At 55.6% G+C, this 55,553-nt stretch carries 56 protein-coding genes, 3 tRNA genes and 1 other RNA gene (1 of these 60 running past the window's edge); 35 read left to right on the top strand and 25 right to left on the bottom strand.

All coding sequences use genetic code 11. The features are described 5' to 3' along the window. Positions 1 to 189 precede the first annotated feature (189 nt). From ACTQ3V_RS05520 to ACTQ3V_RS05550, 7 genes are all read left to right on the top strand, one after another. Positions 190 to 915: a 16S rRNA (uracil(1498)-N(3))-methyltransferase gene (locus tag ACTQ3V_RS05520; protein ID WP_441466649.1), complete on the top strand. Its 726-nt coding sequence runs from the start codon at positions 190 to 192 to the stop codon at positions 913 to 915. 25 nt (positions 916 to 940) lie between these two features. Then, positions 941 to 1,723 (top strand): hypothetical protein, encoded by a 783-nt coding sequence (locus tag ACTQ3V_RS05525; RefSeq protein ID WP_441466650.1) that lies wholly within the window; start codon positions 941 to 943, stop codon positions 1,721 to 1,723. 64 nt (positions 1,724 to 1,787) lie between these two features. Further along, on the top strand, positions 1,788 to 2,567 hold the full coding sequence (locus ACTQ3V_RS05530; protein WP_441466651.1) for a transglutaminase domain-containing protein: 780 nt from the start codon (positions 1,788 to 1,790) through the stop codon (positions 2,565 to 2,567). Positions 2,568 to 2,655: 88 nt separating this feature from the next. Next, positions 2,656 to 2,732: transfer RNA gene (locus ACTQ3V_RS05535), tRNA-Met, on the top strand. A gap of 8 nt (positions 2,733 to 2,740) precedes the next feature. Then, positions 2,741 to 2,815, top strand: a tRNA-Glu gene (locus tag ACTQ3V_RS05540). A gap of 3 nt (positions 2,816 to 2,818) precedes the next feature. Further along, a tRNA-Val gene (locus ACTQ3V_RS05545) sits at positions 2,819 to 2,894 on the top strand. Between the two features lie 376 nt (positions 2,895 to 3,270). Further along, positions 3,271 to 4,830 (top strand): CAP and S-layer homology domain-containing protein, encoded by a 1,560-nt coding sequence (locus tag ACTQ3V_RS05550; protein ID WP_441466652.1) that lies wholly within the window; start codon positions 3,271 to 3,273, stop codon positions 4,828 to 4,830. A 327-nt stretch (positions 4,831 to 5,157) separates the two neighbouring features. Here ACTQ3V_RS05550 and ACTQ3V_RS05555 read toward each other — a convergent pair whose 3' ends face one another. Together ACTQ3V_RS05555 and ACTQ3V_RS05560 are read right to left on the bottom strand one after the other, a co-directional pair. Further along, entirely contained in the window at positions 5,158 to 5,346 is a 189-nt protein-coding gene (locus ACTQ3V_RS05555; protein ID WP_441466653.1) for a ferredoxin, read from the bottom strand. 17 nt (positions 5,347 to 5,363) lie between these two features. Further along, positions 5,364 to 5,696, bottom strand: coding sequence for a cupin domain-containing protein (locus tag ACTQ3V_RS05560; protein ID WP_441466654.1), 333 nt, complete (start codon positions 5,694 to 5,696; stop codon positions 5,364 to 5,366). Between the two features lie 561 nt (positions 5,697 to 6,257). Here ACTQ3V_RS05560 and ACTQ3V_RS05565 point away from each other — a divergent pair. Continuing rightward, on the top strand, positions 6,258 to 6,812 hold the full coding sequence (locus tag ACTQ3V_RS05565; protein WP_441466655.1) for a sugar O-acetyltransferase: 555 nt from the start codon (positions 6,258 to 6,260) through the stop codon (positions 6,810 to 6,812). Positions 6,813 to 6,996: 184 nt separating this feature from the next. After that, positions 6,997 to 7,491, top strand: coding sequence for a cyclic pyranopterin monophosphate synthase MoaC (moaC, locus tag ACTQ3V_RS05570; protein WP_441466656.1), 495 nt, complete (start codon positions 6,997 to 6,999; stop codon positions 7,489 to 7,491). A 377-nt stretch (positions 7,492 to 7,868) separates the two neighbouring features. On the opposite strand, the gene nspC is transcribed toward moaC, so the two are convergent. From nspC to speD, 5 genes are all read right to left on the bottom strand, one after another. After that, on the bottom strand, positions 7,869 to 8,999 hold the full coding sequence (nspC, locus tag ACTQ3V_RS05575; protein ID WP_441466657.1) for a carboxynorspermidine decarboxylase: 1,131 nt from the start codon (positions 8,997 to 8,999) through the stop codon (positions 7,869 to 7,871). A 1-nt stretch (position 9,000) separates the two neighbouring features. Further along, entirely contained in the window at positions 9,001 to 10,260 is a 1,260-nt protein-coding gene (locus tag ACTQ3V_RS05580) for a saccharopine dehydrogenase family protein (protein ID WP_441466658.1), read from the bottom strand. A 203-nt stretch (positions 10,261 to 10,463) separates the two neighbouring features. Continuing rightward, positions 10,464 to 11,324, bottom strand: coding sequence for a polyamine aminopropyltransferase (speE, locus tag ACTQ3V_RS05585; RefSeq protein ID WP_441466659.1), 861 nt, complete (start codon positions 11,322 to 11,324; stop codon positions 10,464 to 10,466). A gap of 16 nt (positions 11,325 to 11,340) precedes the next feature. After that, a complete protein-coding gene (locus ACTQ3V_RS05590) occupies positions 11,341 to 12,801 on the bottom strand; it encodes an aminotransferase class I/II-fold pyridoxal phosphate-dependent enzyme (protein WP_441466660.1) in 1,461 nt (486 codons plus the stop codon). A 210-nt stretch (positions 12,802 to 13,011) separates the two neighbouring features. After that, entirely contained in the window at positions 13,012 to 13,776 is a 765-nt protein-coding gene (gene speD, locus ACTQ3V_RS05595) for an adenosylmethionine decarboxylase (protein WP_441466661.1), read from the bottom strand. Positions 13,777 to 14,314: 538 nt separating this feature from the next. Here speD and ACTQ3V_RS05600 point away from each other — a divergent pair. After that, the gene (locus ACTQ3V_RS05600) at positions 14,315 to 15,010 is read left to right on the top strand and encodes a peptidoglycan recognition protein family protein (protein ID WP_441466662.1); all 696 of its coding nucleotides are present in this window, start codon (positions 14,315 to 14,317) and stop codon (positions 15,008 to 15,010) included. Between the two features lie 131 nt (positions 15,011 to 15,141). Beyond that, positions 15,142 to 16,152: a 3-deoxy-7-phosphoheptulonate synthase gene (aroF, locus tag ACTQ3V_RS05605; RefSeq protein WP_441466663.1), complete on the top strand. Its 1,011-nt coding sequence runs from the start codon at positions 15,142 to 15,144 to the stop codon at positions 16,150 to 16,152. A gap of 54 nt (positions 16,153 to 16,206) precedes the next feature. On the opposite strand, the gene ACTQ3V_RS05610 is transcribed toward aroF, so the two are convergent. Then, a complete protein-coding gene (locus tag ACTQ3V_RS05610; protein ID WP_441466664.1) occupies positions 16,207 to 17,328 on the bottom strand; it encodes a DUF362 domain-containing protein in 1,122 nt (373 codons plus the stop codon). Between the two features lie 118 nt (positions 17,329 to 17,446). Then, complete coding sequence (locus tag ACTQ3V_RS05615) at positions 17,447 to 17,662, bottom strand: helix-turn-helix domain-containing protein (RefSeq protein ID WP_441466665.1); 216 nt, start codon at positions 17,660 to 17,662, stop codon at positions 17,447 to 17,449. A 92-nt stretch (positions 17,663 to 17,754) separates the two neighbouring features. Between ACTQ3V_RS05615 and ACTQ3V_RS05620 the strand changes: the two genes are divergently transcribed. After that, positions 17,755 to 17,952, top strand: coding sequence for a hypothetical protein (locus ACTQ3V_RS05620; RefSeq protein WP_441466666.1), 198 nt, complete (start codon positions 17,755 to 17,757; stop codon positions 17,950 to 17,952). Here the strand turns inward: ACTQ3V_RS05620 and ACTQ3V_RS05625 are convergent. Continuing rightward, positions 17,949 to 18,794: a polysaccharide deacetylase family protein gene (locus ACTQ3V_RS05625; RefSeq protein WP_441466667.1), complete on the bottom strand. Its 846-nt coding sequence runs from the start codon at positions 18,792 to 18,794 to the stop codon at positions 17,949 to 17,951. The two genes, ACTQ3V_RS05620 and ACTQ3V_RS05625, sit on opposite strands and share 4 nt — an antisense overlap. 124 nt (positions 18,795 to 18,918) lie before the next feature. Then, entirely contained in the window at positions 18,919 to 19,248 is a 330-nt protein-coding gene (locus tag ACTQ3V_RS05630) for a hypothetical protein (protein WP_441466668.1), read from the bottom strand. A gap of 312 nt (positions 19,249 to 19,560) precedes the next feature. On the opposite strand from ACTQ3V_RS05630, the gene ACTQ3V_RS05635 reads away from it, so the two are divergent. The 6 genes from ACTQ3V_RS05635 (at position 19,561) to ACTQ3V_RS05660 (ending at position 27,223) form a co-directional block, all read left to right on the top strand. Next, a complete protein-coding gene (locus tag ACTQ3V_RS05635) occupies positions 19,561 to 22,146 on the top strand; it encodes a transglycosylase domain-containing protein (RefSeq protein WP_441466669.1) in 2,586 nt (861 codons plus the stop codon). A gap of 55 nt (positions 22,147 to 22,201) precedes the next feature. Next, positions 22,202 to 22,468, top strand: an RNA gene (gene ffs, locus ACTQ3V_RS05640) — signal recognition particle sRNA large type. 64 nt (positions 22,469 to 22,532) lie between these two features. After that, positions 22,533 to 24,392: a DNA polymerase III subunit gamma/tau gene (dnaX, locus tag ACTQ3V_RS05645; protein ID WP_502918985.1), complete on the top strand. Its 1,860-nt coding sequence runs from the start codon at positions 22,533 to 22,535 to the stop codon at positions 24,390 to 24,392. Between the two features lie 14 nt (positions 24,393 to 24,406). Continuing rightward, the gene (locus ACTQ3V_RS05650; protein ID WP_441466670.1) at positions 24,407 to 24,763 is read left to right on the top strand and encodes a YbaB/EbfC family nucleoid-associated protein; all 357 of its coding nucleotides are present in this window, start codon (positions 24,407 to 24,409) and stop codon (positions 24,761 to 24,763) included. Further along, complete coding sequence (gene recR, locus ACTQ3V_RS05655; RefSeq protein WP_441466671.1) at positions 24,763 to 25,362, top strand: recombination mediator RecR; 600 nt, start codon at positions 24,763 to 24,765, stop codon at positions 25,360 to 25,362. The genes ACTQ3V_RS05650 and recR overlap by 1 nt, the downstream gene beginning before the upstream one ends. Before the next feature lie 265 nt (positions 25,363 to 25,627). Then, on the top strand, positions 25,628 to 27,223 hold the full coding sequence (locus tag ACTQ3V_RS05660) for a peptide chain release factor 3 (protein ID WP_441466672.1): 1,596 nt from the start codon (positions 25,628 to 25,630) through the stop codon (positions 27,221 to 27,223). A gap of 113 nt (positions 27,224 to 27,336) precedes the next feature. On the opposite strand, the gene ACTQ3V_RS05665 is transcribed toward ACTQ3V_RS05660, so the two are convergent. The 6 genes from ACTQ3V_RS05665 to ACTQ3V_RS05690 form a co-directional block, all read right to left on the bottom strand. Beyond that, a complete protein-coding gene (locus tag ACTQ3V_RS05665; RefSeq protein WP_441466673.1) occupies positions 27,337 to 28,257 on the bottom strand; it encodes a zinc ribbon domain-containing protein in 921 nt (306 codons plus the stop codon). Positions 28,258 to 28,314: 57 nt separating this feature from the next. After that, a complete protein-coding gene (locus ACTQ3V_RS05670) occupies positions 28,315 to 28,695 on the bottom strand; it encodes a putative ABC transporter permease (protein WP_441466674.1) in 381 nt (126 codons plus the stop codon). Next, positions 28,587 to 28,967, bottom strand: a complete 381-nt coding sequence (locus ACTQ3V_RS05675) for a putative ABC transporter permease (RefSeq protein WP_441466675.1) — start codon at positions 28,965 to 28,967, stop codon at positions 28,587 to 28,589. Before ACTQ3V_RS05675 ends, ACTQ3V_RS05670 begins: the two co-directional genes overlap by 109 nt. A 145-nt stretch (positions 28,968 to 29,112) precedes the next feature. After that, a complete protein-coding gene (locus tag ACTQ3V_RS05680) occupies positions 29,113 to 29,919 on the bottom strand; it encodes a hypothetical protein (protein WP_441466676.1) in 807 nt (268 codons plus the stop codon). Continuing rightward, positions 29,913 to 30,620: an ABC transporter ATP-binding protein gene (locus ACTQ3V_RS05685; RefSeq protein WP_441466677.1), complete on the bottom strand. Its 708-nt coding sequence runs from the start codon at positions 30,618 to 30,620 to the stop codon at positions 29,913 to 29,915. Before ACTQ3V_RS05685 ends, ACTQ3V_RS05680 begins: the two co-directional genes overlap by 7 nt. Further along, a complete protein-coding gene (locus ACTQ3V_RS05690) occupies positions 30,604 to 30,990 on the bottom strand; it encodes a GntR family transcriptional regulator (RefSeq protein ID WP_441466678.1) in 387 nt (128 codons plus the stop codon). Before ACTQ3V_RS05690 ends, ACTQ3V_RS05685 begins: the two co-directional genes overlap by 17 nt. A 133-nt stretch (positions 30,991 to 31,123) precedes the next feature. Here ACTQ3V_RS05690 and ACTQ3V_RS05695 point away from each other — a divergent pair, with 133 nt between their 5' ends. Continuing rightward, positions 31,124 to 31,696 carry a hypothetical protein gene (locus ACTQ3V_RS05695; RefSeq protein ID WP_441466679.1) on the top strand — a complete coding sequence of 191 codons (573 nt, stop codon included), beginning with the start codon at positions 31,124 to 31,126 and terminating at the stop codon, positions 31,694 to 31,696. A gap of 304 nt (positions 31,697 to 32,000) precedes the next feature. On the opposite strand, the gene ACTQ3V_RS05700 is transcribed toward ACTQ3V_RS05695, so the two are convergent. Next, a complete protein-coding gene (locus ACTQ3V_RS05700; RefSeq protein WP_441466680.1) occupies positions 32,001 to 33,038 on the bottom strand; it encodes a threonine aldolase family protein in 1,038 nt (345 codons plus the stop codon). A gap of 135 nt (positions 33,039 to 33,173) precedes the next feature. Beyond that, positions 33,174 to 33,869: a helix-turn-helix transcriptional regulator gene (locus ACTQ3V_RS05705; protein WP_441466681.1), complete on the bottom strand. Its 696-nt coding sequence runs from the start codon at positions 33,867 to 33,869 to the stop codon at positions 33,174 to 33,176. A 525-nt stretch (positions 33,870 to 34,394) separates the two neighbouring features. On the opposite strand from ACTQ3V_RS05705, the gene ACTQ3V_RS05710 reads away from it, so the two are divergent. Both ACTQ3V_RS05710 and ACTQ3V_RS05715 read left to right on the top strand, forming a co-directional pair. Continuing rightward, on the top strand, positions 34,395 to 35,792 hold the full coding sequence (locus ACTQ3V_RS05710) for a sodium-dependent transporter (RefSeq protein ID WP_441466682.1): 1,398 nt from the start codon (positions 34,395 to 34,397) through the stop codon (positions 35,790 to 35,792). 131 nt (positions 35,793 to 35,923) lie between these two features. Beyond that, complete coding sequence (locus ACTQ3V_RS05715; RefSeq protein ID WP_441466683.1) at positions 35,924 to 36,397, top strand: phosphate-starvation-inducible PsiE family protein; 474 nt, start codon at positions 35,924 to 35,926, stop codon at positions 36,395 to 36,397. A gap of 317 nt (positions 36,398 to 36,714) precedes the next feature. Here the strand turns inward: ACTQ3V_RS05715 and ACTQ3V_RS05720 are convergent, their stop codons facing one another. Beyond that, positions 36,715 to 36,855 (bottom strand): hypothetical protein, encoded by a 141-nt coding sequence (locus ACTQ3V_RS05720; RefSeq protein WP_441466684.1) that lies wholly within the window; start codon positions 36,853 to 36,855, stop codon positions 36,715 to 36,717. Between the two features lie 112 nt (positions 36,856 to 36,967). Then, positions 36,968 to 37,759 carry an HAD-IIA family hydrolase gene (locus tag ACTQ3V_RS05725; RefSeq protein WP_441466685.1) on the bottom strand — a complete coding sequence of 264 codons (792 nt, stop codon included), beginning with the start codon at positions 37,757 to 37,759 and terminating at the stop codon, positions 36,968 to 36,970. A gap of 173 nt (positions 37,760 to 37,932) precedes the next feature. On the opposite strand from ACTQ3V_RS05725, the gene ACTQ3V_RS05730 reads away from it, so the two are divergent. The 4 genes from ACTQ3V_RS05730 (at position 37,933) to ACTQ3V_RS05745 (ending at position 42,762) form a co-directional block, all read left to right on the top strand. Beyond that, positions 37,933 to 38,895, top strand: a complete 963-nt coding sequence (locus tag ACTQ3V_RS05730; RefSeq protein ID WP_441466686.1) for an alpha/beta hydrolase — start codon at positions 37,933 to 37,935, stop codon at positions 38,893 to 38,895. Further along, positions 38,862 to 40,175, top strand: coding sequence for a hypothetical protein (locus ACTQ3V_RS05735; protein ID WP_441466687.1), 1,314 nt, complete (start codon positions 38,862 to 38,864; stop codon positions 40,173 to 40,175). The genes ACTQ3V_RS05730 and ACTQ3V_RS05735 overlap by 34 nt, the downstream gene beginning before the upstream one ends. Beyond that, on the top strand, positions 40,142 to 40,807 hold the full coding sequence (locus tag ACTQ3V_RS05740) for a DUF6320 domain-containing protein (protein ID WP_441466688.1): 666 nt from the start codon (positions 40,142 to 40,144) through the stop codon (positions 40,805 to 40,807). Before ACTQ3V_RS05735 ends, ACTQ3V_RS05740 begins: the two co-directional genes overlap by 34 nt. A gap of 116 nt (positions 40,808 to 40,923) precedes the next feature. Continuing rightward, the gene (locus ACTQ3V_RS05745) at positions 40,924 to 42,762 is read left to right on the top strand and encodes an LTA synthase family protein (protein WP_441466689.1); all 1,839 of its coding nucleotides are present in this window, start codon (positions 40,924 to 40,926) and stop codon (positions 42,760 to 42,762) included. Between the two features lie 48 nt (positions 42,763 to 42,810). On the opposite strand, the gene ndk is transcribed toward ACTQ3V_RS05745, so the two are convergent. The 3 genes from ndk to ACTQ3V_RS05760 form a co-directional block, all read right to left on the bottom strand. Continuing rightward, positions 42,811 to 43,215, bottom strand: a complete 405-nt coding sequence (gene ndk, locus ACTQ3V_RS05750) for a nucleoside-diphosphate kinase (RefSeq protein ID WP_441466690.1) — start codon at positions 43,213 to 43,215, stop codon at positions 42,811 to 42,813. A 75-nt stretch (positions 43,216 to 43,290) separates the two neighbouring features. Then, positions 43,291 to 44,670, bottom strand: coding sequence for an MATE family efflux transporter (locus ACTQ3V_RS05755; protein ID WP_441466691.1), 1,380 nt, complete (start codon positions 44,668 to 44,670; stop codon positions 43,291 to 43,293). Next, positions 44,648 to 45,244 carry a TetR/AcrR family transcriptional regulator gene (locus ACTQ3V_RS05760; RefSeq protein WP_441466692.1) on the bottom strand — a complete coding sequence of 199 codons (597 nt, stop codon included), beginning with the start codon at positions 45,242 to 45,244 and terminating at the stop codon, positions 44,648 to 44,650. The genes ACTQ3V_RS05755 and ACTQ3V_RS05760 overlap by 23 nt, the downstream gene beginning before the upstream one ends. A gap of 180 nt (positions 45,245 to 45,424) precedes the next feature. Here ACTQ3V_RS05760 and ACTQ3V_RS05765 point away from each other — a divergent pair, with 180 nt between their 5' ends. From ACTQ3V_RS05765 to ACTQ3V_RS05790, 6 genes are all read left to right on the top strand, one after another. Then, positions 45,425 to 45,772 (top strand): PadR family transcriptional regulator, encoded by a 348-nt coding sequence (locus ACTQ3V_RS05765; RefSeq protein WP_441466693.1) that lies wholly within the window; start codon positions 45,425 to 45,427, stop codon positions 45,770 to 45,772. Then, on the top strand, positions 45,759 to 47,183 hold the full coding sequence (locus tag ACTQ3V_RS05770) for a permease prefix domain 1-containing protein (protein ID WP_441466694.1): 1,425 nt from the start codon (positions 45,759 to 45,761) through the stop codon (positions 47,181 to 47,183). The genes ACTQ3V_RS05765 and ACTQ3V_RS05770 overlap by 14 nt, the downstream gene beginning before the upstream one ends. A 163-nt stretch (positions 47,184 to 47,346) precedes the next feature. After that, positions 47,347 to 47,841 carry an RNA polymerase sigma factor gene (locus tag ACTQ3V_RS05775; RefSeq protein ID WP_441466695.1) on the top strand — a complete coding sequence of 165 codons (495 nt, stop codon included), beginning with the start codon at positions 47,347 to 47,349 and terminating at the stop codon, positions 47,839 to 47,841. After that, positions 47,825 to 48,919 (top strand): DUF4179 domain-containing protein, encoded by a 1,095-nt coding sequence (locus tag ACTQ3V_RS05780; protein WP_441466696.1) that lies wholly within the window; start codon positions 47,825 to 47,827, stop codon positions 48,917 to 48,919. The genes ACTQ3V_RS05775 and ACTQ3V_RS05780 overlap by 17 nt, the downstream gene beginning before the upstream one ends. A 285-nt stretch (positions 48,920 to 49,204) precedes the next feature. After that, entirely contained in the window at positions 49,205 to 50,311 is a 1,107-nt protein-coding gene (locus ACTQ3V_RS05785; RefSeq protein WP_441466697.1) for a CobW family GTP-binding protein, read from the top strand. 13 nt (positions 50,312 to 50,324) lie between these two features. Then, positions 50,325 to 51,278 carry a TIGR03943 family putative permease subunit gene (locus ACTQ3V_RS05790; protein WP_441466698.1) on the top strand — a complete coding sequence of 318 codons (954 nt, stop codon included), beginning with the start codon at positions 50,325 to 50,327 and terminating at the stop codon, positions 51,276 to 51,278. 285 nt (positions 51,279 to 51,563) lie between these two features. On the opposite strand, the gene ACTQ3V_RS05795 is transcribed toward ACTQ3V_RS05790, so the two are convergent. Further along, positions 51,564 to 51,767, bottom strand: a complete 204-nt coding sequence (locus ACTQ3V_RS05795) for a hypothetical protein (RefSeq protein WP_441466699.1) — start codon at positions 51,765 to 51,767, stop codon at positions 51,564 to 51,566. A 132-nt stretch (positions 51,768 to 51,899) separates the two neighbouring features. Here ACTQ3V_RS05795 and ACTQ3V_RS05800 point away from each other — a divergent pair, with 132 nt between their 5' ends. The 4 genes in view from ACTQ3V_RS05800 to ACTQ3V_RS05815 are tightly spaced (at most 52 nt apart) and all read left to right on the top strand, a layout consistent with a single transcriptional unit that may run on beyond the window. After that, entirely contained in the window at positions 51,900 to 52,097 is a 198-nt protein-coding gene (locus ACTQ3V_RS05800) for a hypothetical protein (protein WP_441466700.1), read from the top strand. Between the two features lie 52 nt (positions 52,098 to 52,149). Beyond that, positions 52,150 to 53,172: a LacI family DNA-binding transcriptional regulator gene (locus ACTQ3V_RS05805; RefSeq protein ID WP_441466701.1), complete on the top strand. Its 1,023-nt coding sequence runs from the start codon at positions 52,150 to 52,152 to the stop codon at positions 53,170 to 53,172. Positions 53,173 to 53,199: 27 nt separating this feature from the next. After that, the gene (locus tag ACTQ3V_RS05810) at positions 53,200 to 54,525 is read left to right on the top strand and encodes a TolC family protein (protein WP_441466702.1); all 1,326 of its coding nucleotides are present in this window, start codon (positions 53,200 to 53,202) and stop codon (positions 54,523 to 54,525) included. Between the two features lie 35 nt (positions 54,526 to 54,560). Beyond that, a protein-coding gene (locus tag ACTQ3V_RS05815) for an efflux RND transporter periplasmic adaptor subunit (RefSeq protein ID WP_441466703.1) crosses the window boundary here: on the top strand, positions 54,561 to 55,553 show its 5' portion. Its footprint extends 282 nt past the window's final position; the window shows 993 of its 1,275 coding nt (coding positions 1-993); its start codon is at positions 54,561 to 54,563; its stop codon lies off the right edge, out of view.

A 55,553-nucleotide genomic window follows, 5' to 3' on the forward strand; every position in this document is an offset into this window, starting at 1 on the left:
ATATGGCCCCCTCTCGTCAAGTTAAGTGTAGCAACTCAACTTTAACCGATGAGGCCTTATCCTTCATCCCTTTTTTATTCAACTGTCCAAGATGTATTGTACTCCTACACCGCAAAAAAGTAATTCACGGAATGTTCACTTGCAAAAGTACGTTTTTTTTGATAGAATAGGAAAGGTTACTTGATTGTTATGCCGAGATTCTTTATATCTGAGCAGCCGGAAAACGGTGTGTTGACGCTGCGCGGAGAGGATGCGCATCACGCGGGACGCGTGCTGCGGCTGCGTCCGGGTGAGTCGGTGACCCTGTGTAACGGCAAGGGAACGGATTTTCATTGTTCGATAGAATCCGTGGAAAAAGACGTGGTCGTCTGCCGTGTACGGGACAGTCATCCGGCTGAAACCGAACCACGGCAGCAATTGACGCTGTTTATGGCACTGCCGAAGAGCGATAAAATGGATTTTATCGTGCAGAAGGCGGTGGAGCTTGGAGCGCGGGAAATCGTGCCGTATTTGTCCAAAAACTGTGTTTCGCGGCCGGATAAAACCGATAAAAAAGTGGAGCGCTGGCAGAAAATTGCGCTGGAAGCCGCCAAGCAGTGCGGCAGAGGGTATCTGCCTGCGGTCGGTGCGGTAGTATCGTTTGAGCAGGCGGCAGAGCAGGCGGCACAGAGTCAAACCGCGCTGTTCTTTTATGAAAATGAACGGCAGACCGGTCTGCATGACGCTCTATCGGATGGCGTCGGCGAGACGGTTTCGTTGATGATTGGGCCGGAAGGCGGTTTTGCGCCGGAGGAGGCTGCTTTTGCGGCTGAAAAGGGTCTGACAAGCGTATCGCTCGGCACGCGCATTTTGCGGTGTGAGACAGCGCCGATTGCGGCGCTTGCCGCTGTGCTGTATGCAGGCGGCAACATGTAAGAACAAAAAAGAGGGAGTGTAGGCATTGGCTAAAAGCAATGTGGGTAAAAAGCCAATCAGTGAAGAAGAATATACCACCAATAAGGTGTTGACGGTGTTCAGTATCTGTCTGTTGGGCGTATTGGTGCTGATGATCGTGCAGCGCTTGATGGATTATGGCAATACGTGGGCAACCGGTATGCTGGTTACCAGAATCCTGCTGGGAATTGGTGTTTTGGGTGTGCTCTGCGGTGTTGTTTTGCGAATGCGTGAGGCTTCCGGCAAGCGGCCGTCGGCTCGCCGCATCCTGTGCGGACGCAACGTGTTGATTGCCAGCATTGTGCTGGTGCTTGCCATGGCTGCCATTATGTATCTGGGTACCGGCCCGATTAAGCTGCTGTATGTGGTATTGCCGGTTTTGGCGGTATATTATTTGGTATATCATTCCTATGCGCGGGAGTTTTTCCTGATTGCAGTGGATATCGGCGTGGGCGTTGGCCTGATGTGGTTGATACGCCGTGCGCTGGATAGCGCAAGCTATGGCTGGATGGCTTATGCGGCGTTGGGAGCAGCGGTAGTGCTGACGCTTGTGCAGCTGATTTGTGTTGCAACGCTGCGTGGGAAAAACGGTAAGACCGCTCCCCGCGGCAAGAAGGTCAGCGTGCAGTTTAGCCGCAATGCCTATACAATGCTGACCATTACGCCGGTGCTGATGGCGGTGCTGGTGGCGGCGGTGTTATTTGCGCCTGCGCATATTTTGATTGCAATGGGTGTGGCAGCGGCATATCTGTTTATCACCGCGGTATACTATACTGTGAAGCTGATGTAATGGTGTATAGTGATGTGGGCGGACGGCTTGACCGTCCGCTTGCTTTTTCGTGAGGAGGGAAGGCATGAAGCGGCTGGCCGGAATTTTGTTGGTCTTGCTGCTGGTAGGCGGAGCAGCGCTATGGTGGTATCCGCGGGCGACATCGCCGCATGTGCAGAATCCATATCAGGCGGCTGCGCTGCTGGAGCAGGATGCGAGAGCAGATGGAGACGGTGTGGTGTTTCGCACCGAGGAAGTGGATCCGGATGAGGTATACCGCGCGTTGGAAGCGCGTTTTCCGTTCGCTTTTTCTCTGCATGCGACCGTTCGGCCAAACCAGACAACGGAATTGCGCGTGGAAGTATCCCGCCGGGCACGGCAGGAGCAGGCGGAGCTTTACGCGCAGGCACTCGCGGCGGAAAGCGTCACGGATGATATGACAGACGAACAGAAGCTGCGCGTGTTACATAATACGCTGGTGCGCCTGTGCAGCTATGATATCGATACAGCAGAGCAGACGGTGCCGGACGGTGCGTCCGCTCCCTTTGCGGCAGACGGAGCGCTCCTGGATCATAGTGCTGTGTGTGCGGGATATGGCCGCGCCTATGGGATGCTGTGTGAAGCGGTAGGGATAAAAACCATTTATGTGGCTTCGGAGGAGATGAACCACGGCTGGAATGCGGTGCGTCTGGATGGGCAGACCTATTTTATCGACTGTACCTTTGACGACCCCGTCCCGGACCGCGGCGCATATGTTTCCGAACAGTTTTTTCTGCTGACCGCGGAGGAGCTGTCCAAGACCCATGTATGGGACCAAGCGTTCTATGAACAGGTGCTCGACAACATGGAAAAAGAAAATTCATAAAATCTTGAAAAAAGACTTGACACTACATAGAACATGAGTTATAATAACTATCGTCGCCGGCGAACGGGCGACGCAGGAAAGTGAGTATGGCGGTATAGCTTAGTTGGCTAGAGCGTTCGGTTCATACCCGAAAGGTCATTGGTTCAAGTCCAATTACCGCTACCATTTCCCTTGGCCCGTTGGTCAAGCGGTCAAGACACCGCCCTTTCACGGCGGTAACGCGGGTTCGATTCCCGCACGGGTCACCATATGGAAGTTTAGCTCAGCTGGGAGAGCATCTGCCTTACAAGCAGAGGGTCAGCGGTTCGAGCCCGTTAACTTCCACCAAACTCAGATAAATCCGAACTCTTTCCCAATACGGAGCGAGTTCGGATTTATCATTTCTACGGTCGAAATGGTATCATAAAAACGGCGGCGGTATGTGTGCAGTACACACCGCCGCCGTTGCTATTCAGGCAATTCCCGCTCTTTCTTTTAGCATATATTATGCTTGTCTAAAAGAAAAGCGCATGGTAAAATAAATTTAGCAATCTTTGTCAATTCTGACATGTCAGAGCAAGCGGGAAGGAAGAAAAATCTTATCTTATGTGCTGACTTGGGCGTTATGCCGTAGCCGCGGCTCAGTCAGTATCAGGGCGTAGATTTTGACCTTCTTGTGTAGGGCGTGTCAGTAAACCGGATGCAAGAAAAAGAGGGGAATTTTATGAAAAAACGTTTGATTTCTTTTGTGCTGGCGCTCGTTTTGTGTTTCAGCCCAACCGCCTTAGCCGTAGACGGCGTTTTGGATAGTGGAGCCAGCCATTTACCGAAGCTGAGCAAGACAGAAATTGCCCAACTGCTCGAGGAAAATTCGCTTGATCTTCCCGAACAGATTTTTGATGAACAGCCCTCCGTATCCGCGCCCTACGCGACCGGCAAGGTGAAGGAGGAGGCGCTGCAAGCAGCGACCGACCGACTCAATGCGTGGAGGAGTATTGTGGGTCTTACTCCGGTCGAGCTGGATGCCGCGCTCAGTGAAAACGCACAGTACGGGGCGGTGATTCAAGCGGTACATAATAGCTTAAGCCACACCCCCAGCCGGCCCACGGATATGAGCGACAGTTTCTATCAGCAGGCGTACGAGGCCTCGTCTTCCAGCAATCTGGCAGCCGGATATACGCTCACTGAAGCGATAGACGGCTTTATGGAGGACACCGATTCCAGCAATATTGATCGAGTGGGGCATCGCCGCTGGCAGCTCAATCCGCAGCTGGGCAAGATTGGGTTTGGTGTTGCAACCGCAGGGGAGGGCGGATATCCCTATGTAGCGGAAAAGGTGTTTGATCGCAGCGCTGCAAGCTATGACTATGATTTTGTGGCCTGGCCTGCTTCGGGTAACTTCCCGGCGGACACCAACGCCTTTGATACAAACACTGCATGGAGTGTTTCGCTCAATCCGCAGAAGTTTGCCACACCGCGCCAATCTGACCTTACCGTTACGCTGACCCAAGAGAGTAACGGTAAGAGCTGGGTTTTTCAGGGCAACGGCAATTATACCTCCAGCAACTCCGGTATGTATTTTAATGTAGATACCGGCGGATACGGCGTGTCCAACTGCATTATCTTCCGGCCTGACGGTATCACTGATTATGAAGGGCTTTATACCGTATCGATTGACGGGTTGAAGAGCGCAACTGGTGCTGCGGTAGATTTTTCTTATCAGGTGGATTTCTTCAATGCCAAAGCATATGCAGATGCGCCTGCAGACGTCGTTGCACCCTTCGTTGATGTAAAGACGAACGCTTATTATGCAGAAGCTGTGGAATGGGCGGTCAAGGGGAGCATCACCAGCGGAACGAGCGATACGACATTCTCCCCCGACGCGACCTGCACCACAGCACAGATTTTGACCTTCCTGTGGCGTTCGCAGGGCCAGCCTGCGCCGACCATTGCCAACCCGTTTACCGATATTCGGGAGAGCGATTATTATTACCAGGCCGCGCTTTGGGCGCATGAAAAGGGCCTTGTTTCCGGTTCTGCCTTTGGCGGCAACGCGCCCGCGACCCGTGCCGCAACGGTAACGTATCTTTGGAAGCTGGCGGGAAGTCCGGAAATGTCCCTGTCAAACTTTTCAGATGTCGCGGCCACCGCCGACTATGCCCAAGCCGTTGCATGGGCTGTGGAGCAGGGAATCACTACCGGAACCAGTGATACAGCCTTCTCGCCCGCGGCCATCTGCACCCGTGGTCAAATCATGACGTTCCTTTATCGTGCGTTTGCCTAACCGATTCAGTCATAAAAACGGTTGAGAGCGTGTACAGCACCCTTGCCTGTTTGACGGTGTTATAAACCGGGCAAGAGTTTAGCACGAAAAAACAGTCTCACGGCAGCTGCTGAACATGAAGAAAGTGCGTTCCCATAACATGGGAACGCACTTTTCTGTTCGCGCATAAAGAAACTGCAAAAACGAAGCAAAAAGCTGGAACTGCGTTGGGCCATAGAAAATCGGCGTATCCGGAATATCGGACATGATGGGCAGGCGAGGCGGCTGGAATGGTCAACCGATATGACCCATCCAGCCGATCTTGTTTTTGCCTTGCTTTTCCAGGCGTTAGCCTTCCCAGCTGATTGCCGATACCGGGCAGGAATCGATGGCGCTCTGCACATCGCTCTGATTTTCCTCGGTTGCTGCCTGATATGCCTCGGCTTTTCCGTCATCATTCATGCGAAACACGGCATCACACATTCCGCAGCAAAGGCCGCAGCCAATGCAGGTATCCTGATCTACAAATGCTTTCATATTAAAGACTTCCTTTCTTAAAATACAACAACAAGCAGCATCTTGAATGCTTCTTCTCCGTATACGGCATGGGGATGCCCAGCAGGCATCACGATGGATTCGCCTTCGTGCAGGAGATAATCCACGTCGTCAATCGTGATCTTACCTACGCCGTCGAGGCAGGTGACAAAAGCATCACCGCCGGATTCATGGGTGCTGATTTCCTCCCCCTTGGCAAAGGAGAAGAGCGTGATACTGACGGCGCTGTTCTGCGCCAGCGTTTTGCTGACTACTTGACCTTCCTGATAAGAAATTTGCTCCTTCAGAACCAGAACTTCTGACGGACTGATATTTTTCATTTTCATGCTCATATAAATACCTCCGAGTTTGTCATAGCTTTAATGTCATACTTTTTTCTGTAATTTATTCAGTTGAATGTGATTGCACATAAATTGAAATTTGCTCCACCCGAATTTGACAATCTGTGATACCGTTTCGTAAAGCCGATTGCCTTGAACGGGTTCATGCCTTTATCTTATCCTATCCTCTATGAGATGTATGTTGTTAAAACAACATAATGAGCAAATTTAAGGCAATACCGCATAATTCAGCAAGAATGTATTGCAAGAAATCGCAACAAAATCTGGGCACAAAATTTCCGCAAAGCATTGAAGATGCAATTGTGCGGTGTTCCTTAAGATTCGGGCAAAGGACGGAATGGTCTATGCGCTTAATACAATGCCCGTCAACAACACATTGGACGCGCTGGAATAGATGGGGGTTCCCGTGCAGAGATAATGTTATACAAAGCCCCGGGTTTTATGGTATTGTGAATAATATACTTTTTGAGCATGTATCAATTATTATCATAAGTATTTGCTATTTGCATGCCGGTGACATACAATAAAAGAAAAAAGACAAGGGGCGAGCAAATGAATATCACGGATCGAGATGAAATTGAAAAGGGACTGGATGACCCGGAGGCTATGCGCGCGGCATCGCAGCGTGCACTGCGCCTGACAATGGAATTGAACGGCCGCTATTTTGAGCCGGAGGAGGTCCGTCGCCGTTTTTTTGAACTGATTTGCCAGCCGGTGGATGAAACGTTCTGTCTGTTTCCGCCGTTTCATACGGATTATGGAAAGAATATTCGGGTAGGGAAAAATGTATTTATCAATACCGGCTGTCATTTTCAGGATCAGGGCGGTATAGAAATCGGAGACGGAACATTTATTGGGCATAACGTCGTTTTGGCGACGCTGAACCACGATGAGAACCCGGAGCAGCGGCATATTTTGCATCCGGCTCCGATTGTGATTGGCAAAAATGTTTGGATCGGCGCAAATGTGACCATTGTGGCAGGTGTGACGGTAGGGGACGGCGCCATCATTGCTGCGGGCGCGGTGGTGACCAAGGACGTGCCGCCCGATACCATGGTCGGCGGTGTACCGGCAAAGGCCATCCGCAAGGTTCGCCGGCAGGCGTGAGGATATCTGATACAGCGGATGGGGTCTATTGCCGCGAAACCGTGCCGCATCTGGACGCAAAACTTACACGCAAATCATTCTTTTGAATGATGCGGTATTGCCCTAAGCCTATTGTGTATTCGTGTTTCCTTTGGTAAAATAAATACCACACCAAGTTGCGTGTGAGATAAACAAGGTACGGGAGATGAAGAACGTGCAGCTGTCGCATCTGGATGCGGAAGGAAATGCGCATATGGTTGATGTTGGGGAGAAGCCAATCACAGCCCGCATAGCGGTAGCGCAGGCAGAAATCGCCATGCGGCCGGAAACACTTTCCATGATTTGCAAGGGGGAGCTTCCGAAAGGAGATGTTTTCTCTTGCGCGCGTATCGCGGGCATAATGGCGGCAAAACGTACGTTTGAATTGATTCCCATGTGTCATCCGCTGCCGATAGACGCGGTAACAATTGAGTTTGAAGCCCAAGCGCCGGCGCGTGTGTTGGTGAAAGCGACGCTGCGGTGCAATTGGAAAACCGGGATTGAGATGGAGGCATTGACGGCCGCGAGCGTAGCCGCATTGACGGTTTATGACATGTGCAAGGCGATAGACCGGGGTATGGTGATACAGAATATCTGCCTGCTGGAAAAAGCGGGCGGCAAGTCCGGGCGTTTTGTCAGAGAAACAGAAACAACAGAATAGATGGGTGAAATGCCGGATAGCGGACTGTGCCGTAATCGGAACTGGCAATAAAAGCAGCCGAAGCGTGTATGTGAAGGCCCGTAGGTCGAGCGGGCAGAGGAAGTTTTCGGTTTCTGGTGTTTTGACACACACCTGAGTTTGCATCAATCCTATTTTGCGCATGGCACTATACGGATTGCATGTGTTCTGGATGTGGTTTTTCATGTAAAAGACCTCCCTTAAAAAATGTCCTCATTTTTTAAGGGAGGTCTTCGGTTTTATTTTTTTGTATGTCTCGTTGTGCTGTGCAAAAAACGATAAAACGTTCTTTTGCTTTTCGGGATATCTGCTGTCTGACAAATCGGGCGCAGTTTTATTTTCACAGCGGGATGTTTTAATCAAGACAAACGGTTTTTGAAATCCTCGTAGCCGAACATGCGCACGGCTTCGTCCGTGCCGTTCGCGCGGCGCACTGCGATGAGCGGCAGCGGCACACCGTTAAACGTGTTGGTTTTGACCATGGTGTACAGCGCCATGTCCTCAAACATGACCTGATCGCCCGGACGCAGTGTATTATCGAAAGAATATTCCCCGATCACGTCGCCCGCGAGGCAGGAGCGGCCGGTGAGCAGATAGGTAAACGCTTTTTTACCCGGCTCATCCGCGCGGGATACCGGCGGACGGTAGGGCATTTCCAGTACATCCGGCATGTGGCAGGCTGCCGAGGTGTCCAAAATCGCGATTTCCTTACCGTTTTTCATCACTTCAAGCACAGTGGAAACAAGATATCCTGCATTGAGAACAACCGCCTCGCCCGGTTCCAGATAAATCTGCACGTTATACTTTTCGCGTAGATAGTTGACGCACTGGACGAGCGTTTCCACGTCGTAATCGTCGCGTGTGATATGGTGGCCGCCGCCGAGGTTGAGCCACTTCATGCCCTCCATATACTTGCCGAAGCGCGCTTCAAACGCTTCGACGGTGCGCACCAGAGCGTCGGCATTCTGCTCGCACAGGGTATGGAAGTGCAGGCCGTCGATGCCGGTGAGCAGCTCAGGCTGGAAGTTCTCCTCTATGATGCCCAGGCGTGAAGCCGGACCGCAGGGATCGTAGATGGCGTGCTCTGCGGGCTGGGTTGAGCACTCGGGATTGGCGCGCAGGCCGCAGCTTTTGCCCGCCGCGCGCGCGAGGCTGCCATAGGCCTTCCACTGATGAAATGAGTTGAATACAATATGGTCGGCGTAATTCAGGATTTCCTGAAACTCGCCTTCGGCATAGGCGGGAGAGTAGACGTGCGTCTCGCCGCCGAATTCCTCTTTGCCCAGCCGGGCCTCATACAAACCGGATGCGGTCGTTCCAGCCAGATATTCGCGCAGCAGCGGATAGATCGAGAACATGGAAAACGCCTTCTGCGCCAGCAGAATTTTTGCGCCCGTGCGTTCAGCCACGTCACGCAGGACCGCCAGATTCTGCACCAGACGGTTTTCGTCCACAAGAAAACAGGGGGTAGGCAGTTCGGTAAATTTCATATCAGTCCACCAATACCGGATTTTCGTTGATTTGCCACGGCAGACCCCACTTGTTCAGAGCCTCCATATACGGGTCGGGATCGAACTCCTCAACCGTATACACGCCGGGCTTGTTCCACTTGCCGGTCATCAGCATGGCAGCGCCAATCATGGCGGGTACGCCGGTTGTGTAGCTGACAGCCTGCGAGCCGACCTCGCGGTAGCACGCTTCATGGTCGCAGACGTTGTAGATATAGGCGGTCTTTTCCTTGCCGTCCTTTTTGCCGGTGAAAATGCAGCCGATGTTGGTCTTGCCCTTGGTGCGCGGACCGAGCGTTGCGGGGTCGGGCAGCAGCGCCTTGAGGAACTGAATCGGCACGATCTGGTGCCCCTCAAACTCGATCGGGGTGGTGGACAACATGCCGACATTCTCCAGACACTTCATGTGGGTGAGGTAACTCTGACCGAAGGTCATGAAGAAGCGGATACGCTTGACGCCCGGGATATTTTTCGCCAACGACTCGATTTCCTCGTGGTGCAGCAGGTACATATCCTTGTGGCCAACCTGATCGAAATCGTATTCGCGCTTGATGGACATAGCGGGAATTTCGACCCAGTGGCCGTTTTCCCAGTACGAGCCGGGTGCGGAAACCTCGCGCAGGTTGATTTCGGGGTTGAAGTTGGTGGCAAACGGGTAGCCATGGTCGCCGCCGTTGCAGTCGAGGATGTCGATGGTGTCAATCTGGTCAAACAGGTGCTTCTGGGCATAGGCGCAGTAGGCCTGTGTCACGCCTGGATCAAAGCCCGAGCCTAAAAGCGCGGTCAGACCCGCCTTTTCAAACTTTTCCTTGTACGCCCACTGCCAGGAATAGTCAAAATAGGCGGTGAAGCCCGCTTCCTTGCAGCGCTTTTCGTAGATTTCACGCCATGCGGGGTCATCCGTGTCCTCCGGCTCATAGTTTGCCGTGTCCATATAGTTGACGCCGCACTTGAGGCATGCGTCCATGATGGTCAGGTCCTGATAGGGCAGGGCAATATTCATGACGATATCCGGCTTATACTCGTCGATGAGTGCCACCAGCTCGTCAACGTTGTCTGCGTCGACCTTGGCGGTACGGATTTTGGTGGGCGTGGTGCCATCGAGCTTTTCCTTGATTGCGTCACACTTGGACTTGGTGCGCGAGGCAATCATGATTTCCTCAAATACGCTGCTGTTCTGGCAGCACTTGTGAATAACGACTGAGGCTACGCCGCCGCAGCCGATGATGAGTGCTCTTCCCATAAGTGAAACCTCCAATTTCTATATAATGCGATAATGCGCTGTGCGTAGATTTGAATCGAAAACCGCTATGCGGCTTTCATCAAAAGTCAGGACATGCGCCTGACTTTTGATACCCAGACTTAGCCGCCTTGGGCGGCGTCCGGGGGTATCGAAAACAGGTTTCTGTGAAACCTGTTTTCGTATATAGGGGGTATGGATACCCCCTATACTTCCTCCACTTTTTCCAGTAGTTTTTGCACATAATTCGGTAAATAGAATGCACCTTTGTGCAGATTGGTGTTGTAGTATTTGGTTTCGATGCCGCGGGCGTTCCATGTGTCTGCATCGAGGTCGTGCACCGGATGCACGCCGCGCGAGGAGAAGCCGAATAGCCAGTGGCCGGACGGATAGGTCGGGATGTGCGCCTGAAACAGGCGGGACAGCTCAAACGAGTGGACGATATTGCGGTGCGCGCGCTGGCAGGCGAGCGCGTCGCCTTTGTAAAACGGGCTTTCGTGCTGGTTGACCAGCACGCCGTCCGCCTTGAGCGCTTTGTAGCAGTTGCCGTAGAACTCCATCGTAAACAGGCCCTCGCCCGGACCGAACGGGTCGGTTGAGTCAATGATGATCAGGTCATATTCATCCTCAATGCGGCGGATGTATTTCAGACCATCCTGATAGAGAATATGCACGCGTGCGTCATCCAGACTGCATGCCACAGCGGGCAGAAATTCCTTGCACACCGCGACCACACGCTCGTCTATTTCCACAAGGTCGATGTGCTCGATGTGCGGATAGCGGCATAATTCGCGCACACAGCCGCCGTCGCCGCCGCCGATGACGAGCACTTTTTTGATGGCGTTGCCCCGCACGGCAAGCGGGACATGCACCATCATCTCGTGATAGATAAATTCGTCGCGCTCGGTCAGCATCATATAGCCGTCGAGCGTCAGAAACCGGCCGAATTCCTCGCACTCGAATACATCGATGCGCTGGAAGTCGCTCTGCTCGGTGTAAAGCTGTCGGTCGACCTGAATTTGCAGGCCGACGGTCGGCGTGTGCATTTCGGTAAAGGTTAATCGCATGAATCAGACTCCTTGCTCAGTCAGAGGGGCTGATAACGCCCCGAATCACCTGTAGGTTGTTCACATCCGGGTCCTCGGTGCCGAGCAGCATACAGTTTTTCTCTTTTGCATAATGAATATAGTCGAGGATTTCGCGTGTGATGCGTTCTCCCGGCGCGAGAATCGGGATGCCGGGCGGATAGCACATGACAAATTCCGCGCAGATGCGGCCGGCGGCGTCATCCAGCGCGACCGTCTGCTTGTCCGTATAGAAGGCTTCCTGCGGGGCGGCGACGACCTGCGGCGAGATGTATTCCTGCCGCATAAGGGTGGCCTTGTCCCGCTTGTAGCGGCGGCGGATGTCGGCAAGTGCCGCGACCAGCCGTTCGAGGTCGCGCTCCCGGTCGCCGACCGAGACATAGGCGAGCAGGTTACCCAGATCGCCAAATTCGGTTTGGATGTCGTAAAAGTCGCGCAGCACGTCGTACACCTCAATGCCGGCAAGACCAACGTCCAGCGTGTTGACAGCGAGCTTGGTCACGTCAAAGTCGTAGACCGTGTCGCCGTTGATCAGCTCGCGGCCATAGGCGTAATAGTCGCCGATTTGGTTGATTTCATCGCGGGCGTATTCGGTCAGGTAAGTTACCTTGCGGAAGATCTCTTTGCCGTAGAGCGCGAGGTTTTTACGCGAAATGTCCAGACTGACCATTAAAAGGTATGAGCCGGATGTGGTTTGTGTCAGATTGATGATTTGGCGGACGTATTCCGCGTTCATCGACGGGCCGCACAGCAGAAAACTCGACTGTGTCAGGCTGCCGCCTGATTTGTGCATGGATACCGAGGCGAGATCCGCGCCCGCGGCCATCGCGGACAACGGCATGTTTTCGCCGAAGTAGAAGTGCGTGCCGTGCGCTTCGTCGGCCAGCACCTTCATGCCCGCCGCGTGCGCAAGCCGCACGATTTCCTTCAGGTCGGAACAAATGCCGTAATAGGTCGGGTTGTTGACCAGTACGGCCTTGGCCGACGGGTGCTTTTGGATGGCGGGTTTGACATCCGCGACCGACATGCCCAGCGAAATGCCGAGGCGGTCGTTCATCTGCGGATTGACGTAGACCGGGATGGCGCCCGTCAGCACCAGCGCGTTGATGACGCTGCGGTGGACGTTGCGCGGCAGGATGATTTCATCCCCGCGGGAGACGACGCTCAGTACCATCGACTGCACCGAGGAGGTTGTGCCGCCGACCATCAGGAAGGCGTGCGCAGCGCCAAAGGCTTCGGCGGCAAGCTCCTCCGCTTCACGGATGACGCTGACCGGGTGACACAGGTTGTCGAGCGGCTTCATGGAGTTGACGTCCACGGTCATGCACGACTCGCCCAGAAAGCGCGTCAGTTCGGGATTGCCGCGTCCGCGTTTGTGTCCGGGGACATCAAACGGCACAATGCGCATATCTTTAAAGTGTTCGAGCGCCTCCTTGATGGGCGCACGGGACTGGTCCATAATCATGCCTTCTTTCGGCGGGAATATTGCGCGCGCAGCGCGTATTTGACCGGAAATGCCGCAACGCGGTATTTCCATCAAAAGCGCGAGCCTTGCCCGTGCTTTTGATACCCCGACCCAGCGGCCTTGGGCCGCGTTGTTCGGGTATCGAAAGGCGGTTTCTTCGGAACCGGCTTTCGTATATAGGGGACTTGCGAAGTCCCCCATACTTTAGTATACGTTTTTACCCGAGAAAATCTCGATCATTTCGCGCCGCAGATCGGAGTGGATCTTCAGGCGCGTCTTGGGTGGCAGCTCATAGATGTCGGTGTTGAACAGATAGTTCTGCAAATCGACCTCCTTGAGCAGCATGCGCGTGTGAAACAGGTTGGACTGATACACGTTAATGTCGTATGCGTCATAGCGGTCGAGCGTCGATGGGTCGATAAAGTCCTGAATCGAGGTGATATGGTGGTCCATAAACAGCTTTTTGCCCTCGATATCGCGGGTAAAGCCGCGTACGCGGTAGTCCATGGTAATGATATCCGAGTCAAATGAGCCGATGAGGTAGTCGAGCGTGGACAGCGGCGTAATCTCGCCGCAGGTCGCCACGTCGATATCCACGCGGAAAGTCGCAAGGCAGGTGTCCGGATGGTACTCGGGATAGGTGTGCACGGTGACATGGCTCTTGTCCAAGTGCGCCACAATGGTATCCGGCTCGACAGCAGGCTTCATGTGTTCTTCCGCAATCAGGAAGGTAACCGACGCACCCTGCGGGTCATAATCCTGTTTGGAGATATGCAGCACATGCGCGCCGATCATCTCAGTGACGCGCTCCAGAATACCGGTCAGACGCTCGGAATTATACTGCTGATCGATATAGGCAATATAATCCCGCTGTTCGCGCTCGGTTTTGGCGTAGCATACGTCATAGATGTTGAAGGAAAGTGCCTTGGTCAGGTTGTTGAAGCCGTAGAGTCTGAGTTTGTTCTGCATATCTGATTATCCTCACAATAAAAATAAAAAATCCTCAAGCAAAAGAAAAGCCCCGCGAATGGCGGGACGTACTTTTCCACTTGAGGAAGGCAATCTCTCTCTTTGTCCGGCCTGTTCCGGACAGTCTGTATCTGGAAGAGGAAAGAGTCTATATAGCAAGAATCTACTTTTACTACTCTTATTGATTGTTTCACAAGTGTGATGCGCCCGCGGCACACGGCTTTTAGTCAGCCAACTTATAAAATTCAATAAGGCAACAAAGTTGCCAAGTGCGGCATTTGACCCGGCTGTCCGTATGGCCTTAGCACCTTCCGGGTGGGAAGGGCGGTCAAAGAATTCTGCTGAAAGGCTTTGCCTCTCCGAGTATATATTATTATATCGTACAAAGCGCCGGATTGCAAGGCCTTCTTACAGGTTTTACGCGCTGCAGACAGGCATTTTGTGTGGGAACAAAAAGTTTACAGTCGAACCTTTGAAAAAAAGCGCGAAACGTAGTACAATAGAACAAACATAGTTCATAATGGGGAGTCTATGCACCGTGAAGATAACAGGGTTTCATACAAAACGAAGGGGAAAGCGCACAGGCGGGGGTCGTGCGCTGGTAGTGGTTGGACTGGTAATCGTCTCATTTCTGGCAGGCATGTTCACCCACAGCGCGCTCAATCGTCCGCCGCAGCCGGATGCGGGTCTGTCCTATATTGAGGATATCCCGGTTTATACGGATTATCTGGTAGAGGGCAGCCGGGCGCGGCCCGGGGAAATTCGCGAAATCAAATATCTGGTTGTTCATGAAACGGATAACTTTTCCGCCGGGGCGGATGCCGAGGCGCACAATTCCTTTATCCATCAGAATGCCAATGCGGAAACCGGCATTGTTTCATGGCATTACACGGTTGACGATCACGAGATCTATCATCATCTGCCGGATAACGAAACCGCCTACCACGCGGGCGACCAGATGGAGAAAAATGGCGGCAATATGAACGGCGTGGGCATCGAGATGTGCGTCAACGAGGACGGCAACTATGAGCAGACGCTCATCAACACCGAGAAACTGTGCGCGCGTCTGCTACTGGAATATGGCCTTAATCCGGATAAGGCGCTGAAAAAGCATCAGGATTTTTCCGGTAAGGTCTGTCCTGCAAAGCTAATTAACGACGGACGATGGGATGAATTCTGCGCGGCGGTCAAACAGAAGTATGAGGAACTGAAAGCAGCGCAGGCAAACAGTTAGTGCTGTGCAGCTGCACGCAAAACCAACGCAAAAAGAAAGGGCGATTTGTGGTAAATCGCTCTTTTCTTTTGGGCAATTTGGTGGTATACTGGCAGAGCTTATATTTTTAACTGATAAAGGAGTGAATTATCGTGATCGTTGTACTCAAACAGAACAGCGACAAGGAACGTGTTGAACGTCTGATGCAGCATTTTACGGATATGGGGCTGCGAATCAACTATTCCGAGGGTGCCAATACGACTATTCTTGGTCTGATGGGCGACACCACCAAGCTCGATGAAGGGGACATTATGGCCTATGACGTGGTCGAGCGCGTGCAGCGCGTGACCGAGCCGTTTAAGGCTGTTAACCGCAAATTCCATCCCGAGGACACGATCATCGAGGTCGCGGGGCGCAAGATCGGCGCGGGATACTTCAACGTCATGGCAGGCCCTTGCTCGGTCGAGAGCGAGACGCAAATTGTGGAGGTAGCCGAGGCGGTCAAAAAGGCGGGCGCATCCTTCCTACGCGGTGGCGCGTTCAAGCCGCGTACCTCGCCCTACTCCTTCCAAGGGCTGGAGGCCGAGGGCCTCAAGCTGCTGCTCGAGGCCAAGCGCCAAACCGGTCTGCCAATCGTGACCGAGATCATGAGCGAGAAACATCTTGACCTGTTTGCGGATGTGGATATCATCCAGTTGGGTGCGCGCAATATGCAGAATTTCATGCTGCTGAAGGAACTCGGCCGCTCAAACAAGCCCATTTTGCTCAAGCGCGGCCTGTCCGCCACGATGGAGGAATTTCTCATGGCGGCGGAATATGTCTTTGCGGGCGGCAATCCCAATGTGATCCTGTGTGAGCGCGGCATCCGCACGTTTGAGAACCTGATTCGCAACAATCTGGATATTTCGGCCGTGCCGCTGGTCAAGATGTTCAGCCATCTGCCGATTATCATTGACCCGAGCCATGCCGCGGGACGGCGCGACATGGTGCAGTCGCTGTCGCGCGCGGCGATCGCCGCGGGTGCGGACGGCCTGATGATCGAGGTGCACAACGATCCCAAGCATGCGTTGAGTGACGGCGCGCAGTCGCTCGACATTCCGCAGTTTGACGGCGTGATGGAGGATATCAAGCGCCGCGCGGCATTTGAGGGCCGTGAAATTTGAGTTCCGGTAACAAAAAAGAGGGGCGAAAGCCCCTCTTTTTTGTTGTGCAGCGATTTAGATTTTGATGATCTCGTACTCGCGGGTGCCCAGACCCAGCTTTTCTGCATGCTCGAGCGCGGACTGCCAGTTGGTGTCCGGATGGACGGCATGGAAGTGGTCGTTCGGGTCGTGGATGTGGTGCCGCTCGTGCTCATCGCACAGCAGGCTTGCCGGGTTGACCGGCGCGGCGTTGACCGCATCCGCGCACGCCTGATCGAGCGCGACCGGGTCAAACGAGGCGTACATGCCGATGTTCGGCACGATAGCCACATCGTTTTCCGCGTGACAGTCACAGTTGGGCGACACGTCAATGACCAGCGAAATGTGGAAGCACGGACGACCGTCCACCACCGCTTTGGTGTATTCTGCGATTTTGCGGTTCAAAACGATGTTGGATTCATCGTAAGCGCAGCCAATTGCGTCGGTCGGGCACACGCCGATGCAGCGGCCGCAGCCGACACATTTATCGTGGTCAATGTACGCCTTTTTGTTCGTGATGGTGATGGCGCTGTGCGCGCAGATGCGCGTGCACGTGCCGCAGCCAACGCAGGGGTTCTCATCTACCTGCGGCTTGCCTGCATTGTGCTGCTCCATCTTGCCGGCACGCGAGCCGCAGCCCATGCCGATGTTCTTGAGCGTGCCTCCAAAGCCGCTTGCCTCGTGGCCCTTGAAGTGGGTCAGCGAAATGAACACATCCGCATCCATGATGGCCTGGCCGATTTTGGCTTCCTTGACGTATTCGCCGCCCTCGACCGGCACATACGCTTCGTCCGTGCCCTTCAAACCGTCCGCGATGATGACATGGCAGCCGGTGGAGAACGGTGAAAAGCCGTTGAGATAAGCGGAATCCAGATGGTCGAGCGCATTTTTGCGCCCGCCGACGTACAGCGTGTTGCAGTCGGTCAGGAACGGCTTGCCGCCGCGCTCCTTAACGAAGTCCGCGACCGTTTTGGCCCAGTTCGGCCGCAGGGACGCAAGATTACCCGGCTCGCCGAAGTGGATTTTGATGGCGGTGAACTTTTTGTCAAAGTCGATGCTGTCCATGCCCGCCGCTTTCATCAGTCGGGTGAGCTTTTGCTGCAAATTTTCGGTCAGTGTTGTGCGGAAGTCCGCAAAATAAACCTTGGCTTTTTCCATAGAGGCTTCTTCCTTTCTTGTCTTGCCTTATCATACAATAGTATAGCACAGGAAAATATGGCAAAACAAGTGAGAAAGCATACGGATAAAAAAGAGCCGCACCGAATTTTCGGTGCGGTCATTTACGGAAGGGCGTGCCGTCGTCCGAACGGCCGAGCAGGTAGTCCAGACTGACATTATAAAAGTCGGCAAGTATGCACAGAACATCGTTAGGGATGTTTCGGCGACCGGTTTCGTAATTACAGTAGGTGGAGCGCGGGATATGCAGTGCTTGTGCGACAGCCTCTTGGCTTAAATCGCGATCTTCGCGTATGTCCTTGATGCGCAGCTTCATTGTACCACCTCGTATGTATCAGTATACGTTTCAGAAAACATATACTTGCATTTTGTGTCAAAATGACACAAAATATAGATGAGGTGATAAAAATGAATAGAACCCATGAAAAAACGCAGGAGTGCGTATCTGAGCTGCACTACAAGACCGCTTATCTGCATCTGTTCGGCGCGATAGCCGGGCTAACCGAGCGCATAGAAGCCGCGGGCATCGGCATGAGCCTTGCAGATGTCCGTGGCGCGCTCGAACAGGCGCTGCGCGATGCGGAGGAGCGCGCCTGTGCGGATTAAGCCGCCGTCAAATCGGCCAGGCTGCCAAAGGTGTAGCCCTCGTTCTCCCAGCGGGTGAGCAGCTCGTCGAGGATGCGCGCATTGGTCTCGCTTGTCGAGTGCAGCAGCACAATTGCGCCGTTATGGATGCGCGGCAGCAGCTTTGCAAACGCCTGCTCGTCGGTCGGCTGGTTGTCGGTATACCAGTCAACATACGCCAGCGACCAGAACACGGTTGTATAGCCCAACTCCTGCGCCTGCTTGAGGTTCTCCTCGCTGAATTTGCCCTGCGGCGGACGATAGAATTTCTGCATCGGCTGGCCGGTGAGCGCAGTGTATTTTTCCTCCAGCCCGTTGAGTTCAGCGGCGAAGGCTGCCTTATCGGAAATGGAGGACATATCCGGATGGTGCAGCGTGTGATTGCCCACGATGTGCCCCTCATCCACCATGCGCTGTACCAGCTCGGGTGCGGAGTCAATGAAATTGCCCACAACAAAGAAGCACGCGGGCGCGTTATGCTTTTTCAGCGCATCCAGAATCGCGCCCGTGCAGCCGTTTTCGTAGCCTGCGTCAAAGGTCAGGTAGATGGTGTTTTTACTGGTGTCGCCCACATAGTAGGCGTTCCATTGCAGCAGCGTGTCGGCGGGCACGTTGCCGACCGGCGGCTGGCCCTCGGTCTGGAAGGACAGGCCCCAGTCGCTGATAGACGTGGGCACCGCCTCTTCTGTGTCGGCGGCGGTTTGCTGCGCCGTCGTGGCTCTGTCCTCCTGCGGGACAAGGAAAAACAGCGCGGCGAGCAACGCGCATACGCCCGCCGCCGCACCGATGCGGTACAAGGTATCTCGGGTGATGGTGATAAACATAAGTAAACGCCCCCTTGGTGATACGGTATGCAGGGCATAGAACGGATATACCGGAAAGCCAGAGAAAGGAAGGACAGGCGGCATGGCGGGAAACATAAAAACGGCGGGCGTGCGCCCGTCGCTTTTATGAGCCGTAATCCTCAAGCAAACGGGCAAGCGATTGTGCATCGGACAGCAGAATTCCGTTTTCAAGCGCTTGGCGGTCGGCGATGGGTAATGAGCGCACGTCAATGTCCGTGCGGATGATGATTTCCCCACCGCGGGAGACAACCAGACGGTCTTGCTCGGCCTGGGCAATATAGGGCAGATCGGTCGTGCTGGCGGGCACGGCCGGGGCCGAAAACCAGACGCGCGCGGCGAAAAAGGCGCTGATAAGTGCCGCTGCGCAGGCCAGAAGCGCGATGCGCCGCTGTCGTTTGGCGCGCAGCATGGCCAGCATGTAAAACCCCTGCATCACAGAAATTACCTCCTTATATCCGTGGAATTTTCTTTGAGTATGCCCGGAATTTTGGAAAGTATTCGCAAACAGGTGTAAAATTTGTTTGGAATTTGCGGAATAATGTGGTATAATAGCCGCGAGCGACTGTGATAAACAGAGGCAGACAGAAAAAATGAATGCTTTTAAAACGCCTGTTTCTGTGGTATAATGACTGAAAGCAGATAAAAACTGCTGATTTAATGGAATATCGGGAACGAAACGGACGCTTCTTACGTCCGACCTGATAAGACCCGCGGCAAGAATTCGGCGGGCAAGGAGGAAACCGAATTGGCAACTGGCAAAAGAAAAGGATTGGGCGTCCTGCGCGGGATATCCCGCGTGCTGCTGACGCTGCTGCTTATCGGTGTGCTTTGTGCCTGCTTCTGCGGCATTGCATTTGCGTATTATGTACATGCGTATATTAATCCGTCCGCGCAGGAAACTGCAACCGACCTGAGCAAGGGCCTGGGCTTGGATTTGAACTCTTTTATCTATACAGTCGATTCCGCAACCGGACAAGAAACGCTCTATGAAACCATTCGCGGCATGGAAAACCGTATTTGGGTGGACAGCGAGAATATCCCGGAAGAACTGAAGAATGCGGTTGTCGCAATTGAGGACGAACGCTTTTACAAGCACAGCGGCGTGGACTGGAAGCGCACGCTGGGCGCGGTCAAGAGTTGGTTGTTCGGCGGCGATCAGTACGGCGGTTCGACCATTACCCAGCAGCTGATCAAAAACGTCACCGATGAGGACGATTATTCGGTCAAACGTAAAATCAACGAGATTTTTCGTGCGCTGGCGCTGGAGAACGAGATAGGGGATAAGGATCGTATTCTGGAAATGTACCTCAATACGATTTATCTCGGCTACAACTGTTATGGCGTGAAAACCGCCGCAACCACCTACTTCGGCAAGGATGTATCCGAGCTTAGCCTCGCCGAGTGCGCCGCGCTGGCCGGTTTGACCAACAATCCGTCGATTTATGATCCATATAACCGTCCGGAAAAGGTCAAGGAGCGGCAGGAGAATATTCTCGGCAAAATGCTGGAGCTGGGCATGATTGACCAGACCACCTATAACGAAGCGGTCGCAGCCGAACTGGTCTATCGTCCGTACGAGCAGTATCAGCAGGATATCAGCGATATTTATTCGTATTTTGCGGATGCGGTTATCAAAGACGTGACCAAGGACCTGATGGCGCAGAAGGGATATTCCGAACTGGTGGCCAGCAATATGGTGACCTCGGGCGGCCTGAAGATTTATGCTACTATCGATACCAAGGTGCAGAGCGTTGTCGATCAGGTGTGGGCGGATGATTCCGTGTTCCCCAATACGGAGAAATACGGCGAGCGCCCGCAAAGCGCCATGGTCATCACAGATAAGCAGGGCAACATTGTTGCCATTGCAGGCGGGCGCGGTGAAAAGACCGAAAATCTGGCCTTCTCGTTTGCAACGGACGCACGCCGTCAGCCCGGCTCGTCGATTAAGCCGCTGTCTTCTTACGGTCCCGCCATGGATAAGGGCATTATCGTTCCGTCCACAACGGTGTACGATAAGCCGCTGTATATTCAGAATGATGGAAAACCGTGGCCGATGAACGACGGCAAGATGCCGACGGGCAAAGCCATGACGATCAAAAGCGGTATCACCAGCTCGGTCAACACCATTGCCGTACAGGTAATGGATATGCTGACACCGCAGGCATCCTATGATTTCCTGACACAGCGTCTTGGTATCCAGTTGGTTGGCAGCCGCACTTATGACGACGGCACAGTCAAGAGTGATATCGACTATTCACCGCTGGCGCTTGGTGCACTGACTGACGGTGTGACCGTGCGCGAGATGGCGGGCGGCTTCTCCTCCTTTATCAATGAAGGTGTGTTTGGCGGCACGCGTACCTACACCAAGGTACTGGACTCGGAAGGAAATACGGTGCTCGAAAACAATCCGAGCACAGATTTGGGCTTTGAAAATGTACGCACTGCATATTACATGCTCGAGTGCCTGCAAAACGTTACAGCTTACGGCACGGCATCCGGCACGCAGATTTCCGGTGTGCAGACGGCTGGTAAAACCGGTACGACGACCTCCAATACCGATATCTGGTTCTGCGGCGTAACGCCTCAGTATTCGGCTGCGGTTTGGGTAGGATATGAGCATAACTATGCGCTGAACGGCTTGTACGGCCGCAATGCCGCGGCGATCTGGCTGAAAGTGATGCAGAAGGTGCACGAGGGTGACTCCGGACTGGTGTTTGACTCGCATCCGCAGGACTTTACTACAGTGACCTATTGTATGGATACCGGCCTGCTCGCTTCGGGCGCCTGCCGCGCGGCGGGACGCGCCGCAAGCGGCCGCTTCTGGAACAACGAAGTGCCGACCGAGACATGCAGCCATCAGGGTATTACTACGAGCTATAACTTCGCCAAGGTTGGCGTAACCGATTGGAAGGAAGAAGAGGAAGAGGAGGAGAAGCCGGAGGAAGAGCAGAAGCCGGAAGATCAGAAGCCTTCTGACACGACCGACCCCTCTATCGATCCCGAAACCGGCTTGCCTGCGACTCCGGCTGATCCGGAGACGGGTGAGACGGGTGGCAACACAGGTGGAAATACCGGCGGCGAGACCGGCGGCGGTTCGGGCGGTGAGACTGGCGGAAATACGGGCGGTGAGACCGGCGGCAACACAGGTGGAAACACCGGAGGAGGAACCGGCGGTGAAGCCGGAGGCGCAACTGGCGGTGAAACCGGTGGTGGTACCGAAGGTGGGGCCGGCGGCAACACAGGCGGTAATACCGGCGGCGAAACCGGTGGTGGAACTGGTGGCGGAACCGGTGGAGAGACCACACCGTCGCCAGATGACCCGGAAGCATAAAACCGACTGGAACGCATAAAGTAACAACCGAATATCTGTTCAGCGCCGCACAAGGCCGCACACATCGGGGCGTTAGCGGTGTCCTGTACCCGCAATCCGCTACAGCGGGGATGATGCGGGCAAGGAGGGACGTGCGCGCGGCGAGGCAGCTGCCAACAGGGTGATGAGAGACCGGTACTGCGCAACGGAGGACCGTGAACCATGTCAGGCGGGGAACCGAGCAGCATTAAGCGGAAACCATCGTGTGCCGCAGAGCTGCCGATTTTGAGCCCAAACCGCAGAAAGGCAGTCGGGCGCACGCTTTCGAATTGCCCGTGTGCGGTCTTGTGGGGCGCTGAACGGATTTCGCTTGAAACCACGCTTTCAAGCGAGCGGATGCACCGAGCATGGCTCGGATACATCCGGACGGGACAAAAGTTCCGACAAGCGAAACTTTTGCTCCGACTGGTATAAAAACCCACGCGCATGTCGCGGGTTTTTATGGATTGGATTGCGCGCTTGGCGCGCAGGAGAGAACGCTGGGAGGCGGGCTTGCGCCCGCCTCTTTTGTGGTATATGAAACGTCTGGAGCAGGAAAGAGAAAGGAGAGGTATGCGTTGTATCAGGCGCTGTATCGCAAATGGCGGCCACAGACCTTTGCGGATGTAATCGGCCAGCAGAATATCACGGATACGCTGCGCGCGCAGCTCCGATCCGGCCGTCTGAGCCATGCCTACCTGTTCACCGGCACCCGCGGCACAGGCAAAACAACTTGCGCCAAGATTCTGGCGCGCGCGGTCAACTGCGAGCATCCGGTGGACGGCGACCCATGCAACGAGTGCGCGGCTTGCCGCGGTATACTGGACGGATCGGTGCTCGATGTGACCGAAATTGACGCGGCGTCAAACAACGGCGTTGACAACATCCGCGATTTGCGGGATGAGACACGATACACGCCCGCGCAGGTAAAAAAGCGCGTGTTCATCATTGACGAGGTGCATATGCTCTCGATTGGCGCGTTCAACGCACTGCTGAAAACACTGGAAGAGCCGCCCGAGCATGTGCTGTTCATCTTAGCAACCACCGAATTGCACAAGGTGCCTGCGACCATCCTGTCGCGCTGCCAGCGGTTCGATTTTCGACGCATCGGCGCGGAGGATATTGCGCGCCGCCTGCTGAATGTGGCGGTGGGCGAGGGTATCGAGCTGACCGAGGGTGCGGCGCGCCTGATTGCGCGACTGGCAGACGGCGCGATGCGTGATGCCCTGTCCATGCTCGACCGTGCGGCGGCAGCGGGCGCGGTAGATGAGCAAACGGTGACCGCGGCGCTCGGTGTGATGGGGCAGGACGACGGTATTCGACTGGCGGAGCACCTCAAAACCGGGGATTTGGCCGCGGCCATTGCGCTGATTGACGAATATTACAACGCGGGCCGAGATTTAGCCGCGGTATATGACCAGATGCTGGGACTTATCCGGGACGCGCTGCTGGTTAAGACAAGCAAAACCGATGTTTCCGCGTTGATTTCCCCAGCGTATACGGTAAAAAGCCTGCAAAAGCTGTGCGATGGGCTGGCTTCGTCCACCCTGATTGCGTGGAGCCGTGTGATAGGGGAAGCGCTTGACCGCATGCGCAGCGCGGCCAACCGCCGTGTCGAAGCGGAGCTGTGCGCGGTTCGGCTGTGCAGTCTGGGCGCGGAACAATACGATACATTGAGCGGGCGCGTGGAGGCGCTTGAGGAAAAAATGAAGCATGGCGTACCGGTTGCGGCGATGCCGGCGCAAGCGGTGCGGCAGGCGGACGATATGCCGCCTGCGCCGGGCGATGAGGATGCTCCGCCTCCGCCGGATGACGGCGATGCGCCGCTTTGGGCGGAGCAGGAAGCAACGGTAAGACAGTCGGCATCGGCGGCGAAGCCTGCTGCGGCGGCAGTCAAAGCAGCCGCATGGCCGCAATGGACGCAGCTGCTGGGAATGCTCACCGGCAAAATCAACACCGGTGCGCATACCAATCTGAAAGTATCCGCCAAGGGCATGCTGGAGGATGGCGTGCTGGTGATTCAGTGCGAGGACAGCATCACGGCTATGCTGGCCAAAGCGGAGCCGACGATGAAGGTGATCCGGGAGCAGGCAGCAGCGCTGGCAGGCGCGCCAATCAAGGTGAAGGTGCGCGAAGCCGGGGATGAACCCGTAATACAAAAAAACGCCGCGGTCGATGAGATCATCGGTCGGGCGAAAGCATTTGATATTCAAGTAAAAGAACTATGAGGAGGACATAACAGATGGCAAAGGGAAAAGGCTTTGGCGGCGGCTTCGGCGGCGGTATGAACATGCAGGCGATGATGAAGCAGGCGCAGAAGATGCAGGAAAACATGATGAAGGCGCAGGAAGAGATTGCGCAGATGGAGACCACCGGCACAGCGGGCGGCGGCATGGTGACTGCCACGGTGACCGGCACGGCGACGCTCAAATCCATCGAGATAAAGCCTGACGTGGTCGATCCGGATGACATTGATATGCTGCAGGATCTGGTGGTCGCGGCGGTCAACGAGGCGCTCAAGGCTGCCAACGAGAAGTCCCAGAGCCAGATGAACGCGATTACCGGCGGCATGGGCGGTCTGGGCGGCGGCCTGTTCTGATGGACTTTTTTGCACCGCCGGTCGAGCGGTTGATCGAGGAATTTGCAAAGCTTCCCGGTATCGGGCAGAAAACCGCGCAGCGGCTGGCCTTCCATGTGCTCGACCTGCCAAAAGAGGACGCTGAACGCTTTGCTGACGCGATTCGTGAGGCGAAGGCAAAGACCTTTACCTGTAAGCGATGCCAGAATCTGGCCGACAGTGAGGTTTGCCCAATTTGCGTCGACAACACCCGTGACCAAAAGACCATCTGCGTGGTGGCGGAACCGCGTGACGTAATTGCGTTTGAGCGCACTAAGGAGTATCACGGCCTGTATCATGTGCTGCACGGCACGCTTTCCCCTATGGGACACGTTGGGCCGGACGATATTCGCATCCGCGAGCTGGTGCAGCGCGTGGCGGATGAGGACACTGAGGAGGTCATCCTCGCTACCAATCCGGACACCGAGGGCGAGGCTACGGCCATGTACATTTCCCGCCTGTTGCAGCCCTTCGGTATCCGCATCACCCGCCTTGCATACGGTATTCCCGTGGGCGGGCATTTGGAATATGTCGACGAGGTGACGCTGACCCGTGCGCTTGAAGGTCGGCGGGATTTGTAAATAGGGTATTTCTGCTTTGTTCCTGCTTTTTATGCGGGGCTGCCGCGCATTACAAAGAGCAGCCGCGCCAGGCGCGTAAAAACAGGAACGGCCGGACTTTCGTCCGGCCGTTCCCGCAATAAAAGGTAGGATAGAGAGTAGAAAGCAAGAACATGTGGGGGGATCTTACGCTTTCCAAGTTTATTATGATATAGGGAAAATGTGAACATTCTGTGTACATTTCGCAACAAATTTTGTTTTTGTATAAGCGGGAGGAAAAAAGTCAGTGGCAGAACTGAAAAAGGAAATCGAGAATCGGCGCACTTTTGCGATCATTTCGCATCCGGACGCCGGTAAAACCACCATTACGGAGAAATTTTTGCTGTACGGCGGCGCAATTCAGGAGGCCGGCATGGTAAAGGGCAAGAAAAACAGCCGCCATGCCGTGTCAGACTGGATGGAAATTGAGAAGCAGCGCGGTATTTCCGTCACCTCTTCGGTGCTGCAGTTCCGCTATGAAGGCAAGTGCATCAACATCCTCGACACCCCCGGGCATCAGGACTTCTCCGAGGATACCTACCGTACGCTGATGGCGGCGGACTCGGCGGTCATGGTTATCGACGCCTCCAAGGGCGTCGAGGCGCAGACGCGCAAGCTGTTCAAGGTGTGTGCAATGCGCGGCGTGCCGATTTTCACCTTTATCAACAAGATGGATCGTGAGTCGCGCGACCCGTATGAGCTGCTCGAGGAGATTGAGAACGAGCTGGGCATCGGAACTTATGCGGTCAACTGGCCGATCGGTTCGGGCAAACGCTTCAAAGGCGTCTATGACCGCATGGACGACGAGGTTATCGCCTTTGAAGGCGCGGATTTCCGGCACGAGGTCAAGGCGCAGCGCCTGTCGATTGACGATCCAATCCTCGAGGGATTGCTGCCCGAGGATCAGTACCAAACGCTGATTGACGATGTGGAGCTGCTCTCCGGCGCGGGGGATGAGTTCGATTTGCAGGCGGTGCATGCGGGTAAGCTGTCGCCGGTGTTTTTCGGTTCGGCGCTGACCAATTTCGGGGTAGAGCCGTTTCTCAAGAAGTTCCTGCAAATGACTCCGCCGCCGACCGCACGCACGGCCGACATCGGTGTGATTGACCCGTTTGAGAACCATTTCTCGGCTTTTGTGTTCAAAATTCAGGCCAATATGAACAAGGCGCACCGCGACCGCATCGCGTTTATGCGTATCTGCTCGGGCAAATTTGAGCGCGGGCAGGAGGTTTTGCATGTGCAGAGTGGGAAAAAGATGGTGCTGGCCGCGCCGCAGCAGCTGATGGCGCAGGATCGCTCGATTGTGGATGAGGCTTATGCGGGCGATATCATCGGCATCTTTGATCCGGGTGTGTTCTCGATTGGCGATACGGTGTGCGATCCCAAGCGCAAGTGCATGTTTTCGGGCATCCCGACCTTTGCACCTGAGCTGTTTGCCACCGTTCGGCAAAAAGACACGCTCAAGCGCAAGCAGTTTGTCAAAGGCGTGGAGCAGATTGCGCAGGAGGGCGCTATCCAGATTTTCCGCGAACCGGGTGCCGGTATGGAGTCGGTCATCGTGGGCGTGGTAGGCGTGCTGCAATTCGAGGTGCTGGAATACCGCCTGAAAAATGAGTATAACGTTGAGATCATCCGCGAAAATCTGCCATATGAGCATGTGCGCTGGGTGGAAAATGATGAAGCGGATTTTGATATCAAGTCGCTTCAGCTCACAAGCGATACCAAAATCGTCGAAGACCTCAAGGGGAACAGTCTGCTGCTGTTTTCCTCTCCGTGGAATATCACATATGCGCTTGAGCATAATGAAAATCTGCGTTTGGCGGAGTTTTCGGAAAACGCATAAGCGTCTTATGCGATACAGATAAGTCAACAATGCGATAAAACAGGCTCCATTTATGCTGCGTGCATAAATGGAGCCTGTTTGCAGATATATCGGAGATTTTATGCGGCAGTGAGTTATCCGGTTTGCACACTCGTCAGGGGGACAAGTGCAGGCGTGCCGAAAATACCCATCTGTTCCGCGTCCTGCAGTGTGACCTGACCGGTTTCACGGTCCACATAAGCCACCAGCCATAAGTCGGTATTCTCCTGCCGCGTGTCGTATCGCTCATATAGATTACCATCGTAGCTCCACTCGTTGCATGACAGGGCAAGCGTCAGGCTGTCATATTGCGCAGGAGAGAAGTTGTCGTTATAGATGCCCTCTTCGGGATAGTTGTAAATGCACCAAGTGTAGCCCTTTTCTTCGTATGTACCGGTGCCATCATTGAGGCGCAGCGTATAATCGCCCATTTCGCCCGGTTCGACCTGCAACTCAAGCGTAGTGCCGTCGGCCAGCGTTGCCACTGCATATTCGCCTATTAGGTCGTACAGAGCGGCATAGATGCTGATATAGTTATCCGAATCATACGTATATTCTTGACCCCGCTCATAATACATTGCGCCATCGTCATAACTGACCCAATCATCAGCCTCTGCCTCGGCGTCCGGCTCGTATGCCCCACCATCGCCGAGATTGATTTCAAACGAGCTGAAATCGGCGAGGAAATTGTCGATGAGATTCCTTGCTGCCGGTAGAAGAGCGGGCAGTATATTAATCAGTATAACCGCGATTATGACAACTACTGCAATCTTTCCTTTTCCTTTTGGCGCTTCGCGAATTGGTTTGACGCTGGCTCGGGCTTTTTGTGCACGTACGGGTGCTTTTCGCGTGCGCGTTTTCTGATAGGTTGGCTCATCTGCGAATTGCTTCTCCCGCCACGCGGCTGCCTTCTTTTCCAGTTCGCCAACACGTCCGCGGGTTCCTGTGCGCGCGCCGCAAATCGGACACTCCCGATCCTCATCATTGTAATTGATGCCACAATGCTGACACTTCATATGGAAAGCCCCCCTTCTCTGGTTTCATCATAGCAGAGAAGAGGAGCGTGCGCAAGCTTAATTCGGAAAATGATGCAGCAGCAGTTCAATTCTGGCAGGTTCAATCACCTGCGGCTCGCCCTGCGATGCCGAGTGGACTACAACACCCTGTCCGGTGTTCGGATGCAGTGTGGAAGCGCAAAAGTCCAGCGCAAATAATACCATCAGCAGTGCGCACAAAAACGGGAGCACGGCATGCGGCAGCCCTCGAAACACACGCAACAGCATGGGTGCCGCCAAATAGACTGCCGCGCAGCAGCCCATGCCAAATATCAACGCGGTTGGCAGGCTTACCAAACCGTCCACGTTGAGCGGATATTCGCTGTAATCCCACCAACGCAGGCCGTAAACAGCCAGCAGATAGCGCCCTGTGACAAATTCAATCGCAGTGGAAAACAAATTGCACCCAACGTGAAAACCGCAAGTGGGCGTGCGATAAAGCGCCCCAGCAGCAGGACGGACAGCATCCCACCCACGCCGTAAATCGGCAGCCATGGTCCGAGCATGGTGCCGCGGTTGACCAGTTCGCCGTCAAGCAGCAGGTGCAGCCCGACCTCCCACAGCCAGCCCGCTATCGAAAAGACCAGAAACAGCCCCGCACCCTCGCAAAGCGTGCATCGTCCCGCTGTGTCAAAGCGCTCCTGCTGCATATATCGGTATATCGCCGTCATATCTATCCCTCCCGTTGGTGCCCTTTCATTGTACACGGCAATTCTTTGGATTGCCGCTGCAAATTCCTTAAGATTGTATGAGTGCCCCGCATTTTGGGTGCAAAAAAGGGACGCGCGGAAGCGCGTCCCCCGTGTATGTGTTGCTTTATTCCAGATTCAGCTTGTGCCGGAGGATATAATGTGTGCCAAAGTAGCCGATCGCACCCGGAATCGCGGTTGCAACGCAGAAACCGAGCAACACGCCGTGCAGCAGCACCTGCTGTGGCATGCCGTTGAGCGCATTAGCCAGCGCAGTCATGACGGTTTCGATCGGGCCGTTCGCCACACCGAACAGCACAAACGTGAGCAGGAACTGCGCCGCTGTGGTCAGCACAAAGTACCATACGACTGACATCAGCACACGATGCTTTTTGGCCAGATGGCCGAGCGCCATACACAGATAGAGGTACAGAACCCCGCTCGCCAGCGACAGCAGCAGAAGCAGGATGCTCTCGAACAGATACCCCAGCGCGTTCGGGTCGGCAGCAATGGTCGTGCCCACTTGATGCAGTACCATACCAATGGCGAAAATTAGATTGGTGTCTGCGCCGAGAATGGAAATGCTCAGCACGGCGATAATGCCACTCAGCAGGCAAACCGCCACGGCGACGATTACCTTGCTCCAGATGTGCTGCGCGACCGTCACCGGCAAGGTGAACATCAGGTATCCCTCGTCTCCGAGCAGGTTTTTATAAAATCGCTGGATCAGGATGACCGCGGTCACAACGAACACCGCTACCAGCAGCGCCACAAACACCATCGCCAAAATGGCCGACGGAATACCGTTCAAAAAGCCCTGTGCGCCATCGGTTGTCATCAGGGCATTGATAATGCTCATCAGCAGCATTGCGCCATACAGCGGCAGGCAGATACGCGCACACGCCTTCCATTCATATTTTAACAGCTTCAGCATGCGAACACCTCCCGGAACAGCATATCAACGGATTTTCCGTGTTCCTCCCGAATCGTGTCCACGCTCTCGTGCAGCGTCATCACGCCGTTTTTCAGGAAGATGACCTCATCAAGCACGCGCTCGATATCCGCAATCAGGTGGGTGGACAGCAGCACTGCGGCATCCTCGCTGTAATTGGACAGGATTGTGTTGAGGATGTAGTCGCGCGCGGCCGGGTCTACGCCTGCGATCGGCTCGTCGAGCAGGAACAGCTTGGCCTTTCGGCTCATCGTCAGAATGAGCTGCACCTTTTCCTTTGTGCCCTTGGACAGCGTTTTGAGACGGTCAAGCGCATTGATGTGCAGTGATTGCAGCATATCGTTTGCCTTGACCCGGTCAAAATCCGTGTAGAAATCGGCAAAGAAATCCATCAGGTCGGATACCCGCATCCAGTCGTTCAGATATGCCCGGTCGGGCAGGTAGCTGACCACACTGTGCGTATGCACGCCGGGCGCCTGACCGTCTACCAGCACGCTGCCGGACGTTGGCTGAATCAGGCCGTTGATCAGCTTAATTAAAGTTGTCTTGCCCGAGCCGTTCGGGCCGAGCAGGCCGACAAACCGGCCGCCGCTCAATGTCAGGTTCAGATTGTCGAGCGCCTTTAAGCTGCCATAGGTCTTGGTCAGCCCTGCGCAGACAATCAGCTCATTTGTTTGTTCCATTCTCATTTCCCTCCCCTTGGCGCTTTTCGAGCAGACGGTATACCTCCTGCTCAGAGAAGCCGAGCTGGCTCATGCCAGCCAAAAATTCCGCAATACGATCACTTGCGATTTGTTCCCGAATTTTCTGGATCATCTCTTTATCCTCCGTCACATAGCGTCCGCTGGTCCGGTTGGTATACATCAGGCCCTCACGCTCCATATCTGCCAGCGCACGCTGCATCGTGTTGGGATTCACCCCTGCCTGTGCCGCCAGCTCGCGTACCGCCAGCACCTTATCGCCTGCCGCCAGCTGCCCGCTGACGATCTGTTGGGTCAATATTTCCACCAGCTGCTGGTAGATTGGCCGATCGCCCCGCAGTTGCCATTGCATGGCCTCGCTCCTCTCTTGTCATATTATATTATGATAATAATATAATAATACATAATTGTCAACCCCTGACAAAAAATATTTTTCATCCGGTGTTGGCTATGCTATAATAGGCCATAACGGAGGAGCGACATATATGAAAATTTATCCCCATCTGCGTGTGCTGTGGATTGCCTTGGCGATATCCGCAGTCACAAATCTGGCAGCGCTGAGCAGTTCTTTGGCTGTCTTGCTGGCCGCAAACATCATAAACCTGCTATGCTACGGCGTAATTGCTTATGTACTTTACCGCTTGGCGGATGAAGGTGCGCTGCTGAGCCGAGCTTTTCCCGCGCGGCTGCTTTGCATCGCGCTGATTGCGCTGGCGCTGGTGTTCACGCAACTGGCGGGCGAGAACGTCATGCTGCAAAATTTTATGTCTCTGTTGTCCATGGCAGGCAGCGTTGCGGGATTGCTCAGCGAGTATTATCTGTACTGGGGGCTGGATGAGCGCGTCATTCCCCATGCCTACAACTATCCTGCGCGCCGTATTCGCTGGTGCCTGTATGCGCCGCTGCTTGGCGCGTTTGTTGCCAGCGCGCTCATTCTGGCGGCGCTGCCGCTGCCCGCGGTCTTTGTGCAGATGGTGGGACAAATTATACCCCTTGTGCTGCTGTGGCAATATATGCGCGCGGTACAGATGCGCGAGGACAACCCGTTAACCTTCTGATATGCAAAAACCCCCGGAAGCAATAAAACGGCATGGTCTGCTGTAGCTTATTGTTCCGGGGGTATTTTATGCAAACAAGCATCACACGCGCGGGGAAGTGTGATGCTTGCAAAAGACAACAACTGCAATGGGATGGATTGAGAAGGCGTTTGCACCATCTAAAAGGGGATTCTGTGCGATGTCATGCGGAAAACGCCGCGGCAGGGGGAGTGCCCGACAGTAGCACGGCATGGGTCGACTGACCGTCCGGTTTTATGCGCCAGTGCTATCACAATCGTCTCATGCGCACCGATGCCAGCCGCGGTTATCCCTCGGCGGCAAAGCGGCGCACCAATTGCGCGGTTTGTGTGCAATCCTCGCGGGAGATATCGTGATGGCAGACCATGCGGTACTCTCCGCCCGTGCATCCGGTGACCTTGACGCCATGCTCCAGCATCCAAGCCGGATAGCGGGCGGCTTTGTCCGCCTTCCAGTCGGCGGTGAAGAATATCATATCGATATCCAATCGGTCGCGCAGCACTTGTATGCCGTCGATGTCATCGAGCAGCGCGCCCAGATATGCTGCGTTTTCGTGATCCTCTTTGACCCGATCGGTCATATCGCGCAGCGCAACCAGCCCAGCGGCCGCTAGAAAGCCCGCCTGCCGCATGCCGCCGCCGAGAATGCGGCGCGCGCGGCGCGCCCGCCAGATCAGCTTTTTCGATCCGGCGAGAATCGAGCCGACCGGCGCGCACAAGCCTTTGGACAGGCAGCACATCACCGTGTCGCAGTACTGCGTCAGCTCGCGCACATCGGAAACGCCAAGCGCCGCGGCAGCGTTAAACAGCCGCGCGCCATCCAGATGTACCGCTACGCCCTTTTCCTGCGCGACCTCATAGATAGCGCGCATGTTGTCGAGCGAGACGACCGCGCCCGTAGAATGTGCGTTTTCCACCACCACAAGCGCTGCGGGTGCGACCTGCTCGTCGCTGTCATCAGTCAGGCAGTCGCGCACGGAGTCCGGGTCCATGGTGCCGTTGACGCTCTGCGGGAAACGCAGAGAGACACCGGAAAGCTGGGCATAAGAGCCGGCTTCGTGGTCGGCAATATGCGAATGAGGGTCGATAATAACGCAGTCGCCGCGACGGGTGTGCGCCAGCAGCGCACAGGCGTTGCCCTGCATGCCTGAGGTAACGAACACCGCGGCTTCCTTGCCCAGACGCTCGGCGGCATAGGCCTCCAGCTCGTGCAGAGTCGGGTCGTCGTTAAAAACATCATCGCCAACCACGGCGGTGGCCATCGCATCTCGCATGGCCTGTGTCGGTTGGGTGACGGTGTCGCTTCGTAAATCAATGTAACGCATGGAAAGTCCTCCTTTTTATCAAATATGGTTTGTGTTGTCGGCCGGCAGTTGAGTGGAACGGGATATTATGTTTGCTCTCAGGGTATTGAAAAAGGAGCGGATTGTGCGCATTTTGGTTGGTTTGCCGGCATTGCATCAGGTCTCGTCTTTTTTGATTTGCGACAGGTAGCGGTACACGCTGGCCTGTGAGCAGTGCAGCGCATCGGCAACATTCTTGACCGCGCCCTTGAGCAGGAAAATGCCGTCCGCTTCGAGCGAGGCGATGATTTGAATGCGTTCGTCAGGCGTCAGCCGGTCGGCGGTCACACCAAGGCGTGCCAGCTCGCGGCTGACCGCATCGCCTGCGACGGCGTCAATCGAGTTGTGGAAACTCTCGGTTGTAGCGGGTACGGCTCGTACGGCTTCGCCGCTTTGCGGAACACCAGCATGGCAGTGGTTTTCCACAAACGCATCCGGATGACACAGGCGCAGAATGTTTTCGCTGGCCGCTTGATACCGGCTGTCATCAAAATTGATGCACAGCATGCCAATCAGACGGCCGTTTTGTTTAATGAACAGCGTGGAGGAGCGCAATGTCTTTCCGGCGGCGGATACACCGCAGTAATGCAGCCAATAGTCCTGCGACTGGTAGCTTTTATCCATCAGAATTTTGAGCGCCACATTGGTGAGCGGGGCACCCACCTCGCGCCCGCTGACATGATTGTTGGCGATGGCGATGATAGAGCGGTTCTTATCGGTCAGATCGTGCAATGCGATCTCATAATCGGGGCCAAGCGCCTGACCGAGAAATTCGGTCAGTATCATATAATGTTGCAGCAACGGAGTGGCCATACGCTCACCTCATTTTCAAAAATCAGACAGGTTTTGACCTTGATTGTATTATAACGTGGAAAAATGAGGTTTGTCAAAAGGGGGGAGAATAAATTATCATAATCATAAGAAATAATTATTCTATGGTTTCGAGAAAACCTATATAAAACCCCCGCAAAAAGCGCCGATAAAGTGTGCTGACATACAAAATGAGCACAATTCGCTTGACAAATTATTATTCTGATGATAAATTTATCTCAGAAAAGAAGACGTAGAGAGGATGAAAAAGTCATTGGTACGGATTTTGACTCCGTGACAATTGGATCGTATGCCTTAGTCCATGGGGTATGGCCGTAAGACCGCGGAGCAGCCGGCGGAGCTGAAAAATGTTGAGAAGAGAAGTAATCTGAGGAATACAATATGGCGTAACCTGCGCCGCGTGGAAAGAGCGCAGGATATAAGTGGTAAAGGACACCCGCGGAAAAGTGAAAAATTCCGCGGGTGTTTTTTTGATCGGTATGATCAGTATAACAAGGGGTGTAACGTATGAGTAATGCAGAAAACAAACGCGATGGATTTAAAAATAGATGGGGCTTCATTTTAGCTTGTATCGGCTCTGCGGTCGGTATGGCAAACATCTGGCGGTTCCCTTATATGGTTGCCACGTATGGCGGCCTGACATTCCTGTTGCCGTACTTCCTGTTTGTACTGCTGATTGGCGCATCCGGTGTTATGGAAGAGTTCTCGCTTGGCCGTTGGGGCGGCGCGGGCCCGGTCGGATCGTTCGGCAAAGCGATGCAGGACGGTGGGAAGCCCAAAAAGGTCGGTGAGGCCATCGGCGCGCTGCCGGTTATCGGTTCGATGGGGCTGGCAATCGGCTACTCGGTTGTCATGGGCTGGATCTTTAAATACACCAAAATGAGCATTACCGGTGAGATGTTCGCTATGGGTCAGGATATGAATATCATCGGCGGCACTTTCGACGCTGCGGCGCCCGGAAGCAACACGCTGGGCGAAGGCATCAGCATGATGCTGCAAAACGGCATCTTTGGTATCGGCAACGGTTTTTGGATCATTGTTGCGGTCGCGGTTTCTGTCGTTATCATGGCATTGGGCGTTGCGGGCGGTATTGAAAAGGCATGCAAAGTCATGATTCCGCTGCTGTTCGGCCTGTTCCTTATCATGGCGGTCTATATCGCGTTCCTGCCGGGCGCGGGCGACGGTTATCAGTTCATCTTTACACTGGATATCAACGGCCTGCTCAACTGGAAGGTTTGGATCTATGCTTTCGGTCAAGCGTTCTTTTCGCTGTCTGTTGCCGGTAACGGCTCGGTGATTTATGGTTCTTACCTTGGCAAGGAGGTAGAGATTTCTTCCTCTGCCCGCAATGTAGCCGTATTTGATACGCTCGCAGCGCTGGTCGCCATGTTTGTTATCATCCCTGCGATGGCGACGACCGGCAGCGAACTGTCCACGAAAGGCCCCGGGCTGATGTTTGTCGCGCTGCCCGGCGTGTTCAACGGTATGGGCGGCATCGGCTGGGTGATCGGTGCGTTCTTCTTCATCGCGGTGCTGTTTGCCGGCACGACTTCGATTATCAACCTGTATGAGACACCGGTCGCCTTCATGCAGGAAAAGTTTCATCTCGGCCGTATTCCGTCGGTTGTTGTGATCCATGCGATTGGACTGATCGTCGCACTGCTCATTCAGCCTTGGACCTCGCAGTGGATGGATATGGTTTCGATTTACATCTGCCCGTTCGGTGCGGCGCTGGCCGGTATCATGTTCTTCTGGATTATGAAAAAGCAGACTGTACTCGATGCGGTCAATCAGGGTGCGCACAAGGAGATCGGCGGCTGGTTTTATCCGCTCGGTAAATGGATTTATGTACCGCTGTGCATCATCGCACTGATTGCCGGCGCGGCGTTAGGCGGCATTGGCTAAGCCTGTAGCTGGAAAAAAATGATCTGTCCTCTTCCCGCGAGAATTGCCCACCGATTGTTGAAGATGACGAGCAATTTATGTTATACTAATGGAACCAATTGAATTGAATATGAGGAATGAAGGAGAAAAAGATGGATTCGAATCTGCGCGACAAGATATCCAGTGCTGCCACTGCGATTGAGCTCACCCTTGGTCTGATTATCCTGCTGGCCTGCGTGATAGGCAGTGTGGGGTTGGTGTACACGACCGAACTGAATCAGCTGTTTCTGGTGCCGGACTATTTGCAGAAGAGACTCAGCGATGCCTGTCTGATTATCATCGGTATCGAGTTAATCAAGATGATCACCTGCCATACCATTGACTCTGTGGTGGACGTGATGCTGCTGGCGATTGCCCGTCAGATGATCGTGGAACATACAACGCCGGTGGAAAACATGCTGGCGGTGCTTTCGGTTGGCGTATTGTTTGTTATCCGTAAGTATTTGTACATTTCGCGCTTGGATCGTCGCAAGAGAAGCAAGAAGGACATTGAAAGCGATGTTCAAGCAGAAGTATTGGGGTTTGACGTGTCGAAAGAAAATAGAGAGAAGCAAGGCCGTTCCTGATGGGACGGCCTTTGCCGTCTTTACCGGACAGTGACGGCAAAGTGTGCACCGATTTTTGTGTTTTCCGCGTGACAGATCAGACTGTGCAGGGCAGGGATTTTCTGTGAAGCACAATAAGGAATGGAACATATCTGAAATAAAGCGAAATCTCCTTGGTACAATCGGAAGCATATGCAAGAAACAAGGCGCTTTCTTCCGCAGGCATCTGCGCGCGACAGGTCTACCCATCCACACAGAAAACGATCTTATAGCTCACCGTATATTGCAGGATAAAAGGCGTAGAGGGGCTTGTGCTCGTCCGCGCGCCGCATGGCAAACTATGTCCACAGCGCGCACACAATCGCCAGCAGCGCGGTCAGCCTCGTTGCGACGCTGCGCCGCCGTGGGGCGCAAAGACACCGGCGCGCCGTCCATCGTGGCCTATGCGTCGCGGTGTCCAGCAGAATATGTCCCGCCATGTGCATCCTCTCCTTTTACTGCGTTCAGTACAGCATGGAATTGTCCGAGTTTTGTCCGTACATCAGAAAAAACAGCCTGCCGGTTGGCAGGCTGTTTGTGTTTTGGATATCGTTATTTGGAGGGCGGGATTTCGCCCACGCCGTTTAAGATATAGTGCGGCCGGTAGGCGTAGTTTTCCACATCCGCGCGCGTGGTGCAGCCGGAGAGCACCAGAACGGTGTCCAAACCGGTTTCAATGCCCGCGACAATGTCGGTATCCATACGGTCGCCGACCATGACGGCTTCATGCGAGTGCACACCCAGCAGCCGCAGTCCGGTGCGCATCATCAGGGGATTGGGCTTGCCGACGTAGTATGCGTTTTTCCCGGTGGCCAGCTCGATGGGGGCAACCAGCGCGCGGCATGCCGGAATGATGCCCTGCTCGGACGGGCCGGTCAGGTCGGAGTTGGTCGCAATCAGGCGCGCACCCTTGTTGACCAAATCAACCGCCTTGAGGATGGTCTGGTAGTTGTAGGTATTCGTCTCACCCGCGATGACATAGTCCGGGTCGACATCGTTCATCACAATGCCTGCCTCATACAGTGCGCCGACCAAGCCGGGCGCGCCAATAACATAGGCGGATGCGCCGGGCTTCTGGCTGGCAACAAACTTGGCGGTTGCAAGCGCCGAGGTGTAGAAGTGTTCCTCGCCGATTTCCAGACCCATGCGGGCGAGCTTCTGCTGCAATTCAAGCGGCGAACGCTCGGACGAGTTGGTCAGAAACAGAAAACTCTTGTTTTCCTTCTGCAGCCAGTCGACAAATTCCGTTACGCCCTCCAGCAGACGGTTGCCGTGATAGATGACACCGTCCATATCGCAGATAAAACCTTTTTTCTCACGAAGCAATTCAAGTGTTTCGCTCATTTCGGTTCTCCTTTCGCAGTATTTTGTATCACTTCTATTATGCGGAATACATAGCGGTTTCGTCAAGAGAAAAAAGTTTTTAAGGCGTTAAATAACTGTAAAGGATAGATGCTTTGCGCGGGTGGACAAAGCATGGTATACTGTAAAGGAATTGAGGAAACGGAGAACGGAAAATGGCAATCAGCAAAGCCATGCGTGCCGCGCTGCACGCACTGAGTTATACGGCGAATATTGATTTGGAAAAAACCTATCGAGTGGAGCGGGCGGTGCGCGGTCTGCGCACGCCGCTCGCGCCGCTTTACCATTTGTGGGACCACAAAATTGAGCGGAACGGGCATGACATTCGCGTACGCATCTACACACCGAAAAAGCAGACAGACGGACGCCTGCTGCTGTTTTTTCACGGCGGCGGCTGGGTGCTCGAAAGCGTGGACACATACGATGCCGTCTGCCGCAATCTGGCGCGGCGCACGGGCTGCCGTGTGGCTTCTGTGGAGTACAGTCTTGCGCCCGAGCATGTGTTTCCCGAGGGCTTGGAGGACTGCTATGCCGCTGCGCGCGAGGTCTACCGGCATCCCGAGCAGTTCGGTGTGCGCTCGCATGAGATAACGCTCGTGGGTGATTCTGCGGGGGGCAATCTGGCGGCGGCGGTATCGCTCATGGCACGCGACCGCGGAGAGTTTGAGATTGCGCAGCAGATCCTGATTTATCCGGCCACCTATCACGACCATTCGCCTGACTCGCGCTTTGATTCTGTGCGGGAAAATGGGGCAGACTATTTGCTCACGGCCAAGCGCGTGTGTGATTATATGATGCTGTATGCGGGCGGGGATCCCAAACACATGCGCAATCCGTATTTTGCGCCGCTGCTTGCGTCTGATTTGTCGCGCCAGCCGCGCACGCTGATTGTCACCGCCGAGTTTGACCCGCTGCGCGACGAAGGCGAAGCCTACGCCCGTGCGCTGCGGGATGCAGGCAATTCGGTGGAGCAATACCGCATGCCGGATGCGCTGCATGGTTATTTTTCGCTGCCCGTGCGGTTTCCGATGGTGCGGCGCACCTATGATCTGATCGAACAATTCCTGAATGGAGAGTCAATCGCATGCCAAACGATAAGCACGACCGAAAAAATTTAAGCTGGAGCCGTCTGGATAACGCGGCGAAGATATTTCCTCCGACCTCGCATGGGTCGGCTACGGGCGTGTTCCGCCTGTCGTGCGAGCTGACCGAGCCGGTCGCGCCCGACGTGCTGCAAACCGCGCTGGACCGCACGCTCAAACGCTATCCGCATTTGCTGATGGTCATGCGGCGCGGTGTGTTTTGGTACTACCTTGAACAGACCACGCTGCGGGCTTCGGTCGTACCCGAGCATGCGCCGCCGTGCGCGGCGCTGTATGAGGGCAGCCGGTCGCTTCTGTTCCGTGTCAGCTACTGGCGGCATAAGGTCAGTCTGGACATGTATCATGTGCTGGCGGACGGCGCGGGCGCAATCGAGTTTTTCGAGGCGCTGATGACCGCCTATCTGATGCTGCGTCATCCGGAGGCAGAGAGCGACGGACTGCCGCAGGCATCCGTATCCCAGCGCTGGGCGGATAGCTTTCAAAAGTACTATAAGCCGCGCAGCGGCCGCAAAGCGTCCGACGGGTTGGGGCGTGCCTACCGTCTGCACGGGGTGCACCGCGCGGACGGCGGCTTGACCGTTATTGAGGGCGTGGCGGACGTGCGGCAGGTGCTGGCCGCAGCGCATCGCTGCGGCGCGACGCTGACCGTCTATATGACCGCGCTCCTGCTTTCCGCCATTCATAGCGAAATGTATGTTCGTGAGCAGAAAAAGCCGGTCGTTCTGACCGTTCCGGTCGATTTGCGCAGCTTTTTTCCTTCGCGCACAACACGCAACTTTTTTGGCACCATCCGGGTCGGATATGATTTTTCGCGCCGCTCCGGTGAGCTGGAGGACATTGTCGCGTGCGTGGCGGCTGCCTTTAAGGAAGAACTGACGCCCGAACGGCTGGGCGCGCGCATGAACCGGTTGGCCGCGCTGGAGCACAATCCCGTGCTGCGGCTGATTCCGCTGGCACTGAAAAACCCGGTTTTGCGGCTCAGTGGCGCGGTGTCCGACCGCGGGGAGACCGCGGCGTTGTCCAACGTCGGTAAATTCCGTCTGCCCGAAGCGTTTTGTCCCTTTGTGCGGGGCTTCGGCGTCTTTATGTCGACAGGCGCGACGCAGCTTTGCACCTGTTCATTTGGCAACAGCCTGCATTTTGGCTTTACTTCGGCGTTTGAGAACACGGAGGTGCAGCGCCGGTTTTTTGAGCTGCTGGTGGATGAGGGGATCGAAATCGAGATTCGCAGCAACGAATATCACGAAGAGGAGGAAGCGTCATGCAGCGATGCCCCAGCTGCCGAGTCACCGTAGCCGGTCACAAAACCTGCTGTCCACTGTGCGGCGGGCAGCTTTCCGGCACGCCGGAGCCGGATACCGAGGTGTTTCCCGCGCTGGAAAAGCCGCGCTTTACGACTGGTTTTGTGCTGCGGCTGCTGGCGTTGATTGCGATTGCGGTCAGTGTTATCTGCGTGCTGGTCAACATTGCGACCGGATGGCACGCGCTCTGGTCGCTGTTCGTGGTGGCGGGCGCGGTGTGCGTCTGGGTGGCGGCGGCGATCGGCGTGGCCTATCGGCGCGACATTGCGCAGAATATCGGCTGGCAGGTCGTGCTGATTCCCGTCCTGTCGTTTCTGTGGGATTGGTGGACGGGCTGGCGCGGCTGGTCGGTGGATTTTGTGCTGCCGTGTGTGTGCATCGTGGGTATTCTGGCAATGCTGCTGATTGCCGTGCTCTGCAAAACACCGCTGCGGCTGTTTGCCGGGCCGCTCATCGGCGCATGCTTTTTCGGGCTTTTGCCCCTTGTTTTGATTGCGTGCGGGCGGGTTCGGGTGCTGCTGCCCTCGCTTTTGTGCGCAGGGCTGGCTATTTTGTCGCTGGCAGCGCTCATCCTGTTTCAGTGGCAGACCATCAAGGCGGAGCTGCAGCGTCGGTTTCATCTGTAACAAAAAGAGCCGTACAGCGGCTCTTTTTGTATTTGGACAGGTTTGCGCCGGAATGGGTTGCATTTTGACGCGAAAAGCCGTATACTGTCAGGATAAGACGGAAGGACGGCTTTGGAATGGACAAAAAACAACTGCTGCGGCTCGGCGGCAGCGCTGCGGGTGCGGTGCTGCCGTTCTGGCTGCTTGACCTTACTTTGCGCGCCACGACGGGCGGCGCGGCATGGTATCCGCTGTATGCGGCCGCGCCAAACCTGTTTTCGCTCGGCTTTGGAGCGCTGTTCGCGGCGCTGTGTCTGCTGCCGCGGCGGCGGGCGGTCGGACGGGTACTGTACGGGCTGATTTATGCCGTTTGGGCGGTGTACGCGGTGGTGCAGTACGGTATCTGGCGCATATTCGACCGATTTCTGTTTCTGTCGGATTTTCTGCTTGCGGGAGAGGGGCTGGGCTTTGCGGGCTATATCCGGCAGCTGATGGATGCGCGCTTTGTATTGGTGGTCGCTTTGCTGATACTGTGGGGGACGTTGGGCGTGTGGCGGCTGCCCGAGGATTTACCGCGGCGGCGGGTCTGTCCGGTGCTGGCACTGTTCTTTGTGCTGACACAGTTTGTCGCGCCTCGACTGTATGCGCCCGTACCCGAAACGCTCGACTGGGATTCATGGCAGTCAAGCGGGTATGAATACGAGCGGTTTTCCTCGTCCGCCTATGACCTCGCACTGACCGGGCCGTATCAGTTTGTTGCACGGGATGCTTATTTGTCTGTCCTGCCGAATGCGGATGCAGTCGAACAGCGCGCGCAGATTGACGCTTTTTTCGATGAGCGGCCCGCGCACGAGGAGAATCAAATGACCGGTCTGCTTTCGGGCAAAAACCTGATTCTGGTGCAGCTGGAGAGCGTGGACGACTTTGTGCTCAACGATGCAAACACGCCGACACTCGCGCGATTGCAGCGCGAAGGCATCAATTTTGCGGAGTTTTACACGCCGCAGTATGCCAACGGCTACACCTTTAACACCGAGTTTGCCGCGCAGACCGGCGTTTATCCATACGCCAACGGAAACGTCGCATATTCGCTCAGCCGCAGCGCGTTTCCATATGCGCTGGGCAATCTGCTGGCGCATGTGGACTATACCGCCAACTCCTTCCATAAGAGCGAAGCCAAATTTTACAATCGCGGCGCCATGCACCAGGCGTTCGGCTATGAGCAGTATCATTCCGCGCTGGATTATGCGCAGGACGAGTTACAGGCGAGCGACGACAGGTTTTTGGCCGACTGCGAGGAACTTTACAGCGCGATGACCGCGCAGCAGCCGTTTGCGGATTTCCTCATCACCTACAGCGGACACCTTGGCTACGACGAAATAGACGCGCTGACCACCTATGCGCTCGAGCAGTTCCCCGAATACAGGGATGACAGCCGTCCGTATGAGATAAACGGTCTGTTTGCCAAGGCGCGGCTGACCGACGAGATGTTCGCGCATCTGCTCGAGCGGCTGGAGGAGGACGGCCTGCTGGAAAACACGGTGATTTGCGTGTACGACGACCACTATGCTTACGGCTTGACCGACCGTGAGGTACTGGAGGAGTACTCCGAGGCCGCGGGAGGTCGTCTGCTCGAGCGCACGCCGTGCTTTATCTGGTATCAAGGCTGCACACCGCAGGTTGTAACAAAGACGCTGCAAACCGTCGATTTGCTGCCGACGCTTGCCAATCTGTTTGGACTGGAAGTGTCCGACACGATGGGGCGGGATGCGTTTGACCCGAATTACGAGGGGTATGTCATTTTTCCGAACGGCGGCTGGATGACCGATACGGCTTACGCAAAAAACGGGCAGATTGTGTGGAACAACGGCATGACGGACGCGGAGGTGTCCGAAATGAACGCTTATGCCCGCCGTTTTCAGGAGATAAACGATGCCATTCTGGATACGGATTACTACGCGCAGGCGACAGAGTAAAAGAAAAGGACGTTTCCGTTTGGAAACGTCCTTTTTGCTGCTTGTTCGTCAAATCTCGCCAAAAAAGCGGCGGATCTCGATTTCCGCGTTCTCCGGGGAGTCCGAGCCGTGGATGACGTTATAGGTCGTCGAGCAGGCGAAGTCGCCTCGGATGGTACCCGGCATTGCGTTTTCATTCTTGGTCGGGCCCATGAGGGTGCGCATGCCCCCTATGACGTTTTCACCCTCCACAACCATCGCCAGCACCGGGCCGCTCGTCATATACTCGACCGTGGGCGGGAAAAAGGGCTGGTCAACGATGTGCGCGTAGTGCTCGCGCAGGATGGCCTCGTCCAGCTGCATGGTTTTCATGTGAGTGATGCGGTAGCCCTTGCGCTCGATGCGCGTGAGGATTTCGCCTGTGATGCCGCGCTGCAAAGCATCCGGTTTGAGCATAATATAGGTTCTTTCCATAAAACGCCTGCTTTCTGTTGAAGTTGTTACAGACAGTATAGCACATTCCGCGGCGCGAGAAAAGCAGTTATAGCATCAGCTGTGCGCGGGGTTTTCGCCGCGGGCCAGAACGCGCAGCACTGGCACGGTGACGAGAATGGACAGAATAAACGCGCACAGGTCGCTCAGCGGCTGACACAGCTGCACGCCGAGAAGCGCGAGGAACACCGGCAGTACGATGGCCAGCGGGATGAAAAACAGGCCCTGCCGCGCTGCGGCAACCAGACTGGCGCGCATGGTCAGCGCAATGTTTTGCAGCAGCATATTGCACATGGTCACCCAGCCGATGAGCGGGAAGGACAGGCATTGCAGCCGCAGCGTCAGCGTGCCGATGCGGATAACATCGGGGTCATCCGCGCGGAAAACAGCGATAATCTGGGGCGCGAAAATCCAGCCCAGCACGGCCAGCGCAAGCAGCACCAGAAACGAGGACTTGACGCAGAACCAGAAGCCGCGCCGCACGCGGTCATATTTGCGCGCGCCGTAGTTGTAGCCGCAGACCGGCTGGAAGCCCTGTCCGAAGCCAATCATGGCTGACCCGGCAAATTGCGAGACGCGGGAGACAATGCTCATGGCCGCGATGGCGGCGTCGCCGTAAGGCCGCGCGGCGGTGTTGAGAAAGGTAACCGCTACCGAAGCCAGTCCCTGCCGGCACAGGCTGGGCAGGCCGCCGCCCGCGAGCGCGGCGAAGTGGTTGACACTGGGGGAGAATTGCCGTAGACGTATCTGCACACCGCGCGACAGGCGAATACCGAGCAGAAGCAGCACAAAGCTGATGAGCTGGCTGAGAATGGTCGCGTAAGCCGCGCCGCTGATGCCCAAATCAAGTGCAAAGATGAACAGTGGGTCGAGCGCGATGTTGAGCACACCGCCCGATACCAGACCAACCATCGCGTAGGTCGCGTTGCCCTGCTGACGCAGTTGGTTATTGAGCACAAGCGCAGCCATCATATACGGCGCCCCGCACAGAATGATTTGCATGTAGGCAAGCGCATACGGGTAGATGGCTTCGGTCGCGCCGAGCAGATGGCATAGCGGACTGCGCAGCAGCAGGCCGAAAATCAGAATCAAAATACCCGTGATGAGCGCGGAAAAGAAGCCGGTTGCCGCCATGCGCTCGGCCTCTTCCTGATGCTGCGCGCCAAGCTGGCGTGAAATGTAACTGCCCGAGCCTTGCCCGAAGAAAAAGCCGATCGACTGGATGAGCGCCATGAGTGGGAACACCACGCCTACCGCGCCGGTCGCGCTGGTACCCAGCTTGCCGACGAAAAAGGTGTCAGCCATGTTGTAGATGGAAGTGATGAGCATGCTGATGATGGTCGGCACGGCCATTTTGCAAATCAGCGGCTCGAGCGGAGACTCGGTCATCTGATGAAAGCGGCGCGCCTGCGCTTCACTGGTGGTTTGTTCGGCCATGGTAGTTCGCCTCCGTTCGTTCGATCTGTTCGCACAGCCATTCGGTTACGCGTTCAAAACTCTCATCCGCGGCTGCCAGCGGGGAGCGGAAAAAACCAGCGGCTTCCATGGAAATATAGCCGTGCAGGGTACTGCGGATCAGTCGGGATAGATGCACACGCTCCTCCGCCGGCAGATCGAGCGGCGCAAGCATACGCACAAACAAATCCATAAACGCCTGCTTGTGCGCCACCAGACCGGGGTCGGAAAACTGCGGCAGCAGCATCATTGCGCGGTACAGCTGGGGCTGCTCATGGGCAAAGCTGCGATAGGCCGCGGCAAGGGCGCGCAATGCAGCCGGAACCGGCCGGATATCGACCGCTTGCCCAAGCGTGTCCATCAGACGGTCAAGCGCGCACTCAGCCAGCCGCACGTTCAGCTCGGGCAAGCCCTGCAAATGATTGTACAGAGAAGCCGGTTTGACATCCAGCGCGTCTGCCAGCTCGCGCAGCGTCAGGTTTTCTATGCCTTTTTCCTCGGCCAGCGCCGCGGCCGCATCGACAATGGTATCGCGGCTGAGCCCCTTTCTTGCCATGCGATGTCCCTCCAAACTAACGATATTAGTTTTCTGTGTTTTCAGCATAAACTAACGATGTTAGTTTGTCAAGCGGGAGACGCGCGAAGAATGGGGAAACTGGACGCAGATAGGCTTGACATATATCGGCTATCTATATATAATTTATATATCGAACACCGATATAAGGAGGGATAGAAAATGGCAATTGACAAAAGTCTGCTTGCGGGCAGTACGGCGCTGCTGGTGCTGCGTCTGCTCGAAGAGGATGACCTGTACGGTTATCAGATGATCGAGCGGCTGCGCGAGCGGTCGGACGACACGTTTTCGCTCAAGGCGGGTACGCTCTATCCGCTGCTGCACACGCTGGAAACGCAGGGACTGGTGCAGAGTTACGAGCGTGCGGCGGACGGCGCGCGGGTGCGCAAGTATTACCATCTGACCGATACGGGGCGCACGCGGCTGGCGGAAAAAACCGAGGAATGGCGGCAGTTTTCCGGCGCGGTCGAGCGCGTGCTAAAGGGGGGAGAAAACCATGCGTTTGCCTGACGGTGTGCGGCGGTATTTGCTGCATCTGCTCAAGCGTGACGCGGCAGAGCGGGCGCTGGATGCGGCGGAACTGGCAGCGCTGACCGCGGCCGCTGAGGGACGCAGCGTAAGGCCGCTGCCCGAACTGCTGCGCGGCTGGGTGAGCAGCGCGACCGCCCAGATGCGCTGGAAGCGGGCGCGTCCGATGGCGGCGAAGGAGTTGGCTGACCATCTTTCTGACCAATATGAAGCCTTTTTGGACGAAGGTATGGATGAGGAAGCCGCCGCGCAGGCGACTGCGCGAGAGATGGGCGACGCAGTCGAAACCGGTACGCAGCTTGACCGTGCATGGCGTCCGCAGCCGGACTGGGTGATGCTGGGCATTGTGCTGATCATTGCCGCGGCGGGACTGATACTGCAATACAACATGCGTCCGAATAATGATTTAGAATGGTACATGTTTTTCGGAAAATATGTGGCGGGTGTCGTCTGTCTGCTGGCAGCGTATTTCGTGGACTACACCATCCTCGGTCGGCGCTGCTGGCTGCTGTACGGCGCGTGGGTCGCGGGTGGGCTGCTTCTGACCCAAGGGCCGGTCTCGATGGGCAAGTTGTATCATCTGGGGTGCTGGGTGTGGTTCTTTCCGGTGCTGTTCGCGGGTATCCTGTTCCGGCAGCGCGGCAAGGGGACGCGAGGCGTCTGCATCTGTTTGCTGTCGCTGCCCGCCATGTGGGTATTGGCGATGGCGGCGCCCTCGATGGCGGCGCTTATCGTGCTGACGTTGGTCAGCTGCGGCATGCTGGCGGCGGCGGTCTGGCGCGGGGCGTTCGGACAGCGTAGCATAGGCAAGCTAGCGCTCGCGGCGTCGCCGGTGCTGGCGATGCTGTTGTACTTCCTGTTTCAGCTCTATGCCTATACGCACATACGGGAAAGGCTGGCAGCTGCGCTGCATCCGCAGCGTGATGCATTGGCGCAAGGCTGGCTGGGCGCGCTTGTCCAGTATGTCATGTTCGGCATCCGATATCCGAACTGTGAAAAGGGTGGCTTTGAGACATTCATGCGCTATGAAGGCGCCACAGATCTGCTCTTTGCTTCCGCGAAGTATTGCTGGGGCTGGGCGGCGGTGCTGCTGATTTTGGCGGCGGCGGTGCTGCTGCTTGTCTGGGGCTTCCGCATTGCGCGGCGGCAGACCGGCCTGCTCGCGCGTAGCGTGTGCATGGGCGTGATGGTGACGTTTGCGCTGCAAACCCTCATGTATGTGCTGCAAAACTGCGGCATCATCCTGATTGCAGCCTACGGTCTGCCGCTGCTGTCCTACGGCGGCATGTATCTGTGCCAGACCATGCTGCTGCTCGGTCTTCTGCTGTCTGCGCAGCGGTCGGGACAGCTCGAGAGCGGCCTTGCACCGCAGAATGCGCGTTCTGTTCCGTAACCACAAACTATGCTATACTGAAAGACAGTCCCTTCGGGGGCTGCCTTTTGCTTTGGCAAAAAATTTTCCCTCCCACTGTCAGCAAACGCGCCGCTCATTCGTATTGTAGGTGAAGCGACGTTGCTGACACGGCCGGACGGCCGCCAAAGGAGTTGATGAAACCATGATACAACTGGACAGGGCCGAGGCCGAACGGTTGGTGAACACCTATTCCGACCTGATTCTGCGGCTTTCGTACACCTATCTGAAAAATACACAGGACGCGGAGGACATCTGCCAGACCGTATTCCTCAAACTGCTGACCAGCGGACAGGTTTTTGACAGTCCGGCGCACGAAAAGGCGTGGATTATCCGCGCGACCGCGAACGCCTGCAAGGATGCGATGCGAAACGCGTTCCGGCGGCGCACGGTGGCGCTCGAAGCGGTGGCGGAAGCACCCGCGCCCGCCGCACCGGAAAACGACGTGCTGGAAGCGGTGATGGCGCTGCCGGAAAACTACCGCGAAGCGGTTTACCTGTATTACTACGAAGGCTACTCCGTCCGCGAGATTGCCGGTCTGCTGGGCCGCAGTGAATCCGCGGTGACCGCGCACTTGAGCCGGGGACGGCAAAAGCTGCGCATGACTTTGGGAGGGAATGAATATGAACAGAGCGTATAATGATAACAGAGAGTATACTGATGCGTTGGACGGCCTGCGCTTCTCGGACGAGGCCAAGGCACGCATGGTGCAGAATCTGCTGGATGCGGCGGGCGAAAGTGCGCCCAAGCAGGAAAAAACGCGAGTGCGCAAGTTCCGCATGCCGCGCGTGGCGGCGGTCGGCGTGGCGGCGGCGCTGCTGCTGGGCATCGGCGCGGGCGCGTCAGGTGTGCTGAAGACCGCGGGCGAAGCGTTCTCCGGTGTGTTCGGCCCGACGGCTGACACCGAGATCATCGACCGGATTGGCCGTCCCATCGGCGCAAGCGACACGGATAACGGTGTGACCGTCACGGCGGACGCCATCATCGGCGACAAGTACCACTATGCGATCACCTATTCGATCGTGCGGGACGATGGCGAGGCATTTGACATCGACCTGAGCAAAACAGTGGGCGATGGCCTGCTGCCGCTGAATTTTGCCGAAGAGGATACCACGCTGATGGGGTATTTCGGCGGCACACACGGCGGCTCGTATTTTTACGATGCTGACCCGACCGACCCGTCCATTCAATATGTGGAAACGCGCGAGCTTAGCGACGGCGACGTGCATGGTCGCACGGTGCAGGCAAAATTCAGCGATCTGTATGTGTTTGACGAGGATATGAACCGCACCGTGATTGCGGAAGGCGATTGGTCGTTCAAGTTTAATCTGGATTTCGAGGATACCTCAATCAATCTGCCGGCGGGTCAGAACTTTGGCCTGAACGGTATGACTGCAACCATCGACGAGATCACGCTGTCTCCGCTTGCGCTGCGCGTGGATTACACGGTGGACAGCGAGGTGAAGTGGGACGAGAACGCGCAGTCTGGCAAGCAGTCCGACCATGACAGCGCGCAGATGCAGAAGTATTTTGACGATGTGCAAATTCTGATAAACAAGGCGGATGGAACCAGTTTGGATATGTCCTATGCGGGAGGCAGCATCAAACCGCAGGGCGGAAAAACCGTTTGCCAGAAGGGTGATATTTTCAGTCAGATTATTCCGCTGGAGGACGTGGTTTCGCTCACGATCGGCGGCGTAGAAATTCCGGTACAGTGATAAAAACGTACAGCGGCAGCGGCATCCCATAGAGGATGCCGCTGCTTATTATCATACACAGCGTCCGGAAATGGTAGGATGCGACCGGATTCGGTTTGCGAAGGGATCAAATATAACGGCTTAGCATGCGGTCGGATGAAATAGATCCACAGAGGGCTTTTCGCAAAGCCTTCTTTTTGTATGGGGAAAAGAATTAGCGTATGCTAACTGAAAAACTTTCCTTTTTGCGGAAAACGTGGTATACTATTTTTATCTGGAAATAAAATTCAAAATGAGGCGAAACAAATGACGAAAATTGATATTATTTCGGGTTTTCTGGGCGCCGGCAAGACCACGCTGATCAAGCGTCTGCTGGCGGATGCCTTGAAAGGCGAGCAGGTTGTGCTGATTGAAAACGAATTTGGTGAAATCGGTATTGACGGCGGTTTTCTCAAGGATTCCGGCATTGTGGTAAATGAAATGAACGCGGGCTGCATTTGCTGCTCGTTGGTGGGCGACTTCGGCAAGGCATTGCATGACGTAGTCGAGCAGTATCATCCTGACCGCATCCTGATTGAGCCGTCCGGTGTGGGCAAGCTGTCCGATGTCATCGGCGCGGTGCAGAACGCGCATCTGGATGTGCAGCTCAATTCGTTTGTTACAGTGGTTGACGCACTCAAAGCCAAGATGTATCTGAAAAACTTCGGTGAGTTCTTTGAAAATCAGGTGGCGCACGCAGGTGCGATTTTGCTGTCCCGCACGGCGGAGTGCCCGGCAAAGCGACTGGAGGAGGTCGTTGGCCTGCTGCGCGGACTGAACGCGCATGCGCGTATCGTGACCACACCTTGGAAGGAACTGACCGGTATGCAGCTTCTCCAGACGATGGAGGGCAGCCGCGATCTGGTGCAGGAGGTGCTCGACGAAATCGCGCGCGAGCCGTCGCATGGGCATCACCACCACCATCACGAGCACGACCATGAGCACCATCACGAGCATGAGCATGGTCATGACCACGAGCATGAACACCATCATGATCACGGCCCGGACTGCACCTGTGGCTGCCATGGCCACGAGCATGAGCACCATCATCACCATGACCACGATCACTGCGGCTGCGGTCATGACCATGACGCGGACGAAGTGTTCACCTCCTGGGGTGCAGAAACGCCGCACAAGTACACCGAAGAGCAACTGAATCATGCGCTCACCGCACTGGGCGATCTGTCACTTGGTACGGTGCTGCGCGCGAAGGGAATTGTGCCCGCGGCGGACGGCGGTGAGTGGCTGCACTTTGACTATGTGCCCGGCGCACCGGAAATTCGCCGCGGTGCGGCTGATTATACCGGCCGTCTGTGCGTCATCGGCGCGGAGCTGGACGAAGAGCGTATTGCCGAGCTGTTCGGCGTTGCTTAAGGAGGAAAGCGGTATGCCAAATAGGGAACCGATTCCGGTTTATGTGTTTACCGGCTTTCTGGAAAGCGGCAAGACGAAGTTTATCAAGGAAATCCTTGCCGATCCGAATTTTACGGAAAATGAGCGCACCGCGCTTTTGATGTGTGAAGAGGGCATAGAGGAATATGACGAGCAAGAACTGCTGCACTGGGGTACGGCGCTTGTGCCGATCGAGTCAGCCGCAGGCTTAACGCCCAACCGGCTCAAGCGGGTGGAGCAGAAGTATGACCCTGACCGCATCCTGATTGAGTATAACGGCATGTGGAAGCTGGACGATCTGATTGCTGCGTTTCCTGCACGATGGGAGTTGTATCAGATTGTGACAACCGTGGACGCATCCACTTTTGAACTGTATTCCAACAATATGGGGCCGATGATGTTCGAGCACATCACGACCGCCGATCTGGTGGTGTTCAACCGCTGCACGGATGCGCTCAAAGAGATGCTCTACAAGAAGAATATCCGCGCGATGAATCCGCGTGCGACCATCTATCTGGATGATGTGGACGGCAACTCGGAGGACTATGCACGCAGCATGCCGCTGCCATTCGACGTGGATGCGGAAATCATTGATATCGCGCCCGCCGATTACGGTCTGTGGTATATCGATGCGATGGGCGACCCGGGCAAGTATGACGGCAAGACCGTGCGGTTTCTGGCGCAGGTTTTTGTCGGAAAGGGTGTGCCGGAAGGGTCGTTTGTTCCCGGTCGCTTCGGCATGGTCTGCTGTGCGGAGGACATCAGCTTTCTGGGTTTCCTCTGCCGCTGGCCGGGCGCAAAGGAGCTCAAACAGCGCGACTGGGTGCGGGTGACTGCGTCCATCACAGTTGAGATGCTGCCGCAATACCGCGGCGAAGGGCCGGTGCTGCACGCTTCCGAGGTCATTCCGGCGGAAAAACCTGTGGAAGAACTGGTTTATTTTAACTAAAGTTGCGCGCGAACCGTACAGATCCGCGGGAAGGGGACGCACCGCGCAAAAGCGCGGATGCGTCTCAAGCGGAAAAGTTCCGACGGGCGAAATTTTTTGTCCGCCCTTGTAGCAAACGGCAGGCGTATGTCCTGCCGTTTGCTGAAAACAGGCCGCCCAAAGCAGCCTGTTTTCTATTTGATGCGCGCTATCGCGTGGCATCCGTTGTGATTGTGCAAAAAATCCCCTCAGGCAATGCCTGAGGGGATATGTTGTGTTTGGGTGCCCGTCCATGTAGGGGAGAAATTACGCCTCAACCTTTGCATAAACACCGCCGTTGTAGCAGGACTTGGTTGCAGCCTTAGCCATGAGAACCGGGCGCAGACCGTCAACAGCGCCAACCGGAACCGGCTTGTTGTTGATTGCATCAACAAACGCGATAACCTGATCGATAAACGCCTGATTGTAACGCTCGAGGAAACGCTGGTGATTTTGCGCTCTGCCAGCCACTCGCGCGCGCCGCTTTATCCAGCATTGGATCTGCCGCAGCCGACTACGCCGATTTTCAAAATATCCATTTCAAATGTCTCCTTTTATATGAGGTAAATAATGATAGGCTCCTTGAAGAGGAGCATCAAGAGCATGGCCGGAATTTCGGCGCACCGCCCGATTTTGGAAACTGCGACTGGTGAAAAATGGCGGCGCAGAAGCGCCTCGAAGCGTGCAAAAAATCTTTGCATTGTGCGTAAAAGGAAATTGCACAGAAAAGGGGTATTTATTGGAAAAGTATGCAAAATGCCGGGAATTGCTTGTGCCGTGCCTGTTGCTATGCTAATATAAATATATATTGCATACTGTCCGTTGCAATGGCAAAGTAAAGGGGAATGGATGAATGAAGGTAACTGCACAGTGGATAGCGGAGCAATGCGGCGTTTCACGCGGCACGGTTGACCGGGTGGTAAACGGACGCCCGAACGTGGCGCCCGAGGTGCGCGAGCGTGTGCAGAAAATGATTCATGAATACGGTTATAAAACACCGTCGCAGCGGCAGGCGGCGCGGGTAGGGCAGGGTGCTTACCGGATTGGTGTGATCTTGCCGAGCTGGGATGCCTTTTTCATTCGCCGCATGCGGGAGGGCATCCGTGTGGCGGTGCATAACCGCGGTTTAAATGACGTAAACGTATTGGTGGAAGAGCTGAAGAACCGTTCGCATCGTTCGTATTTTGAGGCAATCGAGCGACTGGAGGGACGGGGAATCGACGGTTTGATTGTGACCGCGCCGGATACGCTTGCGATGAGCGAGGAGATTGACCGGCTGGTGACGGCGGGGATTCAGGTCGTCACCTGTGACTCGGATGTGCGGCAAAGCCGCCGTTTATATCATATCGGACAGGATATGGTCAAATCCGGACGGGTGGCTGCGGGTCTGCTGGCGCCGTACATATCGGGCGCAGAGGTGCTGGTAGTGACGGGAAATCGGGAGTTTACCGCTCATGGATTGCGTGTGCGCGGTTTTCTCGACCGAATTTATGAGATTTTCGGCGGCGATGTCAATGCGCATGTGATTGAAAGCGTAGAGCGGTATGAACTGACCTACGACGGTGTTTTGCAGAATTTGCGGAAAAATCCTCGTCTGCGTGGCATCTATATGGCAAACGAATCCGTGCGCGGCTGCATGGATGCGCTTGAGCGCGCCAAGCCTGCGCGCCGCATCCATGTGGTTTGCCACGATGTGACGCCCCACGCACGGCAGTATCTGGAGGATGGGCGGCTGGATTTTATCATCGATCAGGATTTTTCTGCGCAGACAACGCGGGCAATCGAGATGCTGGCGCATACGCTGCGCACGGGAGAGCCGCCGCGGCAGCAAATGGAATATATTCATACAAGTATTATCACGCGTGAATTGCTCTGAACAGGGAAGGAGACGACGACAGAATAGATGAAACGGATACGAACAGGCGCTTTGCTGGCCGGAGCACTCTGTGTACTGACGGTTGTGCCAGCCGGCGCGGTGGGCGTGCTGGATGTGGCAGGGGCCGGCATATGGGCAACGGTTTCCACGGTGCAGGATGTGCTCGGGCGGGACGGTGTCAATGCCGCGCCGCCGGTACAGGATGAGCAGGCAATCGGCTTTGTCGGGCTGGAAAAAACCGTTCGGGCGAACAATCCAACCATTCAGGGCTTCCAGAAAACGCTGGCAAGTATCCAGAACACCAATCTGGACGCGCAGTTTTTGCAGCAGGAGTTTCAGTATCAGGCGCAATATGGCCAGTACAAGACAGAGTACGATGCCTATAATGAGTTTATTAATGCGCTGGGGGACTCGCAGGATGCGACTGTACGGGCGCAGATTGCGATGGCGACCAAGCTGCGCGCGTTGGCGGCATCCGGGATGGATACCATGAAAAAGATGCTGGATGGACTGGATCAAGCGCAGGAAGAAGCGGAGGATCAGCTGGAAGATACGTATGACAGCACCAAGAGACAGCTGGATAACACGGCAAATCAGATTGTTATAGGCGCGCAGAGCGCGTATATCGGCATTATCACCACGCAGGAGGGTATCGCAACGCTCGACCGGAACTTGGCGGCCCTCGACCGCCAGATTGCGGTGGTCGAAAAGCAGGCGGAGATAGGCATGGTCTCCCAGCTGACGCTGGATAACCTGCGTCAGACGCGCCGCGCCACGGCGGCGCAGCGCGAGACACTCACACTGATGCAGGCCACAACGGAAAACCAGCTGTCGCTGCTGTGCGGCAACACAGCCGCGACCACGGTCAAGCCGACCGCGCTGCCCACAGTAACGGATACGCAGTTGTCGGATATGAATTATGAAGAGGATTTGAAGGAAGCGCTGGACAACAGCTATGCCATCTGGTCGGCGCAGGAGCAGGCGCGCGAGGCGTCAAACCAGTACGAGGACGGTCAATCGTCCACCGTCGATGCCTATGAGGCGGCAAAGCTCAATCTGGAATATGCTGAGGAGAGCGCGGAAAACACCTTCCGGCAGCTTTATCTGGATGTGCAGGACAAAAAACGCCTGCTGGACGAAGCCAAAGCCGCATACGATATGGAGAAGAAAAATTTTGATGTGGATGCACTGCAATATGAGCGCGGCATGATCTCCCAGCTCGACTATTTGACAGCGCAGGACGATTTGGCCGCAAAACAGGATGCGGTGAACACGGCCGAGCGCGACCTGTTTACGGCTTATAATACCTACGATTGGGCCAAACGGGGCTATATGGCAGGCGGCGCAGTGTGACGGCAAAACGGGAAAGCGGGCGACGGAGGACAAAAATGAAGAGCAAACGTATGTTAGCCGCTGTGATGGCGGCAGCGCTGCTGATGAGCGCAGGCTGCGGCAAGGCGCAGGAGCAGACGCAAGAGGTGCCGACCGGCACCGCGGTGGAAGTGATGACCGTTTCGTCCGGTCCGATGAATGCGGAGTATTCGGTCACGGGCAAAGTGGTTGCGGTCAATGAAGTGCAGGTTTTCCCGCTTTTGGCGGGACAGGTGCTGACGCTGCCGGTTAAGGAGGGCGATAAGGTCACCAAGGGGCAGACGCTGCTTACAGTGGACACCTCGACGGTCACCTCCACGCTGGGGGCATTGCAGCAGTCGTACAGCGCCACCAAGGCCGCGACCGACGGCGCGATTTCTTCGGCGCAGCTTGGCGTACAGCAGGCACAGATTGGTGTGGATCAGGCGCAGCAGGCGCTGGACAATACCCGGGCGCTCTATGAAGTCGGTGCGGCGGCCGCGCAGGATGTGACGCGCGCCGAGCAGGCGCTTGAGCAGGCGCAAGGTGCGCTGCAGCAGGCGCAGGGGGGCGTTTCACAGGCGCAGGCGCAGCAATCCGCGTCCCTTGCGCAGATTCAGGCGTCGATGGACCAGATTACCACACAGGCGGCGCTCGGTACGGTCAAAGCGCCTTGCGCAGGCACTGTGACGGCGGTCAATGTCGTGCGCGGCGGGATGGCCTCGTCCGCACAGCCCACCGTTGTCATTGCGGAGGATGGCAAGGTGGAGGTCGCCGCTTCGGTGGCGGAGGATGTGTTTACCAACATTCATGAAGGGGATAATGCGGGGGTTCTGATTTCGGTGCTGTCGGATGATATGCTGCAAGGCACAATCGGTTCGCTGCCCGCAGCTGCCAATGTGCAGACCAACCTGTACGATATTCCGGTAGCGCTCCCTGCGGACGCCGCGCCGCCGATGGGCGCGTTTGCCACCGTCACGTTTTACACGGCTCGCCGCAGCGATGCGCTGTCCGTGCCGACCGAGGCGATT

It is taken from the genome of Candidatus Agathobaculum pullicola (assembly GCF_052117205.1).
In the GTDB taxonomy this organism is placed as follows: domain Bacteria; phylum Bacillota; class Clostridia; order Oscillospirales; family Butyricicoccaceae; genus Agathobaculum; species Agathobaculum pullicola.

What these genes read in the sequence shown, in the direction of transcription:
- ACTQ3V_RS05520 (WP_441466649.1), top strand. Translation starts at nt 190, where the DNA reads ATGCCGAGATTCTTTATATCTGAGCAGCCGGAAAACGGTGTGTTGACG.
- ACTQ3V_RS05530 (WP_441466651.1), top strand. Translation starts at nt 1,788, where the DNA reads ATGAAGCGGCTGGCCGGAATTTTGTTGGTCTTGCTGCTGGTAGGCGGA.
- ACTQ3V_RS05550 (WP_441466652.1), top strand. Translation starts at nt 3,271, where the DNA reads ATGAAAAAACGTTTGATTTCTTTTGTGCTGGCGCTCGTTTTGTGTTTC.
- ACTQ3V_RS05555 (WP_441466653.1), bottom strand. Translation starts at nt 5,346, where the DNA reads ATGAAAGCATTTGTAGATCAGGATACCTGCATTGGCTGCGGCCTTTGC.
- ACTQ3V_RS05560 (WP_441466654.1), bottom strand. Translation starts at nt 5,696, where the DNA reads ATGAGCATGAAAATGAAAAATATCAGTCCGTCAGAAGTTCTGGTTCTG.
- ACTQ3V_RS05565 (WP_441466655.1), top strand. Translation starts at nt 6,258, where the DNA reads ATGAATATCACGGATCGAGATGAAATTGAAAAGGGACTGGATGACCCG.
- moaC (WP_441466656.1), top strand. Translation starts at nt 6,997, where the DNA reads ATGAAGAACGTGCAGCTGTCGCATCTGGATGCGGAAGGAAATGCGCAT.
- nspC (WP_441466657.1), bottom strand. Translation starts at nt 8,999, where the DNA reads ATGAAATTTACCGAACTGCCTACCCCCTGTTTTCTTGTGGACGAAAAC.
- ACTQ3V_RS05580 (WP_441466658.1), bottom strand. Translation starts at nt 10,260, where the DNA reads ATGGGAAGAGCACTCATCATCGGCTGCGGCGGCGTAGCCTCAGTCGTT.
- speE (WP_441466659.1), bottom strand. Translation starts at nt 11,324, where the DNA reads ATGCGATTAACCTTTACCGAAATGCACACGCCGACCGTCGGCCTGCAA.
- ACTQ3V_RS05590 (WP_441466660.1), bottom strand. Translation starts at nt 12,801, where the DNA reads ATGGACCAGTCCCGTGCGCCCATCAAGGAGGCGCTCGAACACTTTAAA.
- speD (WP_441466661.1), bottom strand. Translation starts at nt 13,776, where the DNA reads ATGCAGAACAAACTCAGACTCTACGGCTTCAACAACCTGACCAAGGCA.
- ACTQ3V_RS05610 (WP_441466664.1), bottom strand. Translation starts at nt 17,328, where the DNA reads ATGGAAAAAGCCAAGGTTTATTTTGCGGACTTCCGCACAACACTGACC.
- ACTQ3V_RS05615 (WP_441466665.1), bottom strand. Translation starts at nt 17,662, where the DNA reads ATGAAGCTGCGCATCAAGGACATACGCGAAGATCGCGATTTAAGCCAA.
- ACTQ3V_RS05620 (WP_441466666.1), top strand. Translation starts at nt 17,755, where the DNA reads ATGAATAGAACCCATGAAAAAACGCAGGAGTGCGTATCTGAGCTGCAC.
- ACTQ3V_RS05625 (WP_441466667.1), bottom strand. Translation starts at nt 18,794, where the DNA reads ATGTTTATCACCATCACCCGAGATACCTTGTACCGCATCGGTGCGGCG.
- ACTQ3V_RS05630 (WP_441466668.1), bottom strand. Translation starts at nt 19,248, where the DNA reads ATGCAGGGGTTTTACATGCTGGCCATGCTGCGCGCCAAACGACAGCGG.
- dnaX (WP_502918985.1), top strand. Translation starts at nt 22,533, where the DNA reads ATGGCTCGGATACATCCGGACGGGACAAAAGTTCCGACAAGCGAAACT.
- ACTQ3V_RS05650 (WP_441466670.1), top strand. Translation starts at nt 24,407, where the DNA reads ATGGCAAAGGGAAAAGGCTTTGGCGGCGGCTTCGGCGGCGGTATGAAC.
- recR (WP_441466671.1), top strand. Translation starts at nt 24,763, where the DNA reads ATGGACTTTTTTGCACCGCCGGTCGAGCGGTTGATCGAGGAATTTGCA.
- ACTQ3V_RS05665 (WP_441466673.1), bottom strand. Translation starts at nt 28,257, where the DNA reads ATGAAGTGTCAGCATTGTGGCATCAATTACAATGATGAGGATCGGGAG.
- ACTQ3V_RS05675 (WP_441466675.1), bottom strand. Translation starts at nt 28,967, where the DNA reads ATGACGGCGATATACCGATATATGCAGCAGGAGCGCTTTGACACAGCG.
- ACTQ3V_RS05680 (WP_441466676.1), bottom strand. Translation starts at nt 29,919, where the DNA reads ATGCTGAAGCTGTTAAAATATGAATGGAAGGCGTGTGCGCGTATCTGC.
- ACTQ3V_RS05685 (WP_441466677.1), bottom strand. Translation starts at nt 30,620, where the DNA reads ATGGAACAAACAAATGAGCTGATTGTCTGCGCAGGGCTGACCAAGACC.
- ACTQ3V_RS05690 (WP_441466678.1), bottom strand. Translation starts at nt 30,990, where the DNA reads ATGCAATGGCAACTGCGGGGCGATCGGCCAATCTACCAGCAGCTGGTG.
- ACTQ3V_RS05695 (WP_441466679.1), top strand. Translation starts at nt 31,124, where the DNA reads ATGAAAATTTATCCCCATCTGCGTGTGCTGTGGATTGCCTTGGCGATA.
- ACTQ3V_RS05700 (WP_441466680.1), bottom strand. Translation starts at nt 33,038, where the DNA reads ATGCGTTACATTGATTTACGAAGCGACACCGTCACCCAACCGACACAG.
- ACTQ3V_RS05705 (WP_441466681.1), bottom strand. Translation starts at nt 33,869, where the DNA reads ATGGCCACTCCGTTGCTGCAACATTATATGATACTGACCGAATTTCTC.
- ACTQ3V_RS05710 (WP_441466682.1), top strand. Translation starts at nt 34,395, where the DNA reads ATGAGTAATGCAGAAAACAAACGCGATGGATTTAAAAATAGATGGGGC.
- ACTQ3V_RS05715 (WP_441466683.1), top strand. Translation starts at nt 35,924, where the DNA reads ATGGATTCGAATCTGCGCGACAAGATATCCAGTGCTGCCACTGCGATT.
- ACTQ3V_RS05720 (WP_441466684.1), bottom strand. Translation starts at nt 36,855, where the DNA reads ATGGCGGGACATATTCTGCTGGACACCGCGACGCATAGGCCACGATGG.
- ACTQ3V_RS05725 (WP_441466685.1), bottom strand. Translation starts at nt 37,759, where the DNA reads ATGAGCGAAACACTTGAATTGCTTCGTGAGAAAAAAGGTTTTATCTGC.
- ACTQ3V_RS05730 (WP_441466686.1), top strand. Translation starts at nt 37,933, where the DNA reads ATGGCAATCAGCAAAGCCATGCGTGCCGCGCTGCACGCACTGAGTTAT.
- ACTQ3V_RS05735 (WP_441466687.1), top strand. Translation starts at nt 38,862, where the DNA reads ATGCCAAACGATAAGCACGACCGAAAAAATTTAAGCTGGAGCCGTCTG.
- ACTQ3V_RS05740 (WP_441466688.1), top strand. Translation starts at nt 40,142, where the DNA reads ATGCAGCGATGCCCCAGCTGCCGAGTCACCGTAGCCGGTCACAAAACC.
- ACTQ3V_RS05745 (WP_441466689.1), top strand. Translation starts at nt 40,924, where the DNA reads ATGGACAAAAAACAACTGCTGCGGCTCGGCGGCAGCGCTGCGGGTGCG.
- ndk (WP_441466690.1), bottom strand. Translation starts at nt 43,215, where the DNA reads ATGGAAAGAACCTATATTATGCTCAAACCGGATGCTTTGCAGCGCGGC.
- ACTQ3V_RS05755 (WP_441466691.1), bottom strand. Translation starts at nt 44,670, where the DNA reads ATGGCCGAACAAACCACCAGTGAAGCGCAGGCGCGCCGCTTTCATCAG.
- ACTQ3V_RS05760 (WP_441466692.1), bottom strand. Translation starts at nt 45,244, where the DNA reads ATGGCAAGAAAGGGGCTCAGCCGCGATACCATTGTCGATGCGGCCGCG.
- ACTQ3V_RS05765 (WP_441466693.1), top strand. Translation starts at nt 45,425, where the DNA reads ATGGCAATTGACAAAAGTCTGCTTGCGGGCAGTACGGCGCTGCTGGTG.
- ACTQ3V_RS05770 (WP_441466694.1), top strand. Translation starts at nt 45,759, where the DNA reads ATGCGTTTGCCTGACGGTGTGCGGCGGTATTTGCTGCATCTGCTCAAG.
- ACTQ3V_RS05775 (WP_441466695.1), top strand. Translation starts at nt 47,347, where the DNA reads ATGATACAACTGGACAGGGCCGAGGCCGAACGGTTGGTGAACACCTAT.
- ACTQ3V_RS05780 (WP_441466696.1), top strand. Translation starts at nt 47,825, where the DNA reads ATGAACAGAGCGTATAATGATAACAGAGAGTATACTGATGCGTTGGAC.
- ACTQ3V_RS05785 (WP_441466697.1), top strand. Translation starts at nt 49,205, where the DNA reads ATGACGAAAATTGATATTATTTCGGGTTTTCTGGGCGCCGGCAAGACC.
- ACTQ3V_RS05790 (WP_441466698.1), top strand. Translation starts at nt 50,325, where the DNA reads ATGCCAAATAGGGAACCGATTCCGGTTTATGTGTTTACCGGCTTTCTG.
- ACTQ3V_RS05800 (WP_441466700.1), top strand. Translation starts at nt 51,900, where the DNA reads ATGGCCGGAATTTCGGCGCACCGCCCGATTTTGGAAACTGCGACTGGT.
- ACTQ3V_RS05805 (WP_441466701.1), top strand. Translation starts at nt 52,150, where the DNA reads ATGAAGGTAACTGCACAGTGGATAGCGGAGCAATGCGGCGTTTCACGC.
- ACTQ3V_RS05810 (WP_441466702.1), top strand. Translation starts at nt 53,200, where the DNA reads ATGAAACGGATACGAACAGGCGCTTTGCTGGCCGGAGCACTCTGTGTA.